This is a genomic window from Cryobacterium sp. MDB1-18-1, assembly GCF_004402735.1.
GTDB lineage: Bacteria > Actinomycetota > Actinomycetes > Actinomycetales > Microbacteriaceae > Cryobacterium > Cryobacterium glucosi.
The window spans coordinates 390,594-445,813 of the sequence record NZ_SOFR01000044.1; the positions used below are offsets into that span (position 1 = coordinate 390,594).

Sequence of the window (55,220 nt, forward strand, 5' to 3'; positions counted from 1 at the left end):
GTAGCCGCGACCGCCGTCGGGCAGCAGCACGACGACGACGGCGTCGGCCGGGAGGGTCGCCGCGGCGCGAAGGGCCGCGACCACGGCCATGCCGCTCGAACCGCCGACGAGGATGCCCTCTTCGAGTGCGAGGCGCCTGGTCATGGCGAAGGATTCGGCGTCGGAGACGGCGATGACCTCGTGCACGACGGCGGGGTCGTACGCCGCAGGCCAGAAGTCCTCGCCGACGCCTTCGACGAGGTAGGGCCTGCCGGTGCCGCCGGAGTAGACCGAGCCTTCCGGGTCCGCGCCGATGATGCGCACCGTGTCGCCGGAGACCTCGCGGAGGTACCGCCCGGTGCCGGTGATCGTTCCGCCGGTGCCGACGCCCGCGACGAAGTGGGTGACGGTGCCGTCGGTGTCGCGCCAGATCTCCGGACCTGTCGACTCGTAGTGGCTGAGCGGCCCGTTCGGATTGGCGTACTGGTTGGGCTTGAAGGCGCCGGGGATCTCCCTGGCGAGCCGGTCGGAGACGCTGTAGTACGACTCCGGGTCGTCGGGCGCGACGGATGTCGGGGTCACGACGACCTCGGCGCCGTACGCGGTGAGCACGTTGCGCTTGTCCTCGCCGACCTTGTCCGGCAGCACGAACACGCACCGGTAACCGCGCTGCTGCGCGACGAGGGCGAGGCCGACGCCGGTGTTGCCGGACGTGGGTTCGACGATGGTTCCGCCGGGCAGCAGCAGGCCGTCACGTTCGGCGGCATCGATGATTCGGGTGGCGATCCGGTCCTTCGCGGAGCCGCCCGGGTTGAAGTACTCGAGTTTGACCAGCACGGTCGCGCCGATCCCCTCGGTGACCTTGTTGAGTTTGACCAGCGGCGTGTTGCCGATGAGGTCGAGGATGGTGTCTGCAATCTTCATGGAAGATCCTTCGTCGAGGTGTCGTGAATGTCACCGCGCGGCCTGGGGCTCACGCACGGGACGGGCGAGGAGTGATCGGGGTGGGGCGTCAGGGGTCGGTCAGCGACCCGGACAACACGGACACTTCAGACGGACGAGCACCCTCCAACTCTAGTACCGCTCGTCGGTGAGCGGGCGGGGCGGAATCACAGGGGCGCTCGGTGCCACGGCCGGGACAGCACCCGAGACGGCGCCCGGGCTCGCGACCTGCTCGGAGTAGAGCCGCGCGTAGACGCCGTTCGCGTCGAGCAGGCCGCCGTGGGTCCCGCTCTCGACGATCCGGCCGCCGTCGACGACGAAGATCACGTCGGCCGCGACGATCGTCGAGAGTCGGTGGGCGATCGCGATCGTGGTGCGGCCGCGGGACGCGGTGTCGAGTGCCGCCTGCACGACGCGCTCGGAGATGGCGTCGAGGGCGCTCGTCGCCTCGTCGAGGATGAGCACTTCCGGGTTCTTCAGGAGCACCCTGGCGATGGCGATACGCTGCTTTTCGCCGCCGGAGAGCCGGTACCCGCGCTCGCCGACGACCGTGTCGTAGCCGGCGGGGAAGGACGCGATCGTGTCGTGGATGCTCGCGGACCGGGCGGCGGCCTCGAGTTCGTCCGCCGTGGCATCCGGTTTCGCATAGCGGAGGTTCTCGGCGATCGTCGCGTGGAAGAGGTAGGTCTCCTGGCTCACAATGCCGATGTGGGAGACGAGGGACTGCTGGGCGAGATCGCGCACGTCGATGCCGCCGAACAGGACTCGCCCTTCCGTCGCCTCGTAGAAGCGGGGGATCAGGTAGGAGACGGTCGTCTTCCCGGCGCCGGACGGCCCGACGAACGCGGCGAACTGGCCGGGCTCGATCGTGAACGAGACCTGGTCGAGGGTGGGCCGGGACTCACCGGCGGCATCCGGATAGGCGAACGTGACGGCATCGAATTCGACGCGACCGGTGGCGGGGCCGGTCTCGGGCACCGCGAGAGCCTCCGGGGAATCCTGGATCGCCGGGACGAGGTCGAGGTACTGGAAGATCCGCGCGAAGAGGGCGCTCGAGGTCTGCAGGTCGAGTGCGACCCGCATCAGGCCGAGCAGGGGGAACAGCAGCCGGGACTGCACGGTCGTGAACGCGACGATCGTGCCTGCGGTGATGTCGGCGGAACCGTTGCTCATCAGCAGGCCGGCGACCAGGTAGACGATCGCGGGGATGCTCGAGAGGAAAATACTGACCATGGCGAAGAACCACTGGCCGCTCATCTGCTGGCTGACCTGCAGTCGTACCTGGTTGTCGTTCTCGTCCGAGTAGCGGCCGATCTCGGCCTGCTGCCTGGTGAAGCTCTTGGAGAGCAGAATCCCGGAGACGCTCAGAGTCTCCTGCGTGATCGCGGTCATGTCGGAAAGCGATTCCTGGGTCTTCGCCGCGATCCGGGCGCGGACCTGGCCGACGCGGCGCTGGGCGATCACGAGGATCGGCATCAGGATCAGGGCGACGATCGTGAGCTGCCAGTCGAGCAGGAGCATCGCGACGAACGCGGCGATCACGGTGACGGCGTTGCCGAGCAGGCTCGAGATGGTGTTCGTGAGCACGCTCGCGACGCCGCCGACGTCGTTCTGCAGCCGCGACTGGATGATCCCGGTCTTGGTGCGGGTGAAGAAGCTCAGCTCCATGGCCTGCAGGTGAGTGAACAGTCGCACGCGCAGGGCGCCCATCACGGTGTTGCCGACACTCGCGGTGAGCCAGGTCTGCCACACCCCGAGCAGCTGGGAACCGAGGTAGATCGCGATCATGAGCCCGACGAGGGTCGCGAGGCGGGGCAGGTTGGGCTCTCCCCCCGGCGGGAACAGGCCCTCGTCGAATGCGCGCTGCACGAGCAGAGGCGGGACCACCGAGAGCGCGGCGCTGATGATCACGAGCACGACGGTGACAGTGAGCGCGGTGCGGTGCGGCGCGAACAGCGCGGCAATCCTGCCGAGGAGGTTCGGTATCCGCGGTGCTTCGGCGTTCTCGGCGCGCTGGGCGACGGGGTCACCGCCGCTGATCCGCCCGCGCGGGCGTCCGTACTGTCCAGGCCGGCCGGAGGGGGCCGACCCGCCACCGTGGCCGTGCATTGCACTCATGAAGCCAGCCTAAACGTCGCCGCAGCGGCATCCGCTCGCCTGCAGGGCACGCAACTGTGCCCGCTCCGGACACCTGTTCCCGTTGCGCGGGGCACAGGTGTCCGTTACGGGCACAGGTGTTGTTCGAGCGGATGCCCGGGCCTGGTCAGCCCTTCGTCGAGCCGGCCAGCAGGCCGCGCACGAAGTAACGCTGCAGGCTGAAGAACACGATGAGCGGCACGATCAGGGACACGAAGGCCGCGGCCGTGAGGCGCTGCCAGTCCTGCCCTCGGGTACCGGTGAGTTCGGCCAGGCGCTGCGTGAGCGGGGCGACATCCGGCGTGCCGCCCGAGAAGATCAGGGCGACGAGCAGGTCGTTCCAGACCCAGAGGAACTGGAAGATCGCGAAGGACGCGAGCGCGGGCACCGCGAGCGGCAGCACGATCCGGAAGAAGACCTGGCCGTGGCTGGCGCCGTCGACACGGGCTGCCTCGATGACCTCGCTCGGGATCTCGGAGATGAAGTTGTGCAGCAGGAAGATCGCCAGCGGCAGCGCGAAGATCGTGTGCGCGATCCAGACCGGCAGGTAGTTCTGCGCCGGGATCATCGGGATCAGCTGGTGCAGCGCCTCCTGCCCGGGCTTCAGGATCGCGGTGAACATCTGGAGCAGCGGGATCAGCGCGAGCTGCAGGGGCACGATCTGCAGTGCGAACACGAGCACGAAGAGTGCGCCACTGCCCTTGAACTTGATCCAGGCAAAGGCGTACGCGGCCATCGAGGCGATCACGAGGGGGAAGATCGTGGCGGGGATCGCGATCGCGAGGGAGTTCACGAAGTACGCGCCGAGCTGCGGGGAGGACTGCGAGGTGGAGAGCAGCACCTCCTTGTAGTTGTCGAGCGTGAAGCCCGGGTTCTGCAGGATGGTCCACCACCCCGTCGTGGTGATCAGCCCGGCGGGCCGGAAGGAGGACACGAACAGGCCGAAGGTCGGCAGCGTCCACAGGATCGCGATGACGAGCGACACGACCGTCGCCGTGCGCGACGTGAGGCGCCGTTTCACCCTGGCCGACTTGGTGCCGACGGTGACGACCTCGAGGGCATTCTTCTTGGTGCCGACGATGGGCAGGTCGACTACGTTGTCGCTCATCGGATCTCCCTCTGCTTGCGCATGATTCGTACGTTGTAGATGACAATCGGCAGCACCATCAGGAACAGCACGATCGCGAGCGCAGCGCCACGGCCCTGCTCACCGGCTCGGAATGCCTGCGTGTACATCTCGTTGGCGATGACGCTCGTGTTGAAGTTACCGGCGGTCATCGTGCGCACGATGTCGAAGACTTTGAGGGTGGCGATCGAGATAGTCGTGATCACGACGACGAGCGAGCCGCGGATGCCGGGGATCGTCACGTTGGTGAACCGCTGCCAGGCGTTGGTTCCGTCGAGTTCGGCGGCCTCGATCTGCTCGGTCGGGACCCCCTTGATGGCTGCAGAGAGGATGACCATGGCGAATCCGGTCTGGATCCAGATCATCACGATGATCAGGAGGAAGGTGTTGATCGGCGAGGTCTGGAGCCACTGCACCGGCTGGCCGCCGAGCCAGACCACGATCTGGTTCAGGAGGCCGATCTGGTCGCTTCCTCCCGACTTGTAGTCGTAGATGAAGCGCCAGATGATTCCGGCACCGACGAAGGAGATCGCCATCGGCATGAAGACGAGGGCCTTGAAGTATTTCTCTCCCCGGGACTTGTCGATGAAGACCGCGTAGCCGAGGCCGATGGCCGTTGAGATCGTCGGCACGACGACAACCCAGATCAGGGTGTTGCCCAGGGTGATCAAAGCAGCCGGCTGGGTGAACATCCAGACGAAGTTCTCGGCGCCGACATAGGCACCCGAACTGTTGGTGAACGCCAGGAGGGAGGTGCGGAATGCCGGGTAGATCAAACCGGCAAGCAGCAGGAGGAGGGCGGGCGCGATGAAGAAAGTCAGCTGCCAATAGTCGCGCCCGCGTTTGGGCGCCCTGTCTATCAGGAAAAGCAGGAGACCGATGACAAGCGCGAACGCTGCCAGTGCCCCCACTACCTGGATTATCTTTCCGAGTAAGTCTGCGGTCGTCATTGGCCGGTCCCTTCAATCGTGCGCGAAGCGGTCGTGCGAGGGGTCGCGTGGAGGTCTTGTGGGTGGTGCAGGTGGTGCGGTCGTGCGGGAGGCGGGGCCCGCCGACTTCTCGGCAGGCCCCGCCCCGGTTGGGGCATCCGCTAGCGGATGCCCCGGGGAACTAGCTCTTCGGCCAGCTCGCCTCAATGGTGTCCGTGACCTTCTGGCTGCTGTCGCCGCTCAGCCAGGACACGATGCCCTTCCAGAACGAGTCGGTGCCGACGGCACCGGGCATCAGGTCGGAACCGTCGAAACGGAACACCGTCTTCGGGTCCTGCAGGATGGTGATGCTCTGCTTGAGCAGGTCGCTCGAGGCGTTCGCGGGGTCGAGGCCGGTGTTGGCGCTGATCACGCCGCCCTCCTTGACCCGGTTGTTCGCCCAGGTGTCACTGGACAGGTAGGTGAGCGTCGCGGTGATCGCGTCGCTCGTCTTGAAGGCTCCGACGAGCTCGCCGCCACCGGTGACCGCCTGGTCGCCGCCGGCCTTGACCGGGGGAAGCAGGAACGCGTAGACATCGCCCGTGGGGGAAACCGTCACCGCGGAGCCGTCCGCCTTCTTCCAGAAGCCCTCGTAGAACGAGGCCTGGTGGTGCAGGGAGCACTTACCGTCGAGGATCGGGAGGCCCGCGTCGCCGAACTGCGTGGAGATGATCGACGAGACATCGCCGAGACCACCGTTGACGTCGTCCGGGTTCTTGAGGATCGCACCGACGGAGTCGAACGCCTTCACGATGGCGGGGTCGTTGAACGGGATCTTGTGCGTGACCCACTTGTCGTAGGTGTCCGCGCCGGCCTGGCGAAGCACGTAGTCCTCGACCCAGTCGGTTCCCGGCCAGCCGGTTGCGTCACCTGATCCGACACCGGCACACCACGGCTTGTGGTCGCCGTCGGCCGCGATCTTCGCGGTGAGTGCGGTCAGTTCATCGAGGGTCTTCGGGATTTCGTAGCCCTTGGCCTTGAATTCCGCAGGCGAGTACCAGACGTAGCCCTTGACGCTCGCCATCAGCGGGGCGGCGTAGAAGGTGCCGTCAGCTGCGGTGCCGTAGCCCTTCCAGTCCTTCGACCACCACTTGTCGACGTTCGCCTCGACGGCGGCCGGCGCCTTCTTGAGGAAGCCGGCAGCAGCGAGCTTGTTGAAGAGGCCCGGCTGCGGGATGATGCCGATGTCGGGAGCGTTGCCACCCTCGGCGAGCACCGCGATCTGGGCTTCGAATTCCTTCGTGCCCTGGTAGGTGACCTTGATGCCCGTGCAGGACTGGAAGTCGGCCCAGGAATTGACGAGGCGATCGGCCTCGACGTCCTGGATGGTGCCACCGATCTTGACCTCGGGGCTGTCCTTGAACGTCCCGTAGGACGCGTAGTCGGCACAGTTGGACGACGACGAACTGGATGCGGCGATGTCGCCTGTGCATCCGGTCAGGGCGAGTCCGACCACGGCCGCGGTGGCCAGCGGCAGGTAGAGCCGGCGGTGCTGCTTCACGCTCATGCGTTTCTCCTCATTGAGTGATGCGGGTACGCGAGCTATGCGGTTCACGTACCGAAATGTGATGCGGGACTGTGTTGCGGGAATGTACTGCGGGAATCAAGAACTGCAATACGGGATCGTGCCGGGTATCCGATTCCCCTGCCTTCGTAAGTAAGGAACCGGTTCCACATCACAAACTACGGGAGGTCAGCGGGATTGGCAAGACAATCTTTGTCACGAAATCGCAAAGATTCCGGCGATGATCGCGCGACCACGCACACGCGGGCATTAAAAGTGTCACAGTTCAGCCCTTTCTGCTGGAACCGGTTCCAGTAACAGCGAAAGGAGCGCTACTCTTTCGTTACCGATCCAAAGGAGGACGAGTCGTGAGCGCAATCGCCGACGTGGCACGCCTCGCAGGCGTTGCAAAAGCGACGGCATCCCGCGCACTCAGCGGTCGCGGTTACGTTTCGGAGGCGACGCGGCTCCGGGTCGTCGCGGCCGCGAGGGAGATCGGCTACGTCGCCTCGCCGAACGCCGCGAGCCTCGTGACCGGGCGCACGAAGAACGTCGGCGTGATCATCCCGTTCATCAGCCGGTGGTTCTTCTCCGAGGTGCTCGAGAGCCTGGAACAGGCCCTGCTCGCAGAGGGCTACGACATGACGCTCTACAACCTCCCGGCGGCGTCTGCCGAACGCGACAGCGTCTTCGAGTACTTCCTCGCTCGCAAGCGGTTCGACGGGGTCATCTCTGTCGGCGTCGCCTTGAGCGAGGCGGAGGTCGATCGACTTCACCGCCTCGGCAGGCCGTTGATCGGCATCGGCGGGCCGATCAGGGACGTGCACACGATCGCGATCGACGATGTCGCGACAGCGCGGCTCGCGACCGAACACCTGCTCGGCCTCGGCCACGTCGACGTCGTGCACGTCGGCGGAGATCCGATCGACGAGATGGACTTCCGGGTGCACAGCCAGCGCCTCAGTGGCTTCTACTCTGCCATGCGCGACGCAGGCCGCTCGACGGACCGATGCTTCTACCCCTGCGAATTCAGCATGCCCGGCGGCTACGAGGTGGGGTTGTCCGTGCTCGGCGACCCGCGTACCCGTCCGACCGCGATCTTCGCCGCGAGCGACGAAATCGCCATCGGCGTCATCGTCGCGGCGCGGGAACTCGGCATCCAGGTGCCGGCCGAGCTGTCCGTGATCGGCATCGACGGGCATCCGTACGCGGACATGTTCCGCCTCACGACCCTGGAGCAGCATCCACGCAGGCAGGGACGCCTCGCCGTGAGCGCGCTCCTGACCGAACTCGCGCGCCCGACGGACGCGGACGCGCGGCTCGAGGAAGACGGATACCTCACGGTGCTGCCGACGAACCTCGTGATCCGGTCGAGCACGAGCGGCCCGCACCGGCCACGCAGTTAGCTGTCTCCGGCGCCGATCGCCTCTGCCTCTTCGAGCTCGTCCTCCATCGCACCGTCAGCACGGGCGAGGTGGCGGTGGCCGAGCACGAGAATCGCGACGGCCACGAGAACGGATGCCGCCCCGGCGTAGAACGGGACCGCCGGCCCGAAGAACTCCGCGAGCAGGGTTGCGGCCGGCGGCGCGATCGCCCCGCCGAGGAACCGCACGCCCGAATAGGCCGAGGACGCTACCGGGCGCGGCAGGTCGGTCGCCTCCATCACGGATTCGGTGAGCACGGTGTTGAGCACGCCGAGCAGCAGCCCGCCGACGATGACGCACGTGACGACACCGGTGGCCGAGCCGATCAGCACGCCCGCTGCCGCGAGGTCGAGGGCGAGCAGGGGCAGCACGAGCCAGAGCACCCGGCTGCGGCGCATCCGCCTGGTCAGGAGCGGGGCGACCCAGACCGAGGTGACGGCGAGCGAGATGCCCCAGCCGAAGAAGACCAGGCCGAGGGTGATCGCACTGCCCAGGCCGAGCGGCACGAGCGCGAACGGCGTGTACGCGAGCAGCACGAAGAAGCCGATGTTGTAGAACAGGGCCGCGCTCGCGAGGATGCCGAGCCCCGGCCGGGCGAGCGCCCGGAAGGGTGCTGACAGCCGGATCGGCGCGGGCTTCTGCGGCTCCTTCTTCAGCATCACGATGATCGCCACGAAGCCGATCGCCATCAGCGCCGTACTGCCGAAGAAGGGCCCTCGCCAGCTGATGCTGCCGAGCAGCCCGCCGATGAGCGGGCCGATCGCGATGCCGAGCCCGAGGGCCGCCTCGTAGAGGATGATCGCCGAGGACGTGCCTCCGGATGCCGCGCCGACGATGGTCGCGAGCGCGGTCGAGATGAAGAGGGCGTTGCCGAGGCCCCAGCCGGCGCGGAAGCCGATGATGGTCTCGACGTTCTGCGACAGGCCGGCGGCGAGCGCGAACACGATGATGAGCGCGAGGCCGATCAGCAGGGTGCGCTTGGCGCCGATCCTGCTGGACAGCCAGCTCGTGAAGAACATCGCGATCCCGGTGATCACGAGGTAGCTCGTGAAGAGCATCTCGGTCTGGGTCGGGCTCGCGGCGAGGTCGCGGGCGATCGCAGGCAGGATCGGGTCGACGAGGCCGATGCCCATGAACGCGATCACGCACGCGAAGGCGACGGCCCAGACCGCGGTCGGCTGGTGCAGGATGCTGCCGGCGCCTTCCCGTCGTCCCTGCACGTCGGTTGCGGCAGGGGTTCCGTGTTCCGCCAGCGCGGTCACGCGGCTCATGCGCGGGCTCCGGCCGGACGGCCAGGCTCAGACGCAGGCACACGTGCCGTAGTGACGGCCGCGGTAGTCACCCGCTCCACGGGCACCTCGCTGCCGTCGAGGCGTTCGCGCAGGATGTCGACGGCGTTGCGGATCGTGGCGAGCTCGGCATCCGCCAGCCCGACGAACATCGGCAGGAGGGCTTCGGCGAGTTCGCTGCGCCAGGCGGAGAGCGCTGCGTTGCCGGCAGCAGTGATCACGGTGCTCGTGACGCGGGCGTCGAGCGGGTCGGCGAGACGGGCGGCCCAGCCGCGTTCGACGAGGTGTGCGACGAGCTTGGTCGCGGTCGGCTGCGAGATGCGGCTGCGGGCGGCGATCTCGCCGAGGCGGATCGGGCCGAGCTGGCGGAGCACGCTCAGGGTGCGCCAGACGGCCGGCGACTCCCGGCTGTCCGCGGCGTGGGCGGCGACCCGCGTGAGCCGGTGGTTCACGGTGATCAGGTCACCGAGGAGTGCGGGAAGGTCAGAAGGCATTCCCCCACTGTACATAGCTTGGCTATCTATGTCCATAGCCCGGCTATGGACATCGGCCCGCGCCCGGGTTCGGTCGGGTTAAACAGCAGAGGGCGCCGCATCCAGTGGATGCGACGCCCTCGGCGTGTTGCGAATCGAACGGCTGACGCCTGTCGACCTCGAGTGAACCCCCTGGGGGGCCCGACTACTTGAGGGTGACGGTGGCGCCGGCGGCCTCGAGGGAAGCCTTGCCCTTTTCGGCGGCTTCCTTCGTGACGCCCTCGAGGACGGCCTTCGGCGCGCCATCGACAACGGCCTTGGCCTCGCCGAGGCCCAGGCTGGTGAGCTCGCGCACAACCTTGATGACCTGGATCTTCTTGTCGCCAACGGACTCGAGGATGACGTCGAAGGCGCTCTGCTCTTCGACCTCTTCAACGGCGGCGGCGGGGCCAGCGGCACCGGCGACGGCGACGGGGGCTGCTGCGGTGACCTCGAAGGTCTCCTCGAACGCCTTGACGAACTCGGAAAGCTCGATGAGGGTCAGGCCCTTGAACTGTTCGAGCAATTCTTCGGTGGAAAGCTTTGCCATGATTATTCTCCCTATAGTTTCTTAGTTACTCACCGCTAGCAGGCCTATGCCTGGTTCGCGGACTCCTGCTTCTCACGCAGTGCTTCGATGGTGCGAACAGCCTTCGAAAGCGGTGCGTTGAACAGATATGCGGCTCCGAACAGCGAGGCCTTGAACGCGCCGGCCAGCTTGGCCAGCAGCACTTCACGGGACTCGAGGTCGGCGAGCTTGCCTACCTCTTCGGCAGTGAGCGGGCTACCGTCGAAGTAACCACCCTTCACTACCAGGAGAGGGTTTGCCTTGGTAAAGGCACGCAGGGTCTTCGCGACGGCGACGGGGTCTCCGTGCACGAAGGCGATGGCGGACGGGCCGGCGAGTTCGTCGTCAAACGACGTGATGCCGGCGTTGTTGGCCGCAATCTTGGTGAGCGTGTTCTTTACCACGGCGTACGTGGCGTCCGCACTGATGGAAACGCGCAGCGTCTTGAGCTGCGCAACAGTGAGACCGCGGTACTCGGTGAGCAGAACGGCGGTCGAGCTCTGGAATTTCTCCGTCAGCTCGGCGACCGTTGCTTCCTTGTTCGCCATGGCGCTCCTCTTGGTTTCATGTGCCGGTAGCCCGGGGCGCAGACATGAAAAAAGCCCCAGCGCAAGCGCCGGAGCTGAGCAGTCCTTGCGAACTGAAACTGAACTTCGATTCCTGCGCGGGCTGTTCACATGAGTGAACCTTCGGTCACCGTCCATTACTGGGCAGCGACAACCGGCGGTCTTTGGCTTCGTTCACTGTAACGGATGCCGCTGGCGGGCGCAAATCGCGGCATCCGCCCCTCAGCCCGTGAGCGGAACGGCATAGGTAGTTGACCTGAGTCCACTATCGAGATATAGTTGATGCTTGTCAATTACACGCCCCAGGAGTTTCATGTCTCGCGTTTCATCCGTTCGTACCGCTCCACCGCAGAACCCGCAGGACCGGCAGCCCCTCCCCCACCGCGACTCGGACACGCCGATGTCGAAGCGGCAGGTACTCGAGGCCCTCTCCGGCCTGCTGATGGGCATGTTCGTCTCGATCCTCGCCGGGACCGTCGTCAGCACGTCACTGCCGCTCATCCTCTCCGACCTGCACGGTGACCAGTCCGCATACACCTGGGTCGTCACGGCGACCCTGCTCGCGACGACCGTGAGCACGCCGATCTGGGGCAAGTTCGCCGACCTCTTCGACCGCAAGCTGCTCATCCAGCTCTCCCTCGTGGTGTTCGTCCTCGGTTCCGCACTCGCGGGCTTCTCGCAGAACACCGGCACCCTGATCAGCTTCCGGGTGCTGCAGGGCCTCGGCGCCGGCGGCCTCGCCGCGCTCAGCCAGATCATCATGGCCGACATCATCAGCCCCCGTGACCGCGGCCGCTATGCCGGTCTCTTCGGCGCGGTCCTCGCCCTCGGCACCGTGGGCGGTCCGCTCCTCGGCGGTGTCGTGACGGACGCCTTCGGCTGGCGCTGGAACTTCTTTATCGCACTGCCCGTCGCGATCCTCGCGATCATCCTGCTGCAGCGCACCCTGCACCTCCCGGCCAGGGTCAAGCGGGTCGTCAAGATCGACTACCTCGGCGCGATCCTCATCACTGCGGGCATGTCGCTCCTGATGATCTGGGTGACCATCGCCGGCACCCAGTTCGAGTGGGCATCCGTGCCCTCGTTCCTGATGGTCGGCGGCGCTGTCGTGCTGCTCGTCGCCGCGGTGTTCGTGGAGTTCACGGTCAGCGAGCCGATCATCCCGCTCACCCTGTTCAAGAACCGCACCTTCACCCTCGCGGTGATCGCGAGCATCTCGGTCGGCGTGTCCATGTTCGGCACCTCCGTCTTCCTCAGCCAGTACATGCAGCTCGCCCGGGGAGCCACGCCGACCCAGTCCGGCCTGCTGACCATCCCGATGATGGGCGGCTACCTGATCTGTTCGGTCACGTTCGGCACCCTGATCAGCCGCACGGGCAAGTGGAAGGCGATCATGGTCTCGGGCGGAGCGCTCGTGATCGTCGGCTTGCTGTTCCTCGGGACCCTCGACTACCGGACCGATCTCGTGCTCGTCGGCGTCTACATGTTCCTGCTCGGCTCCGGCCTCGGCATGCTGATGCAGAACCTCGTGCTCGTCGTGCAGAACTCGATCGAGGTCAGGCACCTCGGCGTCGCCACGAGCAGCGTCACCTTCTTCCGCAGCCTCGGTGGAACGATCGGCGTCTCGGTGCTCGGCTCCGTGCTCGGCACGGCGGTCGCGCAGCACATCACCGACGGCGTCGGCGCGCTCAGCGCCGCCGACAAGATGGCCGCGGCGAGCGCGCTCGGCTCCGGCGCCATCCCGCGCATCGCGGACCTCCCGGCCGCGGTGCGCACCCTCGTCGAATCCGCGTACGGGTCCGGCGTCGGCACGGTCTTCCTTCTCGGCATCCCGCTCGCCGTGATCACCCTCGTGATGGTCACCCTGCTGCCGAACGCGTCCCTCGGCCGGAAGACGGGCATTGCCAGGGCCCGCGAAGGTTCCGGGGACGGCACGTCGGCCGGGCACACCGGCGTGACTGCCGCGGAGCGCGCCGCAGAGGACAAAGCCGGGCGCGCTGCCGAGCGCGAAACCGAGGTCGAGGAGATGGAAGACATCCTGATCGAGGTGAGCGCGGCATCCGCCGGCCTCGCCCCCGCCGGGCTCAACAACCCGACCGGGGTGATTCACCTGCCGCGGGACGACCAGCCCGGCGCGCACAGAGTCAGTAGTCTGTGACCATGATCCAGGGGACTCCGACAGCGTCCACGCACACCGACGAGCGGGAGGACGCACCGGGCGCTGAGTCGGCGACGGCGATCGCCGAGGTCGAGGAGCAGCTGAGCGTGCTCGCCGGGTTGATCCGGGCGAGCATGCGAGATGCCGCGCTCTTCATCGACGCGTCGCTGCAGCCGTTCGCGTTCAAGCTCCTGCGCCACATCGAGCGCTACGGGCCGACGCACTCGAGCGCGGTCGCCGCTGCGCTCTACGTGGACAAGAGCGTGATCAGCCGCCAGGCGAAGCAGCTCTGCGAACTCGGTCTCGTGCGCACGGAAGTCGACCCGGACGACGGCCGCGCCCGGTTCCTCGCCGTCACAGACCTGGCACGGGCCAAACTCGACGCCGTACGGAACGGTGAGACCGCGATCGTGCACAAGCGCCTGAGCGATTGGCCGACGGACGACCTGCACCAGCTCGCCACGCTCCTCGCCCAGCTCAACACCCCGTAGCCCGCGCCACGCCGCGGGTCAGGCGAGCGGGAGCGACACTCGGAACTCGGTGCGGCCCGGCCGGCTCGACACCGTGACCTCTCCCTGGTGCGCGGTCACGACAGCCTGGACGATGGCGAGGCCGAGTCCGGTACTTCCGGTTCCGCGGAACCGCGAGCTGTCGCCGCGGGCGAAACGCTCGAAGAGGGTCGTCTGCAGGTTCGCCGGGATGCCGGGGCCGTCATCCGTCACGGTCACGATCGCACGGCCGTCCTGCTCGGACAGCGCGACCTCGACGGTCGTGTCCGGCGGGGTGTGGATGCGCGCGTTCGCGAGCAGGTTGGTGAAGACCTGGTGCAACCGGGGCGTGTCGCCAATGGCCTGGATCGGCTCATCGGGAAGCTCGAGGTTGAGCACCCGGTCTCGGCCGGCCGCGTGCGCATCGCTGACGACGTCGACGAGCAGGCTCGTGAGGTCGACGGTGCCGTGTTCGAGTTCGCGGCCCTCGTCGAGGCGGGCGAGCAACAGAAGGTCCTCGACGAGCCCGGTCATCCGAACCGACTCGGATTCGATCCGGCTGAGGGCATGCAGGGCGTCCGGCGGCAGCTCCTGGCCGGAGCGCCGGGTGAGCTCGGAGTAACCCCGGATCGAGGCGAGGGGCGTGCGGAGCTCGTGACTCGCATCCGCGACGAACTGCCGTACCTTGTTCTCGCTCGCCTGCCGGGTCTCGAGGGCGAGGTCGACGTGGTCGAGCATGCGGTTGAGCGCGGAGCCGACCTGGCCGACCTCGGTGCGGGGGTCGGTGTCCGCGGCGGGGACCCGGTCGACGAGGCTGACCTCGCCGCGGTCGAGCGGGAGCTCCGAGACGCGGGCGGCCGTTGCCGTGACGCGCTGCAGCGGGCGAAGTGCGAGGCGCACGATCCACATCGCGAGGATCGCGACGACGATGATGCCGACGAGGGAGACAACGCCGATGATCATGGCGAGCTGCGTCGCGGTGCCGTCGACCGTGCTGAGCGGGAGGCCGACGATCGAGAGGGTGCCGGTGCGGCTCGAACTTGCGAGGATCCGGTAGTTGCCGACATCGCCGCCGAGGTCGACGGTGACGGGCTGCGCGGTACCGGTCTGGCTCGCGAGGATATCGGCCTTCTGTACGAGGAGGTCGACCTGGTGGGCCGTGAGTGCGACGATCGTGCCGGTGTCGTCGGTGTAGCCGGCTGTGAGGGTGGAATCGTAGAAGACGAGGGCGAGAGTGCCCGGCTGGCCGGGGCCGTTGAGGATGACGCTCGCGGAGGGCACGAACACCGGCAGCGCGGCGCCGAGGTCGTTGTCGCGGCGGCCCTCGAGCATCGAGTGCGACCGTTCGGCGGCGGAGCTCACCTGCTGGTCGAGGCCCGCGAGCAGGTTGGCGCGCAGCACGGTGACGCTCACGACACCGATCGAGATGCTCACGAGGGCGAGCAGGCCGACGACGGCGAGCACGAGCCGGCGGCGCAGGGTCCAGGGGGCGCGTCCGGGTCGCAGCCAGAGCGGACGCCGCAGCCACCGCGGGCGGCCGACCCACTGCGGTCGACGTGACGGATGCTGCGGGCCGGGTCGTGCGGGCGAGCCGGCCGGGTCGAACGGGTCAGTCCGGTCGGCAACGTCGGCCACGTCAGCCACGCCAGCCGCGTCAGCCGCGTGGGTCGGGTCAGCCGCGTCAGCCGGGTCGAGCGAATCCGGCCGGTCGGTCGGCGTCATCACGCGGTTTTCAGCATGTACCCCGCACCGCGCACGGTGTGGATCATCGGCTCGCGTCCCGCATCGATCTTCTTGCGCAGGTACGAAATGTAGATCTCGACGACGGAGGACTTGCCGCCGAAGTCATAGCTCCAGACCCGGTCGAGGATCTGGGCCTTGCTCAGCACGCGGCGTGGGTTGCGCATCAGGAAACGGAGCAGTTCGAATTCGGTCGCGGTGAGCTCGATGGCGTCGCCGGCCCGGGAGACTTCGTAGCTGTCCTCGTCGAGGGTGAGGTCACCGACCGAGATGCGCGGGTCGACGGAGTCCGACACGGCCAGGGTCGAGCGGCGGATCAGGCCGCGCAGCCGGGCGACGACCTCTTCGAGGCTGAACGGCTTGGTGACGTAGTCATCGCCGCCCGCGGTGAGGCCGGCGATGCGGTCGTCGAGGGAATCCTTCGCGGTCAGAAAGAGAACGGGAGTCTCATAGCCGTCGGCGCGCACGCGCTGCAGCACCTGGAGGCCGTCGATGTCGGGAAGCATGATGTCGAGCACGATCGCATCCGGCCGGAACTCGCGGGCGATGGTCAGCGCCTGGCGTCCCTCGCCTGCGGTGCGCACCTCCCAGCCCTCGTAACGGAGGGCCATCGAGAGCAAATCCGTGAGCGTGGGTTCGTCGTCGACGACGAGCACTCGAATGGGGCTTCCGTCGGCCTTGTGGAGACGCGGCCCGCGGGTCGAGTGGTCTGTTTCACGTGTGCTCATAGATCTCAGTATCGCGAGCTTTCTATGAAAAGCCTATGCGGGGACCTTGGCGCTCCTGTGAATGGGGTTCGCGCCCGCTCTGCCCCTCCCCTGCCGCCCCATCGTTCGCACCCCGCGCCCAACCAATTCGACGGATCGGTTGGGCGGGAACGGCGGTCGCGGCTGGCACAATGGGGAGGGTGACCGATACCCTGCTCCCGCTTTTTGAGCCGGCAGGGTCACTCACGGTCTCCTCGGCAGCCGCAGCATCCGTCGCCGCCGTCACCGCAGCAGTCGCTGCGCCGGCGATCGCCCCGCACCTGCTGCGCATCGTCGCCGACTCAACGGACTGGGCGGCCTGGATGCGCGCCCGCAACCAGGGCATCACGGCCACGGATGTCGCCAAGCTCGCCACTCCCAGATCGGTGCAGAACGCGGCCAACGACAAGATGAACGGCAGCAACTTCGGCGGCAACACCTACACCGACCACGGTCGCGCCCGCGAGCCCGTGATCGCGTCCTGGGTACTCGACAACTACGGCATCGAACCGAGCACGACCCTGTTCCATGCCGCCGGCCACCGCCGCCACCTCGCGACCCCCGACGGCGTGGGCACGGATGCCCGGACGCTCGAACTCTCGGAGATCAAGACGACGAACAAGGCGTGGCGCAGCATCCCGCGCTCCTATATGCGGCAGGTCTGGTGGCAGCAGTACGTACTCGGCGCCGATCGCACGCTGCTGGTCTGGGAGCAGCACCGGGACTTCGTGCCGATCCGGTCGCAGCCGGAATGCCGCTGGATCGAACGCGACGAGGACCAGATCGCGATCCTGGTCGGTTACGCGAACCAGTTGATCGACGTGCTCAACGCAATGGCGACCCGGGCGCAGCAGGCTCGGGCGTAGACGCGATCCTCGCGGCCCCGGCGGCCACGGCGGCGGCCGCGCGGCGGCGCTTGCGCAGCGCGGACACGGCGCCGCTCGCGAACATGTATCCCATGTAGGCGAACAGCAGCCCGGCGACGATGGGCACGATCCAGCTGCGGCTCTGGCCGTTGACGGCGTTGTTGACCCAGCCGACCCACGGCACGGAGTACCAGAGGCGCCCCTGGATCTGTACCGGAAGCACCTGGTCTGCATCGGCGACGCTGTTGTTGTCGCCCTTGAAGGTGAAGGTGCGTCCGCCTTCGGAGCTCGAGCTGATCGCGGTGACCCGGTGGGTGATGACGCCCGGCTCCCCCGAGCGGATCTGGTATGTGACGACGTCGCCGATGCGGATCTCGTCCGGGGTGACCGGGCGCACGATGATGAGCGTTCCGGGCGGCAGGGTGGGTTCCATCGAACTGGTCAGCACGGTGAGCGGGGTCGACCCCGTGACCTTGGGGACCACGATCAGCAGCAGCGCGAGGGCGACCACGAGGAGCAGGATCGCTCCGCTGACCGCGAGCCCGAGGTAGTGCAGCAGGCTCTTGTCGGGCGGGTCGACGGGCGCAGGGGCCTCGTTCGCGGCCGCACCGGGCACGGATGCCGCGGGTGCCGGCGAGTGTTCCGGTGCAGACTGAAGCTGGGTGCTGGTCATTCGCGGTCCTCCTCAGGGCGGCGACGGCGGGCGAGCAGGAGAAAGATGCCGATCCCGAGCAACAGGCCGCCGACGACCAGCACGGGTGCGGGCGGTTCGACGCCGGTGTGCGCGAGGATTCCGCTGCCGACGACTGCCGGGTACGCCGTCGGAGTCGTGGCGGTCGGGGTCAACGGCGTCGGCGGAGCGCCGGGAAATGCCGGCACGACCGTTCCCGGATCGTCACACGGAGACGCCGCGAACGGGCCGGCAACGGCATCCCGCATCGCCACGAGCAAGCCCAGGCTCGCGCTCGCTCCCTGGTCGACAGTGCCGGAGACATCCGCCATGGTGAACGTGACGACGAGTTTCATCGTGCCGCCTGCCGCGATCGGCTGCGAGGGCACGACGATCGCGCAGCTATCGAGCCTGCGGAGGGTGCGGGTGAGGGTGTCGCCGGTTCCGGAGTTCCACGCGGCGAGAGTGATGTGATCGGCGTATCCGCCGGACGGGAGCAGCACGTCGTGCGCGCTCACCCGCACCTCGGCCGGCGCGGCGGTCGGGTTGCGCACCCAGAGGGCGGCCTGCTGGCTGCCGCGCGGGACGAGCAGGCCGAGGCCGTCGAAGAGGCCGGCGTTGAGCGTCGTCGCGAACGTCACGCCATCGGTGCTGAGGAGCAGGTCGACGGGGGCGATCGGAGTGGCGCCAGCCGAGGCGCTTGCCGGCGCTGCGACGCCCGAAACGGCGAGTGACATGGCGAGCGCAGCGATTCCGAGGGCGGATGCCGCGACCCGGCGACCCCGGATCGGGTTCGGGCGCATGTCAGCCCACCCACGTCATGGTGAAGGTCTGGCTGGCCAGCCCGAGAACACCGCACGGCTGTTGCTCCAGCTGGATGTTGTTCGTTGCGGTGGTCTGCCCGCTGACGTCGAGACACTGGCCGCTGTCGTTCACGAAGCGGTAGGTACCGCTTCCAACAGCCCCGACGGCCGTGATGCGCCAGCTCTGGTTCGAGGTCCCGGCATTCTGGAGTTGTGCGGCGAGGCCGGCGGCGGCGCCCCTGCCGGTATCCCAGAAGAGCTGAGGGGCGTACTTCGCCTTCACCGCAGACACACCGGCAGGGTTCGAGAAGTTCCAGGACTGGTTGTCGAAACCGGTCGACTTGCAGCCGAAGCTGATCATCGCAGTTCCGGCCGCCGTCGACTGGTTCTCGCCGTCGATGCAGAGTCCGGTCGTCGCATTCTTGACCTTGTACCAGGCCCCGGAATTGGGGCCGGCGGTCGCGATGACTGCAGCTGTGGACAGGGGCGAGGCATCGCCGGCCGCATCGAGGGCCCTGACCGTGTAGCTGTACGCCGTGCCGACGTCGAGCCCGGTGTCGGTGTAGGTCACCGTGGGCGCCGTCGTCGTCCCGATCAGGGTCCCGTTGCGGAAGACCTGGTAGGTGATGATGGCTGCTGTGTCGGCGGGTTTGGCCCAGGTCAGGGTCGCCGTGTGGTCCGTCGTGGTTGCAGTGGGCGCGCCGGGTGTCAGGGTGTTCGCGACCGTCTGGGTCGCGTAGATGGCGAGCGGGGCGATCGCCCAGTTGCCGACGCTCGAGGCGAGGGTGACGGTCGGCACTGCGGAGATACCGACGAGTGCGAAGCGTTGCGCCTGCGTGATCGTGCTGCGCACGCAGAAGTATGCGGACGTTCCCACGGCGAGCGCGGTCGCGCCGCTGCCGGAGAAGGTCAGTGCCGAGGTCCAGTGCTGGCCGGTGGGACTGGTAGAGGTCGCCCCGGTCGAGCAGGACGCCGCCGAGGCGACGGGCCAGGTCTGCAGGTCGACGCCGGTCGCGAGTGTCGTCGCGGGAGCCGTCAGCGTCAGCGTGTACGGCGCAGGGATGTTCCCCTTGTTCGTAACGGTCACGACCTTGGTGACCGACAGCGTGCTCGAGTCATACAGGACGGCGAGCGTGTCGAAACCGGTCTGCGTGACGGCCAGGCTGCCGGCCGTGACGGACGCGATTGCGGTCACCCCCGGCGCGGTCCAGCTCGCCTGGGCGACGCTCGTGCCTGCCAGGGTAAGGAAGAGGGTGAACGCGAGCGCCAGCATCCGTTTGGGCGAACGGATGCGAGGAGCGCGGCGCTGCACGGTGGACATGGCTCAGGCCTGGATTCCGTCGATGACGATGCCGAAGTTCGCGGCGGAGAGGCCCTGGGCCGTGGCAGGGGCGGACAGCGGCAGGGTGACGGAGACGCAGAGGGTGGTGGACCCGCCGACGGGGAGGGTCTTGCCCAGACTCGTGACGACCGGGGTGGTGTTGAGGACTGCGGTCCAGGTCGGGGCAGGCGCGACCGGGCAGGTACCGACGAAGAGGCCGATGCTCAGGGACGCCGAGAGGGTCGTCGCCGGAACCGGCGGAGTGAATCCGGCGATCCGGAGTGCGAGCGGAACGTTACCGACGTTGGTGACGGTGACCGGGGCACTGACCGTGACGCCCGGGTAGAGCACGCTGGTCGGCAGGGTGAGAGTGGACACGGTCAGGGTCGCGGTGCCGGATTTGATGGTCGTGGCCGCAGACACCGGGGCACTCGCATTGAGGTATGCGTATGAGCCACCAGCGCCGAGGACCGCAAGGCAGATCGCGGCCGCCACAGAGACCGCGGTCGAGACGATGGTCCGAAAAGAGGGGACACGCGTCGCGGCTCGCAGGCCTTTTCGAAGGACTGACTGGATCCGAACCATGCGGGAAGACGTTTGGAGGGGAAACATGTGCACCCCAATTCATCGACCAACAGTGTTTCTGAGGCTAGGAAGCCGGTGCGTCTGGCCGAGACCAGACGCACCGGCGGGACCGACTAGATCTGGGTCAGGAGGACCGAGAAGTTGCTGAGATTTACTGAACCGCCCTGGGCGGAGTTGTCGACGGAGGTGCCGAATGGCCAGGTGATGGTCGCTGTGACCGTCACGGTTGTCGCTCCCTTGACGACCGAGTATCCACCGGTAACGGCGGTCAAGTTGGCGGTGAGGGCGGCGCTGCTGCTCAGTGCCGTCGCCAGCTTCGTGTCGAATGTGCTCGACGACGTCGCAGTGATCGCGGCCCCACTCAGGGACAGCGTCGCCTTCAGGTTGTCGCCTGTGGCTGAAATGTTGAGCACCTTGGTGTAGGTGAGAACATCACCGGGGACTGCCTTGTATGCCGCGATGCTCGTGATCGGGACCGGCGCGTTCGTTCCCACCGTGCTCGTCCAGGTTCCGGGCGCGGCGGGCGTCGGCTCGGTAACGGACAAGGTGCCGGCCGCGATCGTCGCAGCGCCACCAGCGGTCACCGTCGAGTTCCACGAGGCGAAGGTGCCCGCACCGCCGAGGAGGAGCGCCACGCCGACCGCGCCAGCGAGGGAGCCTTTGAGAAGCTTGTTCATGATGGATCCTTTTCGACGCCGCGACGGGCATCAGGGTAGTTGCAGGCCGAGATTCGGCCGACCAATGTGGGAAGGACAGTTCGTTCGTTGCCCGGGTGGGAAGGATCGCGCCACTTCGGGTGCGGCGCGAAACTCCACTCGGGCAACGGGTCACCGAATACAGGCCAAAGCCACGCCGGTCACCCGGTGGAGCTCGACTCGAACGGTCCCCCTAAATGAGGACTTCGGTCCCCCTTTATGTGGACAGACTACGACGGCGCGACAGGGCAAATCCAGACCTCCAAGCCCCCAAGGTGAGGCACATCCGTCGTTTTCGCACCCCCAGATCGAGTCACGTAGCTAACCGAATCCGGCCGGTGGCCGACGGTTTCTCAGGCTGTCCACCCGGTGCCCGCCGGGAGACAATGGACTCATGGGAAATGCAACGAACGTGCCCCCGACCATGCGTGCCCTCGTCATCGACCGCACCGGCGCGGCCGGGGAATTACACCTGGACACCGTGCCGACGCCGATCCCCGTACTCGACGAGCTCATCGTGCGGGTCGTCGCCGCGGGCGTCAACCCGATCGACGCGAAGACCCGGGCCGGCTCTGGCGTGGCGGCGGCAATCCCGGCATTCCCCGCCGTGCTCGGCTACGACTTCAGCGGAATCGTGGTGAGCTCGCCGTACGAGGCCTTCCCTCTGCAGCCCGGTGACGAGGTCTACGGCATGACCCGCTTCCCCCGCACGACGGGCAGCTACGCCGAGTACGTCGCCGTCTCGAGCATGAGCGTCGCCCGCAAACCGTCGACGCTGAGCCACATCGAAGCCGCCGCCGTGCCTGTCGCTGCGCTGACCGCGTGGGAAATGGTCGTCGACATCGCCGAGGTGACCCCGGGCGAGCGGATGCTGATCCACGCCGGCAGCGGCGGCGTCGGCCACTTCGCGGTCCAGATCGCCAAGGCCTTCGGCGCGTACGTGATCACGACCGGCTCGCCCCGCAACGCCGAGTTCCTGCGCCAGCTCGGCGCCGACGAGGTCATCGACTACACGAGCATCCGCTTCGACGAGGTGCTCGCCGACGTCGACTCCGTGATCGACCTGATCGGCAATGTGCACGACGACACCGGCACGCGGTCGCTCCGCATCCTCCGGCCCGACGGGGTGCTCGTCAATGCGCCGAGCGGCAGCTGGCCGACCCTGCAGGCGGACGCCGAGGCCGCCGGCGTGCGGGCAACCGGATTCAAGGTCGCTGCCGACGCGGATGCCCTGGACTGGATCACGAAGATGATCGACGACGGCGCGGTGCGGCCCCACATCGACCACGTCTTCGAACTCGCGGAAGGCCCGGCCGCTCACCGCCTGATCGAAGAGGGCCACACCCGCGGCAAGATCGTGCTCCGCATCTCCGATGTCGGAGTCTCGGGAACGGGCGCGTGAGCCCAGCCTCGGGCACCGGGCCGACGATCGTCTGGTTCCGCGACGACCTCCGCCTCGCCGACAACCCGGCACTGCACGCGGCCGTCGAACGCGGGCTGCCGATTGTCGCGGTCTACGTGCTCGACGAGGACTCCCCGGGTGTCCGGCCGCTCGGCGGGGCGTCCTGCTGGTGGCTGCACGGCAGCCTCCATGCGCTTGGCGAATCACTGAAGGAACTCGGCGGGAGCCTGCTGCTCCGGCGCGGACCGGCGGCCGATGTGATCGGCACGCTTGCGGCATCCACGGGAGCCGGGGCCGTGTTCTGGAACCGCCGTTACGGGGCTGCGGAGCGCGCGGTCGATACCGCGATCAAGGCCGGGCTGCACGCCGACGGCGTCGAGGCCCGGAGCTTCGCCGGTTCGCTGCTGTTCGAGCCGTGGACGATCCGCACGGGACAGGGCAACCCGTACTCGGTGTTCACGCCGTTCTGGCGGGCGTGCGTCGCCGGGCCGCCCCCGCGCGAGCCATACCCGGCGCCGGAATCGATCGACGACGGGTCGGGAACACTGCCCTCTGACCGGCTCGAGGACTGGGGCCTCCTGCCCACCCGCCCGGACTGGGCCGCCGGGCTCCGTGCCGCCTGGCAGCCGGGCGAGGCTTTCGCCGCCGAGGCGCTCGACACGTTCCTGCGTGAGTCGCTCGCGCGCTACGCAGACGAACGGGACGCCCCCGCCCAGACCGCGACGAGCCGCCTGTCGCCGCGGCTTCGCTGGGGCGAAGTGAGCCCGTTCCAGGTCTGGCACGCCACCCAGCGGGTGCTCCGCGGGGCGGATGCCGCCACCGCGTCGAGCGCGCAGCGGTTCCTCACCGAACTCGGCTGGCGGGAGTTCAGCTATCACGTGCTCTTCCACGCACCCGAGCTTGCGACCGAGAATCTCAAGCGCGAGTTCGACCGCTTCCCGTGGCCCCCGCTCGATGACCGCGTGCTCGAGGCGTGGCAACAGGGCCGCACCGGCATTCCGCTCGTCGACGCCGGGATGCGCGAACTGTGGCAGACCGGGAGTATGCACAACCGGGTACGCATGGTCACCGCTTCATTCCTCACCAAGAATCTATTGGTGGACTGGCGCGTGGGCGAGCGCTGGTTCTGGGACACCCTCGTCGATGCCGACGGCGCGAGCAACCCGTTCGGCTGGCAGTGGGTCGCCGGATCGGGCGCGGACGCTGCACCCTACTTCCGGGTGTTCAACCCCGAACTGCAGGCGGCGCGGTTCGACCCGCACGGGGAGTACATCCGCGAGTACGTGCCCGAAATCGGCACGGCTGCCTACCCCGCTCCGCTCGTCGACCTCGGCGAGACCCGGCGCGCGGCTCTGGCCGCCTACGAGTACGTCAAGGCCGCGAAGGCGCCCGCCCCGGTTCCCTCGGCCTGAGCCGCCGGGTCAGAGGGCGCGTTCGAGGACGAAGTCGTCCTCGAACCGGTCGCCGACCAGGAAGTGCTTGGTGCCGACCCGCGCGAAGCCGTGCTTCCCGTAGAAACGGATGGCCCGGGCATTCTCCTGGTTCACCCCGAGCCAGGCGCCCCGCGCGCCGCGATCCCGCGCGGCGTCGAGTGTCGCCGTCATGAGCGCTGCGGCCGCTCCACGCCCGTGGCTTTCGGCGCGCAGGTAACACTTGCTGAGCTCGACGGTCGGGCGGATGCCGATGGCCGCGAGCACCTCAGGGTCACCGGGCTCGCCGAAGATCAGCATGGTGTAGCCGAGGGGAAGACCGGTCTCCGGGTCTTCGGCGAGGAACAGCATCCGCCCGCGGTCGGCGAGGTAGGCGTCGAAGTTCGACTCTGAGAGAACGTCGCGCACGAAGGCCGCGATCGCCTCGTGGGTCGTGTGCGGAGGGCACGCGAGCGCGAAGGTCGCTGCCGCGAGTTCGGCGAGCACCCCGGCATCCGCCGCCCCCGCCGTTCGTATCGATATCACGTCCCCACCCTACCGACCCCGTCGGCCCGCGAAAGCGGGTGAAACGTCGCTAACCAGCGGTCAGAACGACGATTCACCCGCTTTCGCGGAGGTGGGACGGACCGCTACAGGTAGCGGGCGTATGCGCCGACGGTGAGGAAGGTCGGGAACTCGGGCTCGAGCGCCGAGGTGCGGAAGACCGACAACGCGTCGTCGAAGCGGTCACCGGGAGTGCGGGGCAGGCCGGCGAACACCTCGGCGACGAGGCCGTCCACCCACGGTCCGTCGATGCGCACGCCCTCGGCGGTGACCGAGTTGTCGTGGATCCACTGCCACACCTGCGAGCGGGAGATCTCCGCGGTCGCGGCGTCCTCCATCAGGTTGTCGATCGCCGCGGCCCCCACACCGCGCAGCCAGGACTCGATGTAACGCAGCCCGATCGTGATGTTGTCGCGCACGCCGGCGGTGGTGATCTGCCCGCCGACGGATGCGACGTCGAGCAGTTCCGCGGCGGTCACGCTGACGTCGTCGCGGGTGCGGTCGAGCTGGTTCGGCCGGTCGCCGAGCACCGCATCGAACTCGGCCTGGGCGGTCGGGATCAGGTCGGGGTGGGCGACCCAGGTGCCGTCGAAACCGTCGCCGGCTTCGCGCTTCTTGTCCGCAGCGACCTGCTCGAGTGCCCGTTCCGTGACAAGCGGGTCGCGCCGGTTCGGGATGAAGGCGCTCATGCCGCCGATGGCATACGCGCCGCGGCCGTGGCAGGTCGAGACGAGCAGCTCGGTGTAGGCGCGCATGAACGGCACCGTCATCGTGATCTGCTTGCGGTCGGGGAAGACGAACCTGCGCCCGCGGGCGCGGAAGGTCTTGATGATGCTGAAGATGTAGTCCCAGCGGCCGGCGTTGAGGCCCGCGCAGTGGTCGCGGAGTTCGTAGAGGATCTCCTCCATCTCGAAGGCGGCCTGGATCGTCTCGATCAGCACGGTCGCGCGGATCGTACCGTACGGCAGGCCGAGCGCGTCCTCGGAGTGGCTGAAGATGTCGTCCCAGAGCCGGGCCTCGAGGTGGCTCTCGAGCTTCGGCAGGTAGAAGTACGGTCCGCTGCCGCCCTCGATCAGGCGCTGGGCGTTGTGGAAGAAGTACAGTCCGAAGTCGACGAGGCTGCCGGACGCGCTCATCGTGCGGTTCGCCCGGTCGACGAAGCTGATGTTCTTCTCGACGAGGTGCCAGCCGCGCGGGCGCATCACGATCGTCGGGGTCGCGCCGGTCGCGTCTCCCGTGACGGTGTACTCCTTGCCCTCTGCGCTCGTGAAGTCGAGCTGCCCGCGGACGGTGTCGAACAGGGTGATCTGGCCCTCGATGACGTTGGCCCAGGTGGGGCTCGTTGCGTCCTCCTGGTCGGCGAGCCAGACCTTGGCACCGGAGTTGAGCGCGTTGATGGCCATCTTCCGGTCCGTCGGGCCGGTGATCTCGACGCGGCGGTCTTCGAGGCCGGGGCCCGCGCCGGCGACACGCCAGCTCGGGTCGCGACGGATGTGCGCCGTTTCGGTGAGGAAGCCGGGGTCGCGCCCGTTGGCGGCGTCAACGCGCTTCCGCAGCCTGGTCGCGAGCAGGTCGTGGCGGGTGCCCGCGAAGCGGTCGTGCAGCTCGGAGACGAAGTCGAGCGCAGCGGGCGTGAGGATCTCGTCGTAGCGGGCACCGAGGTCTCCGGTGACCTCGAGGTGCGGCTGGATCATGGCGAAGCTGCCGGTGTTCGTGGTCGGGGCGACCGTGTCGGTCGTCGCCAGGGGGGAATTCATGGGGTTTCTCCTTCTGGAGGGTGAGGTCGAGGTGTTCGGGGCGGTGAGCGGATGCGGCCGGCCGGGTGGCCGCATCCGCTCGGGGTGAGACGGGTCAGGGCGTAAATCGGGTTAGAACTGCTCGGCCTCTGTGGAACCGACGAGGGCGAGCGTCGCGCTGTTGGGGTTGAGCGCGGTGGCGATCTTGTCGAAGTAGCCGGTGCCGACCTCCCGCTGGTGGCGGGTGGCGGTGTAGCCGTCTGCCTCGGAGGCGAATTCGGCCTCCTGGAGTTCGACGTATGCGCTCATCTGGCGTTCGGAGTAGTCCTTGGCCAGGGTGAACATCGAGTGGTTGAGGGCGTGGAAGCCGGCGAGGGTGATGAACTGGAAGGCGTAGCCTGCCTTCGCGAGCTCGCGCTGGAACGCCTCGATCTGGGCATCGTCGAGGTGCGACTTCCAGTTGAACGAGGGCGAGCAGTTGTATGCGAGCTTCTTGCCGGGGAACTGCGCGTGGATCTCGGCGGCGAAGCGCTGCGCGAGCTCGAGGTCGGGCTCCGAGCTCTCGACCCAGAGCAGGTCGGCGTACGGCGCGTATGCGAGACCGCGGGCGATGACGACGTCGATGCCGTTCTGGGTGTCGTAGAAGCCCTCCGCGGTGCGCCCGCCGGTGAGGAACTCCTGGTCGCGCTCGTCGATGTCGCTCGTGATGAGCGTGGCGGCGAGGGAGTCGGTGCGCGCGATGATGATCGTCGGCACGCCGGCGACATCCGCTGCGAGACGGGCGGCGTTCAGGGTGCGGATGTGCTGGCCGGTCGGGACGAGGACCTTGCCGCCCATGTGGCCGCACTTCTTCTCGCTCGCGAGCTGGTCTTCCCAGTGCACGCCGGCCGCTCCGGCCTCGATCATCGACTGCATGAGCTCGTAGGCGTTGAGCGGGCCGCCGAAGCCGGCCTCGGCGTCGGCGACGATCGGCGCGAGCCAGTCGATGCCGGTGCCGGTTCCGCCGTTCGCGGCTGCTTCGCTCGACTCGATCTGGTCGGCACGGAGCAGCGCGTTGTTGATGCGGCGCACGACCGAGGGGACGGAGTTCGCGGGGTAGAGCGACTGGTCGGGGTAGGTCTGGCCGGAGAGGTTGGCGTCGGCGGCGACCTGCCATCCGGAGAGGTAGATCGCCTTGAGGCCGGCGCGCACCTGCTGCACGGCCTGGTTGCCGGTGAGGGCGCCGAGGGCGCGCACCCACTCGGGGTTCTCCGCCGTGCCGTTCTGGTGGATGAGTTTCCAGAGGTTCTCGGCGCCGCGGCGGGCGAGAGTGCGGTCCTCGCGGACCGAGCCGCGAAGGCTGATGACATCCTCCGCGGTGTAGTCGCGGCGGATACCGTTCCAGCGTGCGTCGGCCGCCCACTCGAGGGCGAGTTCGGCGGCGGTCTGGGTCTGGTCGCCGGGGCGGGCTGCGTTCTCGGTCATGCTGTCTCCTTGGGTTTGCGTCATTGCTTGCCTGTGACACCTACTCTGCGGTGGTTGAGCGACCCGAACCCCTCCTGGAATGACAGAAGAAATGAAGTTCTTCTGCTTGCGTGAAGTTCTGCACCGTGTGAACATGGTGCGATGATCACCGCCGATCCCTCCCTGCGCACCGCCCTGTCCCAGCCGGAACCCGACGAGCACGGGATCGACGCCCTGACTCTCGGCCGGCGCATCCGTGAACTGCGGGGTTCCCGCAGGATGACCCTCGACACCCTCGCCGCCGCCGTCGGGCGGGCGCCGTCGCAGGTGTCGATGATCGAGAACGGCAAACGCGAGCCGCGCCTGTCGATGCTGCGCACGATCGCGACCGCGCTCGGCACGACCGTCGACGAGCTGCTCAAGACGGAGGCGCCCTCGGAGCGTGCCGCCCTCGAGATCGCCGTGGAACGGGCCCAGCGGGGGCCGGTCTTCACCGCCCTCGGGCTGCCGCACATCCGGATTGGCCGGTCAACGAGCGATGAGGCGCTGCAGACGATCCTCACCCTGCACCACGAGATCGAGCGTCTGCACCGGGAGCGGGCGGCGACGCCAGAGGAGGCGCGGCGGGCCAACGCGGAACTGCGCGGCATCATGCGCGCGCGGGACAACTATTTCCCCGAGCTCGAGGCCCAGGCGGCCGGGCTGCTGGGCGCGGTCGGCCACCGGGGCGGGCCGGTGCCGCAGCGGGTCGTCGCCGACATGGCCGCGCACCTCGGCTATTCCCTGCACTACGTCGCGGACCTGCCTCACTCGACGCGATCGGTCACCGACAAGCGAAACGGCCGTATCTACCTGCCGATCGAGCAGAGCGCATCCCGGGACACTCGCTCGCCGATCCTCCAGGCCTTCGCGAGCGCACTCTGCGGGCACGAGGAGCCGACAAGTTATGCGGAATTTCTCCGGCAGCGGGTCGAGACCAACTACCTGACGGCGGCGATCCTGCTGCCGGAGGACGACGCCGTGAAACTTCTGACCGAGGCCAAGGCGCAGCGCAACATCTCGATGGAGGATCTCCGCGACGCCTTCGCGGTGTCCTACGAGACGGCCGCGCACCGGTTCACGAACCTCGCGACGGCCCGGCTCGGCATCCCGGTGCACTTCATGAAGGTGCACGAGTCCGGCACGATCATCAAGGCATACGAGAACGACTCCGTGCGGTTCCCGAGCGACGCCCTCGGCGCCGTCGAAGGGACGACGGTCTGCCGCAGCTGGACCGCTCGCACGGTCTTCGACGTCGCCGACCGGTTCAGCCCCTGGTACCAGTACACCGACACCCCGTCCGGCACCTTCTGGTGCACCTCCCGCATCGCGAAGGCGAAGGAGGGTGAGTACTCGGTGAGCGTCGGCGTGCCGTTCTCGGAGACGAAGTGGTTCCTCGGCCGCGAGACGAACAACCGGGCCGTCTCCCGTTGCCCGGACGAGAGCTGCTGCCGCAGCGCCCCCGACGAACTCGCCGAGCGCTGGGCGGGCCAGGCCTGGCCGGCCGCGCGTACCCCGACGAGCCTGCTCGCCGCCCTCCCGACCGGCACCTTCCCCGGCGTCGACCAGACCGAGGTCTACCAGTTCCTGGAATCCCACTCCCCCAGCCTCTGAGTCCCACCCCCTGAGCGGATGCCGCTGCACACCGAAGCGGGTGCCGATCGTCCTGCAGATCTCCACCCCGGCCCGGACGTTCCTTGGAATTCCGGGGCCGGGCATCCGGTCTTCCGGAATCTGCAGGAGCTATGCCACGGGGACGGTGTCGGGGACGCGGTGCAGGGCCTCGACGAGCGGGGCCAGTTCGGGTTTTGCCTCGGCCTCGGCGAGGGCTGTCGCGAGTGTGTCGTCGTAGAGGGGGCGGACATCCGCGAGCAGGGCCTGGCCGGTCGCGGTGAGCTCGGTGTAGATTCCGCGGCGGTCGTCGGCGCAGAGGATGCGGGTGAGCAGGCCGCGATCCTCGAGCCGGTTGACGAGCCGGGTCGTTGCGCTGCTGCTGAGCGCGGTCGCGCCGGCGAGCTGCTGCATCCGCATGTGCCAGCCGTGCTGGCGACTGAGCGCGTCGAGCACGGTGAACTCGATCACGGAGAGCTCGGCACCGCCCTGGAGCGCGCGCTCGAGGGCCGCCTCGATGAGGCCGTGCAGCGCGGCGAGCGTGCGCCAGCCCTGGGCGCGGATCTCGACGGCGTCGTCTTCGATGCCCATGGTCCACTCCGATTTCCGTCGACCTCGTCGACAAACTAGTTGCTTGCGCGATTATCTAGCGTGTGCAAGTATTAATGACGCGCCTGCAACTAACAGCGTACGCAGCATGACCGCGTAAGTACAGTTTCCGCCCCCCAAGGAGTCTCCCGCATGCCCATTGGTCTTTTCGCCCTCGCACTCGGAGGGTTCGGCATCGGACTCACCGAGTTCGTCATCATGGGCCTCCTGCCGGACCTCGCCTCCGATTTCGGCGTGAGCGAGGCGGCGGCCGGCTGGCTCATCTCCGGCTACGCCCTGAGCGTTGTCATCGGAGCACTCGGCCTCACCGCTGCCGTCACCCGGCTGCCACGCAAGCACGTGCTCATCGCGCTGATGGGGCTTTTCATCCTCGGCAACCTGATCTCGGCGCTCGCACCGACCTACCCGGTCATGATGCTCGGCCGCATCGTCGCCGCCCTCTGCCACGGTGCGTTCTTCGGTATCGGCTCGGTGCTCGCCGCCGACATGGTCGCCCCGACGAAGAAGGCGGGTGCCATCGCGATCATGTTCACGGGCCTCACCGTCGCGAACGTGCTCGGCGTGCCGTTCGGAACCCTCCTCGGCCAGAACCTCGGCTGGCGGGCGACCTTCTGGGCGATCACCGCGATCGGCGTGCTCGCCCTGGTCGGCATCGCGACGCTCGTGCCCGCGACCGCGCACGCCACGGCCGGCGCCGGCGGTCTCCGCGGCGAGCTCAGGGCCTTCCGCTCGAGCCAGGTCTGGCTCTCGATCGCCGTGACCGTGCTCGGCTACGGGGGCATGTTCGGCGCGTTCACCTACATCGCCTTCACCCTCACCGAGGTCAGCGGCTTCGCCGCCGCGAGCGTGCCCTGGCTACTCGTCCTCTTCGGGGTCGGCCTGTTCGTCGGCAACGTCCTCGGCGGCAAGGCGGCCGACCGTTCCGTCGACCGGACCCTCATCGTCGTCCTGGCGGCGCTCGCCGTCGTCCTCGTCGCCTTCGCGCTGACCGCGGGCAGCCAGGGCGCGACGATCGCCTCGCTCGTCCTCCTCGGCGGGTTCGGTTTCGCAACCGTCCCCGGCCTGCAGATGCGGGTGATGAGCTACGCGAGCGAGGCGCCCACGCTCGCCTCCGGCGCGAACATCGCCGCTTTCAACCTCGGCAACGCGCTCGGCGCCCTGCTCGGCGGTCTCACGATCAGCGCGGGCCTCGGCTACACCTCGCCGATCTGGGCCGGCGCGGTCGTCACCGTGGCCGGTCTCGCCGTCATGCTGGTCGCCGCAGCCCGCGCCCGCCGTTCCCGCCCGGCCGATCAGGCCTCGCGGGTGATCTCGACCGTGACGAAGAGCTGGGAGCCCGCTGAGCCTGCGTAGACGCCGCGGAGCGGCGGCACGTCGTTGTAGTCACGGCCGCGGCCGACGGAGACGTGCCGGTCACCGATCTCGATGAGGTTCGTCGGGTCGAATCCGCGCCACTCGCCGCAGAACCACTCGACCCAGGCGTGGGATTCGCCCGTGACGGTCTCGCCGACCTCGGCGTTCGGCTTCGGGTGCAGGTAGCCGGAGACGTACCGGGCCGGGATCCCGACCGAGCGCAGGGCTCCGAGGGCGATGTGCGTGATGTCCTGGCAGACCCCGCGCCGGTCGTTCCAGGCCTCCTCGGCGGTCGAGTGCACGCCCGTGACACCCTGGACGTACTGCATCTGGTCGCCGATCGCGGCACAGATCTCGTAGGCGGCCGAGCAGGAGCTCGTGTGGCGCGCGGCGATCTCGGCGGCGAGCGCCTCAACGTCCATCGGCGGTTTCGTCAGGCGGGTCTGCCGGGAGTGTTCGAAGAGCGTCGAGGTGCGCAGGGCGTCCGCGGCGAGGTCGACCCAGCTGTGTTCGTGGGTCTCGTGCTCGCGCGGCCGGACTTCGACGAGGCTGTTGGCGGTGAGGATCAGCTCGGAATGCGGCGTCAGCACCTCGAACGAGGAGACCCGGGTGCCCCAGTAGTCGGCGTAGTAGTGGTTGCCCGCCGCCGGGCTGATCTCGAGGTTCGAGAACAGCACGAACTGGTCGACCGAACTGACCGGCAGCATCCGCGCCTCGTTGTATGACGCGGCGACTTCGCCCTTGTAGCGGTACCCGGTCGTGTGCCGGATCCGGAGGCGGTTCACGAGGCTTCCCCTGTCCAGGTCGGAACGTTCCCCTTGGGGAAGTACCGGTTACCGATGGCTTCGGAAGCGGTGCTCGTCGCGTCCTGGACGCGCATCATCTGCAGCGGCAGGTCGTTCAGGATGTCCATGATCGGTCGGTACTCCAGTTGGCTGCGGATCTGGCCGAGCACCCGCTGGGCCTGGCCGGTGACCCCGGCCCGGTCTGTGCGCGGCTCGAGGTCGCGGAGGCACTGTTCGGCGCGCGAAACGGAGAAGACGATGGACCGGGGGAACAACCGGTCCATCAGCAGGTATTCAGCGGCGTTCCGGGCAGAAGGCACTCCGCGGTAGGTGCGCAGGTAGGACTCGTACGCGCCGCAGGAACGCAGGATCGTCGTCCAGGACGGCCCGCTCGCCTCGGTCAGCGACCGGGTCGCGAGGAGGCGTGCCGTCATGTCGGCCTGCTCGAGGCTGCGCCCGAGGGTGAAGAAATGCCAGGCGTCGTCCCGGCTCGCACCGGCCTCGACGATCCCGACGGCGAGCGCGGCGCGTTCCCGCACCCACGCGAAGTAGTCGTGGGTCTTCTCACTCGCGACCTTGCGGGGCATCCGCGCGCTCGTCGTGTTGAGGCACTCCCAGAGTTCGGTCGGCACGATCTCCCGCGCACGACGGGCGTTCTCGCGTGCGGAGGTGATCGAGTACGCGATCGAAGCCGGATGCGTGCGGTCCATGGCGAGGGTGGCGAGAACGTCCTTGCGGGTCAGCTCTCCCTCATCGGGGACGGGGCTGCCCATCAGCTGGAGGAGCGACCGGCAGGCGAGGTTCTCCTCGATCCAGGGATCCTCGAGCAGAAGCTGGAGGTGCACGTCGAGGATGCGGGCGGTGCCGTCGCTGCGCTCGATGTACCGTCCGATCCAGAACAGGCTTTCTGCAATGCGACTCAACATTCCCGGTCCTCCTGCGCCGATGACTTCGATGCCGCCGGCGCCCCTGCGGACACCGGTTGCCTCCCCTGCTGCTGCTGCTGCTGCTGTTGTTGCTCCTGCTGGTCGCTGTTGCCCAGCGGTTTGTCCTGCGGCGAGTGGTCGACGGGGTGCGTGCCCGCGGCCGTCGCCTGGGTGTTCGCGGCCTGGTCGGCCACGAGGCCCTGGATGTTGCGCGCGGAGGACTCATGGTAGAAATCGGGTTCGAGCCCGATCACCCAGGTGTCCTTCGACCCGCCGCCCTGGCTCGAGTTGACAACGAGCTCACCCTCGGGGAGCGCGACGCGGGTCAGCCCGCCCGGCAGCACCCAGACATCCGTTCCGTCGTTCACGGCGAAGGGGCGCAGGTCGGCGTGGCGCGGCCTCATGCCGTCCTCGACGAGGGTCGGGATGGTCGAGAGCTGCACGACGGGTTGCGCGATCCAGCCGCGCGGGTCCCGCAGCAGCTGCTTCCGCAGTGTCGCGAGCTCCGCCTTCGACGCGGCGGGCCCTACCACGAGGCCCTTGCCCCCCGACCCGTCGACGGGCTTGACCACGAGCTCGTCGAGCCGGTCGAGCACCTCTTCGAGCGCGAGGGGATCCTCGAGCCGCCAGGTGTCGACGTTCGGGATGATCGCGTCTTCGCCGAGGTAGTAGCGGATGAGATCGGGCAGGTAGGTGTAGACGAGCTTGTCGTCTGCAACACCGTTCCCGACCGCGTTGGCGATCGTGACGTTCCCGAGCCTGGCCGCCATCAGCATGCCGGGCGACCCGAGCTGGGAGTCCGCGCGGAACTGGAGCGGGTCGAGGAACTCGTCGTCGACCCGGCGGTAGATCACGTCGACCCGGGTGGGGCCCGCGGTCGTGCGCATCCAGACGCGCCCGCCCGAGCAGAACAGGTCGCGGCCCTCGACGAGCTCGACGCCCATCAGCCGGGCGAGCAGGGTGTGCTCGAAGTATGCGGAGTTGAAGACGCCCGGGGTGAGCACGACGACATTGGGGTCGTCGACCCCGGCGGGGGCGGATGCCCTGAGCGCCTGGAGCAGCTTGTTCGGGTAGTCGCCGACCGGGCGCACCCGCATCGAGACGAAGAGTTCGGGGAGCGTCTGCGCCATCACCCGACGGTTGGAGATGACATAGCTCACGCCGCTGGGCACCCGGACGTTGTCCTCGAGTACCCGCCACGCGCCCTTTTCATCGCGGATCAGGTCGATGCCGGAGACCTGGATGCGCACGTTGTTGGCCGAGACGATGCCGGCGGCCTGCCGGTGGAAATGGTTCGACGAACTGATCAGGCTCGCCGGGATGACGCCGTCGTGCACGGCGGCCTGGGGCCCGTAGATATCGGCGAGGAACGCCTCGAGGGCGAGCACGCGCTGCTTGATGCCGGCCTCGACGGTGACCCACTCCGGTTGCTCGATCACCCGCGGAACGGCGTCGAGCGGGAACGGACGCTCTTCCCCGGCGAAGTCGAACGTGACGCCCTGGGCGAGGTAGGAACTCGCGAGCGCCGCCGTGCGGCCCCGCAGCTCCTCCTGGGTCATTCTGGCCAGGGCGCCGTAGACGTCCTTGTACGCGGCACGCGTTTCCGTCGGAGTGAGCGAGGACGGATCCGGGAACATCTCGTCCCAGGCGCTCGCTGACCCCGTCCGTTTCCGACTCTTCGTAGTGGCACCGTAGCCGGTGAACAGGTCAACCATGGTCGGAGCGTAGTCGCCTCATGTTGCGGGATTGTTTCGCCACACCGGCCGTCAATTATGTATGCAAAGTGACGAAATTTCGGGGAGCTGATTCGACATTCTCGCGAATTTAGCGGAAGATGTGGTCAAGATTGCATACAGCACTGGGAGACGTAATGATTGGCCCGGCCGTGACCCCTTTCCCCGATCCCGAGCTCGCCGTCGCGGCGACCGGAGCCGGGAAACCGGCCGCTGCCCCGGCCGCCGCCGATCACCCGGACGAGGATCCCGTGCCTTCGCACACCTTCCGGGCGAGTTCCGTGCTCGACGTGCGCGGGCTCGGCGTCTCGTCGGCGACAACGACACTTGCCCCGGTGGATGCGATCACCCTGTCGGTCTCCCACGGCGAGTCCCTGGGCCTCGTCGGAACCGTGGCCGCCGGCGCGATCTCGGTGGCGCTCGCGATCGCAGGAGAACTCCCGGAGGGCGCCGCGATCGCGGCGGGCTCGATCCTCGTGGAGGGCGTGGAACTGGTCGGACCCGGTCGCGGCCCGGCGGCACGCCTGCTCGGCACCGTGATCGGTTACCTGCCCGCCGACCCGCTCAGCAGTTTCGACCGCACCCGGTCGGTGAGGAACCAGCTCGCCGGCGCCCTCCGAAAACGCATCGGCGTCACCCCGGACGTCGCGAAGCGGCACATCGTCGACCTGCTCGACCTGGTCGGTGTCGTCGATCCGGCCGCCAGGGCCCGGCAGTATCCGCAGGACCTCGACCCCGTCGTCCTCCACCGGGTGGTCCTGGCCGCCGTCCTCTCCGGCGACCCCGCCCTCGTCATCGCGGTCTCCCCCGGTGCGGGCCTGGAGCCGGACGCCCGGGCCGCGCACGCCACCCTGCTGCGCGACCTCTGGCACGCGAAGGAGTTCGCGCTCCTCGTCGCATCGACCGATTTCGAGATCGTCGCGGAGACCTGTGACCGGGTCGCGGTGGTCGAGGCCGGCCGGATCGCCCTGCAGGGGTCTGTGGCCGAGATCCGGGATGCGCGCTACGGAGTGAAGTCGGCCAGGTCGGCCAGGTCGGCCGCGTCGATTGCCTCCGCGTCGAGCGGATTGGCGTCAGCGGGCTGAGCGGCGCCAGGCGTGACGGCGGAATCGTCGCCCTGGTCCCAGCTCTGCACCGAATTGCGTGCGGCCAGGATGTGCGACCGCATGGACGTCGAGGCCCAGAGCGCGTCGTGCGAGCGGAGGGCGGCCAGGATGTCGCGGTGATGGTGATTGCTCACCGCGCGGAAGGATCCGCTGTCGCGGCGGAAGGCCTTCGCCATCAGCGGTACCCGGCCGACGGACACGGTCAGGCGGGTGAGCTGGGCGTTCGCGGCGGCGGTGACGATGATGCGGTGGAACTCGGCGTTGAGTTCGCCGAGCCGGGAGATGCCGGCGTCGTCCTTCGCGAGCACGACGTCGTCCATCAGGGTGATCAGTTCGGCGAGACGGTCGAGGTCGCCGTCGGAGATCCGCACCGCGGCGAGGCCTGCCGCGCGGCTCTCGAGCATGGCCCGCAAGTAGTAGGTCTCGCGCATCTGCTCGGTCGTCCAGGCGATGACCGTCGCGCCCTTGTTCGGCACGAACTCGACGAGGCCGGTCTCGTCGAGCCTCCGCAGCGCTTCGCGGATCGGGGTGCGGCTGACGCCGAGTTCCTCGGCGAGCGCCTGCTCGCGCAAGGTGGCGTTACCCGGGATCTCACCGGAGAGGATGCGTCCGCGCAGGTAAGCGAATGCGGCCTGTCCGCCTGTTACCGACACTATTTCCACCCGATGTCCTTGTCGCCACGTACGCGTGTTTCAACTATGACACACGGCGTTCCGGCGACGACGGCGCGAAGGGCCGGGCGGGCCCGCCCGCCGCGAAGTGGGGGTACGGCCGGAAACGACCCGCCGGTGCCCTGGCCGGGTCAGAACGCCGGCATCCCCGTGAGAGCGCGACCGATCACGAGCTGGTGGATCTCGTCCGTGCCCTCGTAGGTGCGGACGGACTCGAGGTTGGCGAGGTGACGCATCACCGGGAATTCGTTCGTCACCCCGTCGCCGCCGAGGATCGACCGGGCGAGGCCGGCGATCCGGATGGCCTCGCGCACGCTGTTGAGCTTGCCGACGCTGATCTGGGCCGGGGAGAGGGTGCCGCGTTCCTTCAGCCGCCCGAGGTGCAGGGCGAGGAGGACGCCCTTCTCGTACTCGACGAGCATGTCGGCAAGTTTGGCCTGGGTGAGCTGCATGGCCCCGATCGGGCGGCCGAACACCTCACGACTGCGCGACCGGGCGATCGCAGCGTCGAGGCAGCTCCTGGCGGCCCCCATCGCGCCCCAGACGATGCCGAATCTCGCCTCGTTCAGGCAACTGAACGGGCCGGAGAGCCCCGTGGCGCCGGGGAGGACGGCATCGGCGGGCAGGCGCACCCCGTCGAGGGTGACGTCGCACTGGATGGACGCGCGCATCGAGAGCTTGCCAGCGATCGGTGTCGCGGTGAACCCCGCCGTCCCGGTGGGAACGAGGAATCCGCGCACCCCGGCATCCGTCTGCGCCCACACCACTGCGACGTCGGCGACACTCGCGAGGCCGATCCAGCGCTTCGTGCCCGTGAGCACCCAGTCGTCGCCGTCGCGCGTGGCGGTCGTTCGCATCGCGGCGGGGTCGCTGCCGCCGGTCGGTTCGGTGAGGGCGAAGCAGCCGATGAGGGAGCCGGCGGCCATGCCGGGCAGCCAGAGCTGCTTCTGGTCCTCAGTCCCGTACTTGTGGATCGCCGACATGGCGAGCGAGCCCTGCACAGAGACCAGGGTGCGCCAGCCGCTGTCGGCGGCCTCGAGTTCGAGGCAGACGAGGCCGTAGCTCACGGCGCTCGCGCCCGCGCAGCCGTAGCCCTCGAGGTGCATTCCGAGGAAGCCGGCCGCGCCGAGTTCGGGGACGAGTTCGGCGCGGAAGAACCGGTCCTCGAAGTCCTGCTCGATCGTGGGCAGGATGCGGTTGGTCGCGAACGCGCGGGCCTTGCGCGACCAGACGACCTCTTCTGGAGCGAGGAGGTCGTCGAGATCGAAGACCGAGTCGACGAGGGGGCTGGCGACGAGTGGGGTGGGGCGGCCTGATGCGGTCACGAGAGGTCCTGTTCGGTTCGGCGGAGCGCGGTGGGTGGTGCGGGAGTGGGCCTGAATGCGGGTGCGGGGACGGGTGCCGGTGCCGGCTCCGCCGAAGCGGCCGCGCCGAGGGCGCTGTGAGCGTCCGGCCCGAGCCAGTCGGCCCCTGCGTGTTCGCCGAGCCGGGGCGGAGGCAGCAGGTAGCCGGCCGGACGGTCGCCGAGGTGGATCGGATTGGCGACCTGCCGGCTGACGCGCCGCGGGTCCGAACCCGACACGAGCTCGACGACGGACGCGGTTCCGAGACCCTCGGCGAAGGCGAAGGCCTCGCTGATCGAGTTGACGAGTCCGGCTGGCACCCCGGCATCCGTGAGCGTGTCGACCCAGTGCGCCGCGGGATGGGCACGAAGGAGGGCTTCGAGGGCGGGCCGGAGGTCGGCGCGGTGCCGCACCCGGTCGGCGTTGCCGAGGAATCGCGGGTCGGTCGCGAGGCCGGGTGCGCCGAGGAGGCGCACGAGCGTGCGGAACTGGGAATCGGTGCCGACGGCGATCACGAGGTCGCGGTCGGATGCCGCGAAGAGCTCGTACGGGGCGATGCTCGGGTGGGCGTTGCCGAGGCGCGCCGGAGAGTGCCCGGTTGCGAGGGTGCCCGCCGCCTGGTTGGTGAGCGCCGAGAGCAGGGTCGTCAGGAGGTCGACTTCGACGCGCCCTCCGGAGGCCCTGCCCGGGCCGGTGGCCTCGGCCGCGCCGGCATCGCCCCGGGAATCGCGTTCGCGGAGCGCGAGCAGGATGCCGCTGAGCGCGTTGAGTCCGGCGAGCACGTCCACGAGGGCGACGCCGACTTTGCTCGGCTCCCCATCGACCGGGCCGGTCACGCTCATCAGCCCACCGACGGCCTGCACGAGGAGGTCGTAGCCGGGGAGCCGGGCACCGGCACCGGCACCGAAGCCCGTGATCGAGCAGTAGACGACGCCGGGGTTCGCGGCGCGCACGGCCTCGTAGCCGAGGCCGAACCGCTCCATCACGCCGGGCCGGAAGTTCTCGACCACGACATCCGCCGTGGTCGCGAGGCGCCAGGCCGCCGCCCGTCCCTCGACGGTGCCGAGGTCGCAGACGACCGAACGCTTGTTGCGGTTGACCGCACCGAAGTAGGTGGACGCGCCCTGGGCATCCGTGGGCGGCAACCACTGCCGGGTGTCGTCCCCGGCCGGGCTCTCGATCTTGATCACGTCGGCGCCGAAGTCGGCGAGCATCATCGTGGCATACGGCCCGGCGAGCACGCGCGAGAAATCGGCGACCCTCAGCCGGGGTGCGCGGGCCGACGGTTCGTGCGGCATCAGCTCACCTCGGTCCCCATCGACGCGTCCGGCCGGCAACACCGACGGGACTCAGTTGTGATCCTATACCGAATGTTTTCGGTTCCGGCACCCGTCCGACAGTTCCCAGCATGCCACCGTCGGCTACATTGAAGTCTATGGAGGCACAGCTGCGACCCGGCGCCCGGGAGGCGATCTTCGCCCAGCTCATCGAGGCCGGCCGCGCCGAGCAGGTTGCCCGTCGCCTGACCGATGCCATCATCCTCGGCGTCCTCACGGCGGGCGAACGCCTGCCGAGCGAGCAGGAGCTCGCCCGCCGTTTCGGTGTCGCCCTGATCACGGTCCGCGAGGGCCTCGTGATCCTGCGCGAGACCGGCCTCGTCGAGACCCGTCGCGGCCGCGGTGGCGGCAGTTTCGTGATCCAGGCGGATGCCCCGGACGAGACGCTCCTGCACACCCGGCTCCGCGGCGTCGCCCACGTCGAGCTCTCGGACCTCGCGGTCTACTTCTCCACGATCATCGAAGGCTGCGCGGAACGGGCCGCACTTCGCGCGGCACCGCAGGATGCCGATCGACTCTCCGAGTGGCTCGCCCAGGCCGACTGGGACCGCGACGCGGGCGCCCGCGCCAATGCAGGCGGCTTCTACCTCGAACTCGCGGTACTCAGCCAGTCGGCCCGGCTCGTGCGCGAACAGGTCCGGCTGCAGGCCGAGTTCGGCCCGCTCCTCCTGCTCGGGCTCGCAGACCCGTCGATGCGAGCCAGTGTCGCTGCCTGCAACACGGACGTCGTCGCGGCGATCCGGAGTGGCGACGGCCCGCACGCCCGCACCCTCGTCGCCGGGCAGGTGCGCGAACTCGCCGAGTGGCTGCATGCCGCGAAGACCAGGATCGAACGGGGAGGAACGCTCCATGCGGCATCCGCTGTCAGCGCCTGAAACACCGGTCGTGACGCCGGCCCCCCTCGCTCCCCAGGCCTGCGCCGCCGCCGTCAGCGCCGCGGTCGCCGACGTGTTCACGGTGCTCGGGGACTGGCGGGACCGGGTCGCCGCAGCGGTCCCGCTCACGACGACGACCGAACTCGACGCCCTCGTGGAGACGCTCGTCCTGCCGGCCCTCCTCGGCGAGGCCGAACCGGCCGCACACCGGGACGCGGCACAGCACGGCACGGCACAGCACGGCGCGGCACCGCACGGCACGGCACCGCACGGCGCCCCGGCCCTCCTGGTCGGCGCCGGCTTCATCGCGACAGCGGACTACCGGCCAGGCCGCCCCGCGCATTTCGCCTGGTGGCTCGGCCCGCTCGCGTCGAACCCCCTGCTCGGCACGACGCTCTCCCCCACCCGGCTCGACCTCGCGGCGCGGGTGCACACCGAATACCTGCGCGACTTCCGCGGCCTGGAGTGGTACCGGGTGCCGGAAGCCACCGGGCGGGCGCACGTCACGGGTCCGTACGTCGACCACCTGTGCACCTTCGATTTCATCGTGACCCTCACCCTCCCCGTGCAGGTCGACGGCGGCACGGTCGGCGTGATCGGGGCCGACGTGTCGGTCACCCGTCTCGAGCAGGCCCTGCTTCCGGTCCTGCTCGGACTCAGCGCGCCCGCCGCCCTCGTCAACGCGGTCGGCCGCGTCATGATCTCGACGGAGGCCACGCTCGCCGCGGGCGACATCGTGCCGAACCCGGGGCATCCGCTCACCGGCTATGACCGGGTGCCCTGCCCCGGGATTCCCTTCGACGTGATCGTCCGGCGCCCACCGGAATAAAAGATTGCATTTGGGATGATTTAGGGTATCGTCGGCCTCTGGGGAACTCCGCCCCGGGCGCCGCGGCCCTGGCCAGCGCCGACCAGACGCTTGGGAAAGGCCTGCGCATGTCCATCCGTGAACTCCGTAACTTCGTCAACGGGCAGTACGTCGCCTCCGCAGCGAGCGAGCAGCTCGACATCGTGAACCCCGCAACCGAGGAGGTCTACGCGCGCACCCCCGTGTCGACAGAAGCGGATGTCGCGTCCGCGTACTCCGCAGCGGCGACCGCGTTCGAGACGTGGGGCGAGACCACGCCCGGCGAACGCCAGCTCGCCCTGCTGAAGTTCGCCGATGCCCTGTCCGAGCGTGCGGAGGAGATCGCGGACGTCGAGAGCGAGAACACCGGCAAGCCGCGTGCCGGCCTCGTCGGCGACGAGGTCGACGTCATGATCGACCAGGTACGCTTCTTCGCCGGCGCCGCCCGCGTGCTCGAGGGCAAGTCAGCCGGCGAGTACCTGAAGGACCACACCTCGTTCATCCGGCGGGAGCCGATCGGCGTGATCGGGCAGGTCACCCCGTGGAACTACCCGATGATGATGGCGATCTGGAAGATCGCCCCCGCCCTCGCTGCCGGAAACGCCGTCGTACTGAAGCCCTCGGACTCGACACCCGTCTCGACGCTCCTCCTCGCCGAGATCGCCGCGGAGTTCTTCCCGGCCGGCGTCTTCAACGTCGTCATGGGCGACCGCACCACGGGCCGCGCCCTCGTCGCCGACCGGATCCCGCAGATGGTGTCGATCACCGGTTCCGTACGGGCCGGCATGGAGGTCGCGGGCACCGCGGCGCTCGACGTCAAGCGCGTGCACCTCGAACTCGGCGGCAAGGCCCCGGTGATCGTGTTCGACGACGCCGACATCGACGCCGCCGTCGAGGGCATCGCGACGGCCGCGTTCTACAACGGCGGCCAGGACTGCACCGCCGCCACCCGGGTCCTCGTCCAGGCCGGAATCCACGACGAGTTCGTTGCAGCACTCGCGGCGTACGCCCGGGTGAACGCGAGGACCGGCGGCCCGCGCGAGGACGGCATCCTCTTCGGCGCCCTCTCGAGCGCCGACCAGCTCGCCCGGGTGCAGGGCGTCATCGCGGGCCTGCCCGACCACGCCGACATCGCGCTCGGCGGGCACCGCCAGGGCGACCTCGGCTACTTCCATGAGGCGACGATCGTCTCTAACCTGCGGCAGGGCGACGACGCGGTGCAGAACGAGATCTTCGGACCGGTCATCACGGCCCAGAAGTTCACCGACGAGGCCGAGGCGCTCGCCTGGGCGAACGACGTGCAGTACGGCCTGGCCTCCTCGGTCTGGACGAAGGACCACGCGCGTGCGATGCGGATGGCCAAGCGCCTCGATTTCGGCTGCGTCTGGATCAACACGCACATCCCGCTCGTCGCCGAGATGCCGCACGGCGGCTTCAAGCACTCCGGCTACGGCAAGGACCTCTCGATGTACGGCCTCGAGGACTACACCCGCATCAAGCACGTGATGAGCTACATCGGCTGATCCACCCCTTTCGGGGCAAACATCCGGTTCTATAGCTTTCTCGCAATGGTGTCACTATGGTGGGCACACACAGCCTGCCGACGACGTCAGGATGCACCGCAGCCGAAAGGTCATGATGAGCGCAGATCAGCCCGGAAAGACGCCCGCCGCGAGGGGAATCGGTGACCAGGAGCACCTCAGGGTGCTCGGGTACGAGGATTCCTTCCACCGTTCGATGTCGCTGTGGGCCAACTTCGCCCTCGGCTTCACCTACCTCTCGCCGCTCGTCGGCGTGTACTCCCTCTTCGCGCTCGCCCTCAGCACGGGCGGGCCGCCCTCGATCTTCTGGATCCTGATCGTGGGCGCCGGCCAGCTGCTCGTCGCCCTCGTCTTCGGCGAGGTCGTCTCGCAGTACCCGATCGCCGGCGGGATCTACCCGTGGACCCGCCGGCTCTGGGGCAAGCGATACGCCTGGATGGCCGCCTGGGTCTACGTCTGGGCGATGCTCGTCACGATCACTGCCGTCGCCGAGTTCGGCAGCGGCTTCCTCGGCAGCCTGATCGACGCGCCGGTCACGAAGGAGGTCACGCTGGGCCTCTCGGTACTGTTCCTGCTGGTCGCCTTCGCGTTCAACTTCTCTGGCACGAAGATGCTCGGCCGGGTCGCCAGGATCGGCCTCGGCGCCGAGCTCATCGGCGTGATCGGGCTCGGGCTCTACCTGCTGATCTTCCAGCGCAAGCAGGAGTTCAGCGTCTTCTTCAGCACGATGGGCGTCGAGGGCGACGGCAACTACGCCGTCGCGTTCCTCGGCGCGGCACTCGCCGGACTGTTCCTGTTCTACGGCTTCGAAGCCTGCGGGGACGTGGCCGAGGAGGTCGCGAACCCGGCCAGGGGCATCCCGAGGGCCATGATCCTGACCATCCTCGTCGGCGGGGTCTCCGCACTGTTCTCCTTCGGCGGCTACGTGATGGCGGCACCCGACCTGCAGGCGGTGGTCGACGGCAACGACATCGACCCGATCCCGGCGATCCTCGAGGCCTCGCTCGGAACCGTCGGCGCCAAGCTCTTCCTGGTCGTCGCGATCACGGCGTTCCTGTCCTGCGTGCTGAGCCTGCAGGCCGCGGCCAGCCGGTTGATGTTCTCCTTCGCCCGCGACGGGATGATCCCCGGCCACGCCTGGCTGTCCAAGGTGAGTCCGCGCACCGCCGTCCCGGTGAACGCGCTCATCGTCGCCTGCTCGATCCCGCTCGCGCTCTGCCTGCTGATCTACGCGGGCGGCAGCCTCACCCAGATCACGGCATTCGCGGTGATCGGCATCTACGTGGCGTTCCAGTCCGTCGTGCTCGCGGCGCTCCGCCAGAGGATCAAGGGCTGGCGTCCGGCCGGTCCGTTCAACCTCGGCAGGGCCGGCTTCGTCGTCAACGTGGTCGCCCTCGCCTACGGTGTCTTCGCGATGGTGTTGCTGGCGCTGCCCGGCAAGACGGGGGTCTTCCTCGACGACTGGATCGTGCTGATCGGGCTGGCGGTCGTGATGGGCGCGGGCCTGCTCTACCTGTTCATCGCGAAGCCGCACACGAATTCGCACCAGCCGGAGGGTGATGCGCTCGCGGTCGCGGCGCTGCTCCGCGCACATCCGGGCAATGCCGCACCCGGAGTCGTCGATCCGGGGAAGCCGCGCCCGACATCCGTCTCTGACTGACCGTCGCCAGGACGAGACGGGTACGACGAAGGGCCCGTCTTGCGACGGGCCCTTCGTTGTGGTGCTGGTGCCGGTGCTTAGATGGCGTTGACGTCGAGCGGGATGCCGGGACCGAAGGTCGTCGAGACGGCGCCCTTCATGACGTAGCGGCCCTTGGACGAGCTCGGCTTGAGGCGGACGATCTCCTCGAGTGCTGCCGTGATGTTCTCGTTCAGCTGCTCGGCGGTGAAGGATGCCTTGCCGACGACGAACTGCACGTTGGCGTGCTTGTCGACGCGGAACGCGATCTTGCCGCCCTTGATGTCGTTGACGGCGCGGGCGACGTCGGTCGTGACCGTTCCGGTCTTCGGGTTCGGCATGAGGCCACGCGGGCCGAGGACCTTACCGAGACGACCGACCTTGCCCATGAGCTCCGGGGTCGAAACCGCGGAGTCGAAGGCGGTGTAACCGGCGGCGACCTTCTCGATGAGCTCGTCGCCACCGACCTCGTCGGCGCCGGCAGCGATGGCTGCCTCGGCCGCGGGGCCGGTTGCGAAGACGATGACGCGCGACACGCGGCCGGTACCGTGAGGAAGAATAACGGTTCCGCGGACCATCTGGTCAGCCTTGCGCGGGTCGACGCCGAGCTTCAATGCGACCTCGATGGTCGAGTTGAAGTTCGCGGAGCCGGTCTCACGCGCGAGCGTGACGGCCTCGGTGGGGGTGTAGAACTTGTCGGCCTCGATCTTCTCGGCCGCGGCCCGGTAGGCCTTTGACTTCTGTGCCATGTGAATCTCCTGAATATAAAGATTTGAGAGTGTGGTGCGAGCCTGGCCGGCTCTTCCACGTACTGCTGGTGGCGGATGCCTGGTTGAGGTTAGGCCTCGACCGTAACGCCCATGGAGCGTGCGGTGCCGGCGATGATCTTCGCGGCGGCGTCGATGTCGTTGGCGTTGAGGTCAACCATCTTCGCTTCGGCGATCTCGCGGACCTGCGCCTGGGTGAGCTTGGCCACCTTGACGGTGTGCGGGGTTCCGCTGCCCTTGGTGACGCCGGCGGCCTTCTTGATGAGCTCCGCTGCGGGCGGGGTCTTCAGGATGAACGTGAAGGAACGGTCGTCGTACACGGTGATCTCAACCGGGATGACGTTTCCGCGCTGGGATTCGGTCTGGGCGTTGTATGCCTTGCAGAATTCCATGATGTTCACGCCGTGCTGGCCCAGTGCCGGCCCGATGGGCGGTGCGGGGTTTGCGGCGCCGGCCTTGATCTGAAGCTTGATCAGACCAGTAACCTTCTTCTTCGGTGCCATGATTCTTCCTTCTTTTATGATGACGAGCGGCCGCGAGGCAACTCTCCCGGTGGCCCGGACGGGCCCCGGTGGTGGGGAAACTTACTAAAGCTTGGTGACCTGGTCGAAGCTGAGTTCGACCGGGGTCTCACGCTCGAACAGGGAGACGAGGACGATGAGCTTGCCGCTCTCCGCCTTGATCTCACTGATCGTGCCGGGCAGGCCCGCGAACGAGCCTTCCTTGATCGTGATGGTCTCGCCGATTTCGTAGTCGATCTCGGCGGGCAGTGCGCGGGTCGCGATCTTGCCGTGCGTGCCCGCGCCCTTGGCGGACGGCACGTCCTGGATCTCGACGAGGCTCTTCAGCATGCCGAAGGCCTCCTCGAAGCGCAGCGGCGTCGGGTTGTGCGCGTTGCCGACGAAGCCGGTGACACCCGGCGTGTGCCGGACGACGGACCAGCTGTCCTCGTTGAGGTCCATGCGGACGAGCACGTATCCGGGGATACGCACGCGGGTGACCATCTTGCGCTGGCCGTTCTTGATCTCGACGACGTCTTCCATCGGAACCTCGACCTGGTAGATGAAATCTTCCATGGCCATCGACTGCTTGCGGTTCTCGATGTTCGACTTCACGCGACGCTCGAAGCCGGCGTAGGAGTGGATGACGAACCACTTGCCGGGCTGGAAGCGGAGTTCCTTGCGGAACTCGGCGTATGGGTCTTCGTCGACGGGCTCAGCGGATGCGTCAGCAGCGTCGGCCGCATCGGCTTCTGCATCGGCCGTGTCCGCGCCGCCGTCGACATCTTCCTCGTCGTCGACGGCTTCGGCGGCAGCCTCGGCCTCGTCGACGGAGTCGATGTCCAGGGCGTCGTCGACCTCCGAGTCGGCTGCGGGGTCGACCGCGCCGGCGAGGGCGTCGAGGGCGGCGTCGAGGTTGTCTTCAACGCCGACGCTGGGGTCGAAGACGTGGACGGCCACCTGTTCGGCGGCCTCCACGGACTCTTCCTCCGCTTCGTGGACGTTGCCTTCCTGTGCTTCGTCGTCGTCAGACGCCTGCTCGGCGGCGGTGGCCCAGTCGGCGTCGTCGTGATTCGTCTCAGTCACTAAATCTCAATCCTTATGTAGTGCGCGGGCACGAAGACGTGTCCCGCGCAGCGTTGCCGTGAATCCTGGCCGTGCGGTCAGCCGCCTTGGCGGCGGCCGGTCAGCCGCTTGGTGTTCCGAAGACGTACGTGACGACGAGTGCGAACACCCAGTCGAGGGCGGAAACCAGCGCCATCATGATCGCTACGAAGACCAGCACGACAGCCGTGTAACTCAGCAGTTCCTTGCGGGTCGGCGTGACAACCTTGCGAAGCTCCGCCATCACCTGCTTCAGGAACAGAGACATCCGTGCGAACGGACCGCGTTTGCCGTCGCGAGCGAGTCGTGCGTCTGCGACGATTTCCTCACTGGGTTCGTCGACAACTTTTCGGGCCACCTGTTACACCTTTCATGGGCCGACGGAAATGCCACCGACTTGCAGGGCGGACAGGACTCGAACCTGCAACCTGCGGTTTTGGAGACCGCTGCTCTACCAATTGAGCCACCACCCTATGCAGCCGGATCGCCATGCGAACTCACACCACCCCCCGAAAAATACTCGAGAAAAAGGCGCAAAAAAGCATGGCAGATTTCAACTACCTCGATCAAGTCTAGGTCACACCGGCACGACTGTAAAGCTGGGGCCGCCGGGGCGGATGCTGGCCGCGCGGGTGCGGCCACCGTATGCTCGTTCTGTGGCTCACGAACTCAAGCGAATCTCTACCCGGATCGGCTCCATCGCGGAATCGGCGACCCTCAAGGTCGACAGCAAGGCCAAGGCCCTGCAGGCGGCCGGTCGACCGGTGATCAGCTTTGCGGCGGGTGAGCCGGACTTCCCGACGCCCGCGCACATCGTCGAGGCGGCGCTTCTCGCCGTGCGCGACCCGAAGAACCACAAGTACACGCCGGCCGCGGGTCTTCCCGACCTGCGCGAGGCCGTCGCGGCGAAGACGCTCCGCGACTCCGGCCTCGCGGTCTCCCCCGCCCAGGTGGTCATCACCAACGGCGGCAAGCAGGCCGTCTACCAGGCCTTCGCAACCCTGCTCGACCCGGGCGACGAGGTCATCGTGCCGACCCCGTACTGGACCACGTACCCGGAGTCGATCCGGCTCGCCGGCGGCGTGCAGGTCGACGTCTTCGCCGGAAGCGACCAGGGCTACCTCGTCACGGTCGAGCAGCTCGAGGCCGCCCGCACCGAGCGCACCAAGGTGCTGCTCTTCGTCTCGCCCTCCAACCCGACCGGCGCGGTCTACTCTCCGGAGCAGACGAAGGCGATCGGCGAGTGGGCCGAGGAGCACGGCCTCTGGGTCATCACCGACGAGATCTACCAGAACCTCACCTATGACGGCGTGCGCGCGTTCTCGATCGTCGAAGCCGTTCCCGCCCTCGCCGACCGCACCATCCTCGTCAACGGCGTCGCGAAGACGTACGCGATGACCGGCTGGCGCCTCGGCTGGATGGTCGGCCCGCTCGATGCCATCAAGGCGGCGGCGAACCTGCAGTCGCACCTCACCTCTAACGTATCCAACGTGTCGCAGCGCGCCGCGATCGCCGCGCTCACCGGCCCGCAGGACGACGCGATCGCGATGCGGGAGGCCTTCGACCGGCGCCGCAGGCTCATCGTCTCCGAGATGAACAAGATTCCCGGCATGGTCACGCCGACGCCGCAGGGCGCGTTCTACGTCTACCCGAACGTGACCGGGCTGCTCGGCCGCACCTGGGGCGGCGTCACGCCGACGACCTCCCTCGAGCTCGCCGACCTGATCCTCGACCAGGCCGAGGTCGCCGCTGTTCCCGGCGAAGCGTTCGGACCGAGCGGGTACCTGCGCTTCTCATACGCGCTCGGCGACGACCAGCTGCTTGAGGGCATCCACCGCCTGCAGCGCCTCTTCGCCTGACGTCGCAGCCGGCCCCGCATCCACCGACCGGTGGATGCCAGGGTCGGCCGCGCGGACGCTTACGCTCCCGGGCCTCTGGTGGGATTCTTTCGGTATGAAGACCACAACTCCCGCGAGCAGCTCAGACCCCGTCGTGCGCGTGCGCGACCTGCACAAGTCCTACGGCGCGTTCGAGGCCGTCGCAGGCATCAGCTTCGACATCCGGCCAGGGGAGACCTTCGCGCTCCTCGGCCCGAACGGCGCAGGCAAGAGCACGGTCATCGAGATCCTCGAGGGCTACCGCGATCGCACGAGCGGTGAGGTGAGCGTGCTCGGCACCGACCCGCAGCACGGCGGCCTCGACTGGAAGGCCAGGCTCGGCATCGTGCTGCAGTCGACCGGCGAGAGCGGCAACGTCACGGTCGCCGAGCAGCTCGCGCATTTCGCGAGCCTCTACCCGAACCCCCGGCGGCTGGCGGAGGTGATCACGGCCGTCGGCCTCGAGGACAAGGCGAAGACGCGCATCAGCCGGCTGTCCGGCGGGCAGCGCCGGCGGGTGGATGTCGCGCTCGGCATCATCGGCCGGCCCGAACTGCTCTTCCTCGACGAACCGACCACGGGGTTCGACCCCGAGGCACGTCACCAGTTCTGGGACCTCGTGCGCAGCCTGAAGGCGGAGGGCACCACGATCCTGCTCACGACCCACTACCTCGACGAGGCCGCCCAGCTCGGCGACCGCGCCGGGGTGATCACCGGGGGCCGCCTGATCGACATCGGCGCGATCAACGAGATCGGCGGGGCAGAGGCCCGGGTGCCGCTGGTCCGCTGGCGGGATGCCGGAGGGGCGCCCCACGAGATCCGCACGGACCAGCCTGGCCGGGTCGTCGCCGAACTCGTCGCGGCGGGCGGCGCGGAACCGGCCGAACTCGAGGTGATCCGCCCGAGCCTCGAGGACGTCTACCTCGGTCTCGTGCGCGAGAACCGCGCGGAAACCACTGCGGCGGCGTCCGCTGGTTCAGCTTCTGCTTTTGCTTCTGACGACAGCACGGAGGTGCTCGCATGACCGCGATCGACACGACTGCCGGGACCGGCAGCATCCGCTCGGCCCGCCACGGTGTGCTGAGGCTCGGCCTCGCCCGGGTGTATTACGAAGCGCGTATGTACTTCCGCACCCCGGACAGCGTGTTCTTCACGTTCCTGTTCCCGTTCATCATGCTCGCGATCTTCACGGCCGCCTTCGGCTCGGCCGGCAACATCGGCAGCGCGCCCGATGGCAGCGGCGGCGTCAGTGTCGGCGCGTATTACCTTCCGGGCATGCTCGCGGCGGGGATGCTGCTCTCCGGGGTGCAGAACCTCGCGGTCGACATCGCCGGCGAGAAGAGCGACGGCACTCTCAAACGGCTCGGCGGCACCCCGCTGTCCCCGCTGAGCTACTTCATCGGGAAGATCGGGCAGGTGCTCGTCACCGGCACGATTCAGGCGGCCCTGCTGATCCTCGTCGCGCGGTTCGTGCTCGACATCGCCCTGCCGACCGACCCGGCCAAGTGGTTGACCTTCGCCTGGGTCTTCCTGTTCGGTGTGATCGCCTGCGCGTTCCTCGGCATCGCGCTCTCGGCGCTGCCGCGCTCCGGCAAGAGCGCGACCGCCGTCGTGATCCCGATCGTGCTGATCCTGCAGTTCATCTCGGGCGTCTACCTGCAGTTCTACGTGCTGCCCGACTGGATGCAGAACGTCGCGAGCCTGTTCCCGCTCAAGTGGATGGCACAGGGGATGCGCTCGGTGTTCCTGCCGGACAGCTTCGCGAGCCTCGAGCAGAACGGGGTCTGGGACCTCCCCCTCGTCGCGCTCAACCTCGGCATCTGGCTCGTGGTCGGGCTCGTGCTCAGCAGGGTGACGTTCCGCTGGATCCGCAAGGACAGCTGAACCGATGTTCCCCGGTCACGGCGAGCGTGGGAGGCTGGGCGCATGAGGATTCCGGCCATGACGACCCTGCGCTGGTGGGACGTCGCCGTCGGCGGGTCACTGCTGCTGATGGGGGTGCTCGCGGCCGCCGACCAGTACCGGTACGGGCACGAGCTGTCGCGGATCGGCGCGCTCGCGACGCTCGTCGTGATCGGCATCGGCCATGTCGGTTTCGGACGGCGCGCGATCGCCTGCCCGGCCGGACGGACCGGTTCGGTCGCACTGGCCGCGATCGTCTTCCGCGGAGTGCTGATCGTCGGCGTGGGCGTCGCAGCGGCGTTCAATCCGAGTCTGGCGACGCTCCAGGCGATCGCCTTCCCGCTGCTCTGGACGCTCACCGATTCCTTCCTCGTCTCCGTGGCCCTGAGTGCACTCCTCGCGGCATCGGCGGGGGCGGGTCTCTGGCTGGGCATCGGCGGCACTCCCGCGGCCCTCGGGCAGGCGTATGCCACCGAAGGGATCTCCTTCGTCTTCGCGATCGCGATGGGCGCCTGGATCACCCGCATCGCCCGCGACGGCAGCACCCAACGGCGTCTCTACGAGGAACTCAGCCTCGCCCAGGACGAACTCGCCGCCCTGCACAGGGACGCCGGGAGCGCGGCCGAACGGGAACGCCTCGCCAGGGAGATCCACGACACCATCGCCCAGAGCCTGACGAGTCTCGTGATGCTCGCGCAGCGCGCGGGGAACGAGCTCGGACCGGACAGCGGGGCGAGGCCCACCGTCGAGCTCATCGAAGACACCGCCCGGCAGGCCCTGACCGAGGCGCGCAGCCTCGTCGCGGCGATGTCGCCCGTGCGGGTCGGAGATTCGACCCTGGCCGAGACCCTGCGCCGCCTCGCCGGGCGCTTCGAACGCGAGACCGGCATCCAGGTGCGGGTGATCCTCGCCGACACCGGGCTCGACGGGCTCGACCGGGAAAACGAGGTCGTGCTGCTCCGCTGCGCCCAGGAAGGCCTCGCGAACGTGCGCAAGCACTCCCGCGCGGGGGCGGCATCCGTTCGTCTCGAACACGTCGGCACGGATGCCGTCCTCACCGTGACCGACGACGGTCGCGGTCTCGGCGCCTATGCTCCCGCCCAGGAGAACGGGTTCGGCCTCTCGGGGATGCGCGACCGGCTCGCCCTCGTCGGTGGCCGGCTCACGGTCGGCGCCGGTGAGCGCGGCGGCACCGTACTGCGGGTGACCGTGCCGGCGGCGGAAGCCGGGCACCCCACGATCTCCGTCGAATCGGCGAGGCACGAGCGATGATCCGCGTCATCGTGGCCGACGACCACCCGATCGTGCGCGGCGGTATCGCGCTCCTGCTCGGCGGCGCCGGCGACATCGAGGTCGTCGGGCAGGCAGGGAACGGCGAGGAGGCCGTCGCGCTCGCGGCCGCGCTCAACCCCGACCTCGTGCTGATGGACCTGCGGATGCCGCTGCTCGACGGCGTCGCGGCGACCGCGCTCATCGTCGCGGCGAACGAGCGGACCCGGGTGCTGGTCCTCACGACGTACGAGAGCGACGACCAGATCCTCGCGGCCATCGCGGCCGGAGCGAGCGGGTACCTGCTCAAGGCCGCGCCCCAGGCGGAGATCATCGAGGGCGTGCGCTCGGTCGCGCGCGGCCAGACCGCGCTCGCACCGTCGATCGCGGCGATGCTCGTACACCGGGTGCGCACGGATGCCGCGCCGGCTCCGCGCCTGTCTGCCCGCGAACTCGACGTGCTCCGGCTTGTGTCGGCCGGCGAGAGCAACCCGCAGATCGGCCGGTCCCTGTTCATCAGCGAGGCGACCGTCAAGACGCACCTGCTGCACGCCTTCGAGAAGCTCGCGGTGAGCGACCGGACCCGCGCCGTGACCCGGGCGATGGAACTCGGGCTGCTGTAGCCCGGCATCCGCCGCCGCTTGGCTCGGCAGTGGGGCTAGAGCAGCTTGCGCTCGAGCGCCCAGGCGGTGAGTTCGTAACGGGAGGAGAGCTGCAGCTTGCGGAGCACGGCTGAGACGTGCGTCTCGACGGTCTTCGGCGAGATGAACAGGCTCCCGGCGACCTCCTTGTAGGTGTAGCCACGGGCGATCAGCCGCATGACCTCCTGCTCCCGCGCGGAGAGGCGGTCGAGTTCTTCCGTCGTCTCTGCGGTCTCGCCGGCGACCGCGCCGAACGCGTCGAGCACGAACCCCGCGAGCCGGGGCGAGAACACGGCGTCGCCGTCGGCGACCCGGCGTGCGGCCTCGGAGACCTCGGCCCCCGATGAGCTCTTGGTGATGTAGCCGCGGGCCCCCGCCCGGATCACCCGGACCACGTCGTCGGCGGCGTCGGAGACGCTCAGCGCGAGGAACAGGGTGTGCGGCGCCCGGTGCGCGGCGTCGTGGATGACCTCGCTGCCGCCGCCACCGCGCCCGCCGGGCAGATGCACGTCGAGCAGCACCACCCGCGGCTGCAGTGCGACCACGAGCGCGATCGCCTCGTCGACCGTCGCGGCCTCACCGAGCACGCGGATGTCCGCGTCCAGTTCGGCGCGCAGGCCCGAGCGGAAGATCGAGTGGTCGTCGACGATCACGACAGGGAGACCGGCGGTCGCGGCGGGCGGGGTGGGCGCGCTTCCGGGATCGGTGCCGGGGCCTGGGGTGCCGTGCGGCTCGCTCATGGGCGGCTCCCGTCGGCATCCGCTGCCGCGGGCAGAGTCCGGTCGGGGTGAACCGCTTCGACGGAGTTTTTCGGGTCTTCGATCGTTTCCGGGCCGCTCAGGTGCGTTGTCATCACAAAGTCCGTCGAATTGGTTGGGTGCGGGAGGGCAGGGTCTGCGGGAGCGGGCGCCGTGGGCAGGGTGAGCAGGATCTCCGTGCCCGCGCCGCCGGGGCCGGGGCGCACGAGCGCGGTGCCGCCGAGGCGGCGCATCCGCCCGATGACGGACTCGCGGACGCCGTGCCGGTCGTCCGGCACGTCGTCGAGCCGGAAGCCCGGGCCGCGGTCGGTCACGCTGAGGCTCACCGCGTTCGCGCCCGTCTCGAGGTAGACGGACACCGGCCCGCCGGAGTGCCTCGCCGCGTTGAGCATGGCCTCGCGCCCCGCGGCGAGCAACCCCTCGGGGGCTGGGCCGAGGCTCGAGCCCGCACTCACGATGTCGAACTGCACCGGGAAGTCGGCCTCGAGCTCCGCCCCTATCCGGCGGAGGGCCGTCGGGAGATCGACGTCGGGGATGCCGCCGGCCCCGCCCGCACCGGTATCCGTTCCTGCGGCAGTACTCGCGGCCGTGCCCGCGGCAGTGCCGAAGCCGGTCCCGGTCCCGGTGAAGAGCCACTCGCGCAGCTCCCGCTCCTGGGCGCGGGCGAGCCGGGCCGCGTCGCTCTGCGGCCCTGCCTTCTGCTGGATCAGTGCGAGCGTCTGCAGCACCGAGTCGTGCAGGTGCGCGGCGATTTCGGCGCGCTCGGCCTCTCGCGCCCGTCCCGCGCGCTCGTCGGCGAGGTCGCGCGAGAGCCGCACGAGCCACGGCGCGATCACGACGACGACGCCGAGCAGCACCGAAGCGGATGCGATCACGACCGTCCACCCGTCGGGGCTGTCACTCGTCACGAAGAACAGCAGGATGCCGACGGCGACGAGCACGAGGGCGCCGAGCGCGCGCACGAGCAGGGCGGACGAGTGCTGCTCCGAACCGCCGCGGATGTCCGCGAACTGCCGCCAGGCGAGCGCGGTCCCCGACAGCACGACGATCGCGGGGATGACCACGGCGAGCGGGATGTCGGCGCCGAGCCGGCTCGCGACGAGAGTGAGACCGGCGGCGAGGAGCGCGAGCCCGAGCAGGATCTCCGTGATCGGAGCCGACCGGGCCGAGGACGCGGCGGCGGCGGCTCGCTCGGCCGCGGCATCCGCGGGACCGCCGAGGCCGTGGCGGGAGCCGGGGGAACCGGCGTACCCGGGCGCCGGCCGCGCGAGGCTCGCCTTGGGGAGCTCGGCGGCCCCGAACCGGACGGGGTTCGCCGTCGCGGTCGGCGTCGTCACCCAGAGCCAGGCGTAGAGCAGCGCGCCGGCCCCGCCGGCCAGGACGAGCAGCAGCGTCGCGGTGCGCACCACCGTCACGGACAACCCGGTGTGCTCAGCGAACCCCGCGCAGACGCCGGCGATGATCCGCTGGCGCGGCCGGGACATCCGCTCAGTTCTCATGTCTTCATCCAAGCACCCCGAAGGCCGCCCCGATCCGGTGCGGCCAGATCTCAGGGTCCGTTCAGGGTTCTCCCCCATAGCAGCGCGCTATCGCGGGTGGTTGAGTGAAGTTATGACCGATCAACCGCGTAATCCGACATACCCGGCCGGCCCGGGCCCGTCGGGTCCAGACCAGCTCACCCGTTTCTTCGACTGGATCCGCCGCAGCGGCATGGTCCGCGGCGCAGACCGCTGGTTCGCCGGGGTCTGCGGCGCCATCGCCGGCCGCACCGGACTCGACCCGATCATCGTGCGCGGCATCGCGTTCGTGCTCGCCGTGCTCGGGGCGCCCGTGCTCTTCGTCTATGCGGTGGGTTGGGCGCTGCTCCCCAACGCACTCGGCCGCATCCACGCCGAGGAAGCCCTCCGCGGCCGCTTCGAGCCCGCCATGATCGGGATCGGCGCCGTCCTCCTCCTGACCGTCGTGCCGTTCACCCGCGGATTCTGGTGGGACGGCCCTCCCGCGGCCTGGGGCATGCCCGGCTGGCTGAGCACGTCGCTGAGCGCAGCGTGGGGCCTCGCGGTCGTTGCCGGCATCGTCTGGCTCGTGCTCTACCTCGTGCGCCGCGGTCCTGGCAGCGGCGGGTCTTCCGGCGGCGGAAACGGCGGCGGAAACGGTTCCGGTCCGGGCGAGCGCCCGCGCCCCACCTCGGGCTACGGCTCAGCGGCGGATGCCGGTTCGACCCCGCCCGCGCCCGGCGCACCCCCCGCTCCTCCGGCTCCGCCGGCTCCACCCGCGCCCGGCGCCGCGGTCTCTGCCGGCACCGCCG

At 68.8% G+C, this 55,220-nt stretch carries 51 protein-coding genes and 1 tRNA gene (1 of these 52 only partly in view); 19 read left to right on the plus strand and 33 right to left on the minus strand.

Features of this window, described 5'->3' with window-relative positions:
* The 5 genes from E3O50_RS11400 to E3O50_RS11420 form a co-directional block, all read right to left on the minus strand.
* A protein-coding gene (locus E3O50_RS11400) for a cystathionine beta-synthase (RefSeq protein WP_134446750.1) crosses the window boundary here: on the minus strand, window positions 1-903 show its 5' portion. Its footprint begins 462 nt before the window's first position; the window shows 903 of its 1,365 coding nt (coding positions 1-903); its start codon is at window positions 901-903; its stop codon lies beyond the left edge, outside the window.
* Window positions 904-1,053: 150 nt separating this feature from the next.
* A complete protein-coding gene (locus E3O50_RS11405) occupies window positions 1,054-3,030 on the minus strand; it encodes an ABC transporter ATP-binding protein (protein ID WP_134558086.1) in 1,977 nt (658 codons plus the stop codon).
* 154 nt (window positions 3,031-3,184) lie between these two features.
* Window positions 3,185-4,165, minus strand: coding sequence for a carbohydrate ABC transporter permease (locus E3O50_RS11410; RefSeq protein ID WP_134446748.1), 981 nt, complete (start codon window positions 4,163-4,165; stop codon window positions 3,185-3,187).
* Entirely contained in the window at window positions 4,162-5,133 is a 972-nt protein-coding gene (locus E3O50_RS11415; protein ID WP_134446746.1) for a sugar ABC transporter permease, read from the minus strand. The genes E3O50_RS11410 and E3O50_RS11415 overlap by 4 nt, the downstream gene beginning before the upstream one ends.
* Before the next feature lie 160 nt (window positions 5,134-5,293).
* Window positions 5,294-6,658 (minus strand): ABC transporter substrate-binding protein, encoded by a 1,365-nt coding sequence (locus tag E3O50_RS11420; protein WP_134446745.1) that lies wholly within the window; start codon window positions 6,656-6,658, stop codon window positions 5,294-5,296.
* Window positions 6,659-7,023: 365 nt separating this feature from the next.
* Between E3O50_RS11420 and E3O50_RS11425 the strand changes: the two genes are divergently transcribed.
* Window positions 7,024-8,061: a LacI family DNA-binding transcriptional regulator gene (locus tag E3O50_RS11425; RefSeq protein ID WP_134446743.1), complete on the plus strand. Its 1,038-nt coding sequence runs from the start codon at window positions 7,024-7,026 to the stop codon at window positions 8,059-8,061.
* Here the strand turns inward: E3O50_RS11425 and E3O50_RS11430 are convergent.
* The 4 genes from E3O50_RS11430 to rplJ all read right to left on the minus strand — a co-directional run bounded on the left by E3O50_RS11430 (window position 8,058) and on the right by rplJ (window position 10,996).
* Window positions 8,058-9,350: an MFS transporter gene (locus tag E3O50_RS11430; protein WP_134558057.1), complete on the minus strand. Its 1,293-nt coding sequence runs from the start codon at window positions 9,348-9,350 to the stop codon at window positions 8,058-8,060. The two genes, E3O50_RS11425 and E3O50_RS11430, sit on opposite strands and share 4 nt — an antisense overlap.
* Window positions 9,347-9,862: a MarR family transcriptional regulator gene (locus E3O50_RS11435; protein WP_134558058.1), complete on the minus strand. Its 516-nt coding sequence runs from the start codon at window positions 9,860-9,862 to the stop codon at window positions 9,347-9,349. The genes E3O50_RS11430 and E3O50_RS11435 overlap by 4 nt, the downstream gene beginning before the upstream one ends.
* A 184-nt stretch (window positions 9,863-10,046) precedes the next feature.
* The gene (gene rplL, locus E3O50_RS11440; protein ID WP_134446737.1) at window positions 10,047-10,430 is read right to left on the minus strand and encodes a 50S ribosomal protein L7/L12; all 384 of its coding nucleotides are present in this window, start codon (window positions 10,428-10,430) and stop codon (window positions 10,047-10,049) included.
* A gap of 44 nt (window positions 10,431-10,474) precedes the next feature.
* Entirely contained in the window at window positions 10,475-10,996 is a 522-nt protein-coding gene (gene rplJ, locus E3O50_RS11445) for a 50S ribosomal protein L10 (RefSeq protein WP_134446735.1), read from the minus strand.
* 418 nt (window positions 10,997-11,414) lie between these two features.
* On the opposite strand from rplJ, the gene E3O50_RS11450 reads away from it, so the two are divergent.
* Window positions 11,415-13,172 carry an MDR family MFS transporter gene (locus tag E3O50_RS11450; RefSeq protein WP_134558087.1) on the plus strand — a complete coding sequence of 586 codons (1,758 nt, stop codon included), beginning with the start codon at window positions 11,415-11,417 and terminating at the stop codon, window positions 13,170-13,172.
* Between the two features lie 2 nt (window positions 13,173-13,174).
* Complete coding sequence (locus E3O50_RS11455) at window positions 13,175-13,663, plus strand: MarR family winged helix-turn-helix transcriptional regulator (RefSeq protein WP_134446733.1); 489 nt, start codon at window positions 13,175-13,177, stop codon at window positions 13,661-13,663.
* An 18-nt stretch (window positions 13,664-13,681) separates the two neighbouring features.
* Here the strand turns inward: E3O50_RS11455 and E3O50_RS11460 are convergent, their stop codons facing one another.
* The gene (locus tag E3O50_RS11460; RefSeq protein WP_134446901.1) at window positions 13,682-15,382 is read right to left on the minus strand and encodes a HAMP domain-containing sensor histidine kinase; all 1,701 of its coding nucleotides are present in this window, start codon (window positions 15,380-15,382) and stop codon (window positions 13,682-13,684) included.
* Window positions 15,382-16,128, minus strand: coding sequence for a response regulator transcription factor (locus tag E3O50_RS11465; protein WP_134446731.1), 747 nt, complete (start codon window positions 16,126-16,128; stop codon window positions 15,382-15,384). The genes E3O50_RS11460 and E3O50_RS11465 overlap by 1 nt, the downstream gene beginning before the upstream one ends.
* Window positions 16,129-16,469: 341 nt before the next feature.
* Between E3O50_RS11465 and E3O50_RS11470 the strand changes: the two genes are divergently transcribed.
* A complete protein-coding gene (locus E3O50_RS11470; protein ID WP_241975183.1) occupies window positions 16,470-17,012 on the plus strand; it encodes a YqaJ viral recombinase family protein in 543 nt (180 codons plus the stop codon).
* Here E3O50_RS11470 and E3O50_RS11475 read toward each other — a convergent pair.
* The 5 genes from E3O50_RS11475 to E3O50_RS11495 form a co-directional block, all read right to left on the minus strand.
* The gene (locus E3O50_RS11475) at window positions 16,972-17,685 is read right to left on the minus strand and encodes a signal peptidase I (protein ID WP_134558060.1); all 714 of its coding nucleotides are present in this window, start codon (window positions 17,683-17,685) and stop codon (window positions 16,972-16,974) included. The two genes, E3O50_RS11470 and E3O50_RS11475, sit on opposite strands and share 41 nt — an antisense overlap.
* Window positions 17,682-18,485 (minus strand): LPXTG cell wall anchor domain-containing protein, encoded by an 804-nt coding sequence (locus E3O50_RS11480; protein ID WP_134558061.1) that lies wholly within the window; start codon window positions 18,483-18,485, stop codon window positions 17,682-17,684. Before E3O50_RS11480 ends, E3O50_RS11475 begins: the two co-directional genes overlap by 4 nt.
* Window position 18,486: 1 nt before the next feature.
* Entirely contained in the window at window positions 18,487-19,806 is a 1,320-nt protein-coding gene (locus E3O50_RS11485; protein WP_134558062.1) for an RICIN domain-containing protein, read from the minus strand.
* A gap of 3 nt (window positions 19,807-19,809) precedes the next feature.
* Window positions 19,810-20,301 carry a hypothetical protein gene (locus tag E3O50_RS11490; protein ID WP_134558063.1) on the minus strand — a complete coding sequence of 164 codons (492 nt, stop codon included), beginning with the start codon at window positions 20,299-20,301 and terminating at the stop codon, window positions 19,810-19,812.
* 203 nt (window positions 20,302-20,504) lie between these two features.
* Window positions 20,505-21,068 (minus strand): alternate-type signal peptide domain-containing protein, encoded by a 564-nt coding sequence (locus E3O50_RS11495; protein ID WP_134446719.1) that lies wholly within the window; start codon window positions 21,066-21,068, stop codon window positions 20,505-20,507.
* Between the two features lie 412 nt (window positions 21,069-21,480).
* Between E3O50_RS11495 and E3O50_RS11500 the strand changes: the two genes are divergently transcribed.
* Window positions 21,481-22,488: an NADP-dependent oxidoreductase gene (locus E3O50_RS11500; RefSeq protein ID WP_241975176.1), complete on the plus strand. Its 1,008-nt coding sequence runs from the start codon at window positions 21,481-21,483 to the stop codon at window positions 22,486-22,488.
* Window positions 22,485-23,900, plus strand: coding sequence for a deoxyribodipyrimidine photo-lyase (locus tag E3O50_RS11505; protein WP_134558064.1), 1,416 nt, complete (start codon window positions 22,485-22,487; stop codon window positions 23,898-23,900). Before E3O50_RS11500 ends, E3O50_RS11505 begins: the two co-directional genes overlap by 4 nt.
* A 9-nt stretch (window positions 23,901-23,909) precedes the next feature.
* Here the strand turns inward: E3O50_RS11505 and E3O50_RS11510 are convergent, their stop codons facing one another.
* From E3O50_RS11510 to aceA, 3 genes are all read right to left on the minus strand, one after another.
* Complete coding sequence (locus E3O50_RS11510; protein WP_198413583.1) at window positions 23,910-24,443, minus strand: GNAT family N-acetyltransferase; 534 nt, start codon at window positions 24,441-24,443, stop codon at window positions 23,910-23,912.
* Between the two features lie 104 nt (window positions 24,444-24,547).
* Window positions 24,548-26,155 carry a malate synthase A gene (gene aceB, locus E3O50_RS11515; protein WP_134446895.1) on the minus strand — a complete coding sequence of 536 codons (1,608 nt, stop codon included), beginning with the start codon at window positions 26,153-26,155 and terminating at the stop codon, window positions 24,548-24,550.
* A 174-nt stretch (window positions 26,156-26,329) separates the two neighbouring features.
* Entirely contained in the window at window positions 26,330-27,661 is a 1,332-nt protein-coding gene (gene aceA / locus E3O50_RS11520) for an isocitrate lyase (RefSeq protein WP_134558065.1), read from the minus strand.
* 141 nt (window positions 27,662-27,802) lie between these two features.
* On the opposite strand from aceA, the gene E3O50_RS11525 reads away from it, so the two are divergent.
* A complete protein-coding gene (locus E3O50_RS11525) occupies window positions 27,803-29,293 on the plus strand; it encodes a helix-turn-helix transcriptional regulator (RefSeq protein ID WP_134446713.1) in 1,491 nt (496 codons plus the stop codon).
* A gap of 129 nt (window positions 29,294-29,422) precedes the next feature.
* Here E3O50_RS11525 and E3O50_RS11530 read toward each other — a convergent pair whose 3' ends face one another.
* Window positions 29,423-29,881, minus strand: a complete 459-nt coding sequence (locus E3O50_RS11530) for a MarR family transcriptional regulator (RefSeq protein ID WP_134446712.1) — start codon at window positions 29,879-29,881, stop codon at window positions 29,423-29,425.
* A 150-nt stretch (window positions 29,882-30,031) separates the two neighbouring features.
* On the opposite strand from E3O50_RS11530, the gene E3O50_RS11535 reads away from it, so the two are divergent.
* Window positions 30,032-31,252 carry an MFS transporter gene (locus tag E3O50_RS11535; protein WP_134446710.1) on the plus strand — a complete coding sequence of 407 codons (1,221 nt, stop codon included), beginning with the start codon at window positions 30,032-30,034 and terminating at the stop codon, window positions 31,250-31,252.
* Here E3O50_RS11535 and E3O50_RS11540 read toward each other — a convergent pair.
* Genes E3O50_RS11540 through E3O50_RS11550 form a run of 3 tightly spaced genes read right to left on the minus strand, consistent with a single transcriptional unit; the run spans window position 31,192 to window position 34,678 of the window.
* On the minus strand, window positions 31,192-32,037 hold the full coding sequence (locus E3O50_RS11540; RefSeq protein ID WP_134446709.1) for a transglutaminase family protein: 846 nt from the start codon (window positions 32,035-32,037) through the stop codon (window positions 31,192-31,194). The genes E3O50_RS11535 and E3O50_RS11540 overlap by 61 nt on opposite strands.
* Window positions 32,034-32,963, minus strand: coding sequence for an alpha-E domain-containing protein (locus E3O50_RS11545; protein ID WP_134446707.1), 930 nt, complete (start codon window positions 32,961-32,963; stop codon window positions 32,034-32,036). Before E3O50_RS11545 ends, E3O50_RS11540 begins: the two co-directional genes overlap by 4 nt.
* On the minus strand, window positions 32,957-34,678 hold the full coding sequence (locus E3O50_RS11550; RefSeq protein WP_134558066.1) for a circularly permuted type 2 ATP-grasp protein: 1,722 nt from the start codon (window positions 34,676-34,678) through the stop codon (window positions 32,957-32,959). Before E3O50_RS11550 ends, E3O50_RS11545 begins: the two co-directional genes overlap by 7 nt.
* 155 nt (window positions 34,679-34,833) lie before the next feature.
* Between E3O50_RS11550 and E3O50_RS11555 the strand changes: the two genes are divergently transcribed.
* Entirely contained in the window at window positions 34,834-35,781 is a 948-nt protein-coding gene (locus E3O50_RS11555; RefSeq protein ID WP_166790984.1) for an ABC transporter ATP-binding protein, read from the plus strand.
* Here E3O50_RS11555 and E3O50_RS11560 read toward each other — a convergent pair.
* The 3 genes from E3O50_RS11560 to E3O50_RS11570 form a co-directional block, all read right to left on the minus strand.
* A complete protein-coding gene (locus E3O50_RS11560) occupies window positions 35,700-36,455 on the minus strand; it encodes a GntR family transcriptional regulator (RefSeq protein ID WP_166790576.1) in 756 nt (251 codons plus the stop codon). The two genes, E3O50_RS11555 and E3O50_RS11560, sit on opposite strands and share 82 nt — an antisense overlap.
* A 149-nt stretch (window positions 36,456-36,604) precedes the next feature.
* A complete protein-coding gene (locus E3O50_RS11565) occupies window positions 36,605-37,798 on the minus strand; it encodes an acyl-CoA dehydrogenase family protein (protein ID WP_134558069.1) in 1,194 nt (397 codons plus the stop codon).
* Window positions 37,795-39,114 carry a CoA transferase gene (locus tag E3O50_RS11570; RefSeq protein WP_134558070.1) on the minus strand — a complete coding sequence of 440 codons (1,320 nt, stop codon included), beginning with the start codon at window positions 39,112-39,114 and terminating at the stop codon, window positions 37,795-37,797. The genes E3O50_RS11565 and E3O50_RS11570 overlap by 4 nt, the downstream gene beginning before the upstream one ends.
* Before the next feature lie 137 nt (window positions 39,115-39,251).
* Here E3O50_RS11570 and E3O50_RS11575 point away from each other — a divergent pair, with 137 nt between their 5' ends.
* From E3O50_RS11575 to E3O50_RS11590, 4 genes are all read left to right on the plus strand, one after another.
* Window positions 39,252-40,028, plus strand: a complete 777-nt coding sequence (locus E3O50_RS11575) for a GntR family transcriptional regulator (RefSeq protein ID WP_241975177.1) — start codon at window positions 39,252-39,254, stop codon at window positions 40,026-40,028.
* Window positions 40,029-40,038: 10 nt separating this feature from the next.
* Window positions 40,039-40,857 carry a PDC sensor domain-containing protein gene (locus tag E3O50_RS11580; RefSeq protein WP_134558072.1) on the plus strand — a complete coding sequence of 273 codons (819 nt, stop codon included), beginning with the start codon at window positions 40,039-40,041 and terminating at the stop codon, window positions 40,855-40,857.
* A gap of 107 nt (window positions 40,858-40,964) precedes the next feature.
* Window positions 40,965-42,398, plus strand: a complete 1,434-nt coding sequence (locus E3O50_RS11585; protein ID WP_134558073.1) for an aminobutyraldehyde dehydrogenase — start codon at window positions 40,965-40,967, stop codon at window positions 42,396-42,398.
* 112 nt (window positions 42,399-42,510) lie between these two features.
* The gene (locus tag E3O50_RS11590; protein WP_241975178.1) at window positions 42,511-44,076 is read left to right on the plus strand and encodes an amino acid permease; all 1,566 of its coding nucleotides are present in this window, start codon (window positions 42,511-42,513) and stop codon (window positions 44,074-44,076) included.
* 77 nt (window positions 44,077-44,153) lie between these two features.
* Here E3O50_RS11590 and rplA read toward each other — a convergent pair whose 3' ends face one another.
* From rplA to E3O50_RS11615, 5 genes are all read right to left on the minus strand, one after another.
* Window positions 44,154-44,843, minus strand: coding sequence for a 50S ribosomal protein L1 (gene rplA / locus E3O50_RS11595; RefSeq protein ID WP_134446689.1), 690 nt, complete (start codon window positions 44,841-44,843; stop codon window positions 44,154-44,156).
* An 89-nt stretch (window positions 44,844-44,932) separates the two neighbouring features.
* The gene (gene rplK, locus E3O50_RS11600) at window positions 44,933-45,364 is read right to left on the minus strand and encodes a 50S ribosomal protein L11 (RefSeq protein ID WP_134446687.1); all 432 of its coding nucleotides are present in this window, start codon (window positions 45,362-45,364) and stop codon (window positions 44,933-44,935) included.
* Between the two features lie 84 nt (window positions 45,365-45,448).
* Window positions 45,449-46,447: a transcription termination/antitermination protein NusG gene (gene nusG / locus E3O50_RS11605; RefSeq protein WP_134446685.1), complete on the minus strand. Its 999-nt coding sequence runs from the start codon at window positions 46,445-46,447 to the stop codon at window positions 45,449-45,451.
* Window positions 46,448-46,547: 100 nt separating this feature from the next.
* Complete coding sequence (gene secE, locus E3O50_RS11610) at window positions 46,548-46,823, minus strand: preprotein translocase subunit SecE (protein ID WP_134446683.1); 276 nt, start codon at window positions 46,821-46,823, stop codon at window positions 46,548-46,550.
* Window positions 46,824-46,865: 42 nt separating this feature from the next.
* A tRNA-Trp gene (locus E3O50_RS11615) sits at window positions 46,866-46,938 on the minus strand.
* Window positions 46,939-47,121: 183 nt separating this feature from the next.
* Here E3O50_RS11615 and E3O50_RS11620 point away from each other — a divergent pair.
* From E3O50_RS11620 to E3O50_RS11640, 5 genes are all read left to right on the plus strand, one after another.
* Entirely contained in the window at window positions 47,122-48,324 is a 1,203-nt protein-coding gene (locus tag E3O50_RS11620) for a pyridoxal phosphate-dependent aminotransferase (protein WP_166790577.1), read from the plus strand.
* A 94-nt stretch (window positions 48,325-48,418) separates the two neighbouring features.
* Window positions 48,419-49,366, plus strand: coding sequence for an ABC transporter ATP-binding protein (locus E3O50_RS11625; protein ID WP_134558075.1), 948 nt, complete (start codon window positions 48,419-48,421; stop codon window positions 49,364-49,366).
* On the plus strand, window positions 49,363-50,226 hold the full coding sequence (locus tag E3O50_RS11630; protein ID WP_134446677.1) for an ABC transporter permease: 864 nt from the start codon (window positions 49,363-49,365) through the stop codon (window positions 50,224-50,226). The genes E3O50_RS11625 and E3O50_RS11630 overlap by 4 nt, the downstream gene beginning before the upstream one ends.
* Window positions 50,227-50,268: 42 nt before the next feature.
* Window positions 50,269-51,516, plus strand: a complete 1,248-nt coding sequence (locus tag E3O50_RS11635) for a sensor histidine kinase (protein ID WP_134558076.1) — start codon at window positions 50,269-50,271, stop codon at window positions 51,514-51,516.
* A complete protein-coding gene (locus tag E3O50_RS11640; protein ID WP_134446674.1) occupies window positions 51,513-52,136 on the plus strand; it encodes a response regulator transcription factor in 624 nt (207 codons plus the stop codon). Before E3O50_RS11635 ends, E3O50_RS11640 begins: the two co-directional genes overlap by 4 nt.
* Window positions 52,137-52,171: 35 nt before the next feature.
* Here E3O50_RS11640 and E3O50_RS11645 read toward each other — a convergent pair whose 3' ends face one another.
* Complete coding sequence (locus E3O50_RS11645) at window positions 52,172-52,894, minus strand: response regulator transcription factor (RefSeq protein ID WP_134558077.1); 723 nt, start codon at window positions 52,892-52,894, stop codon at window positions 52,172-52,174.
* Window positions 52,891-54,411, minus strand: coding sequence for a PspC domain-containing protein (locus E3O50_RS11650; RefSeq protein ID WP_134564564.1), 1,521 nt, complete (start codon window positions 54,409-54,411; stop codon window positions 52,891-52,893). Before E3O50_RS11650 ends, E3O50_RS11645 begins: the two co-directional genes overlap by 4 nt.
* A gap of 112 nt (window positions 54,412-54,523) precedes the next feature.
* On the opposite strand from E3O50_RS11650, the gene E3O50_RS11655 reads away from it, so the two are divergent.
* Window positions 54,524-55,220: PspC domain-containing protein (locus E3O50_RS11655; RefSeq protein ID WP_166790711.1), on the plus strand; the 697-nt coding region annotated here is incomplete at its 3' end.

Coding starts and splice junctions, on each gene's coding strand:
- E3O50_RS11405 (WP_134558086.1), bottom strand. CDS start 3,030: ATGCACGGCCACGGTGGCGGGTCGGCCCCCTCCGGCCGGCCTGGACAG.
- E3O50_RS11410 (WP_134446748.1), bottom strand. CDS start 4,165: ATGAGCGACAACGTAGTCGACCTGCCCATCGTCGGCACCAAGAAGAAT.
- E3O50_RS11415 (WP_134446746.1), bottom strand. CDS start 5,133: ATGACGACCGCAGACTTACTCGGAAAGATAATCCAGGTAGTGGGGGCA.
- E3O50_RS11420 (WP_134446745.1), bottom strand. CDS start 6,658: ATGAGCGTGAAGCAGCACCGCCGGCTCTACCTGCCGCTGGCCACCGCG.
- E3O50_RS11430 (WP_134558057.1), bottom strand. CDS start 9,350: ATGAGCCGCGTGACCGCGCTGGCGGAACACGGAACCCCTGCCGCAACC.
- E3O50_RS11435 (WP_134558058.1), bottom strand. CDS start 9,862: ATGCCTTCTGACCTTCCCGCACTCCTCGGTGACCTGATCACCGTGAAC.
- rplL (WP_134446737.1), bottom strand. CDS start 10,430: ATGGCAAAGCTTTCCACCGAAGAATTGCTCGAACAGTTCAAGGGCCTG.
- rplJ (WP_134446735.1), bottom strand. CDS start 10,996: ATGGCGAACAAGGAAGCAACGGTCGCCGAGCTGACGGAGAAATTCCAG.
- E3O50_RS11450 (WP_134558087.1), top strand. CDS start 11,415: ATGTCGAAGCGGCAGGTACTCGAGGCCCTCTCCGGCCTGCTGATGGGC.
- E3O50_RS11455 (WP_134446733.1), top strand. CDS start 13,175: ATGATCCAGGGGACTCCGACAGCGTCCACGCACACCGACGAGCGGGAG.
- E3O50_RS11460 (WP_134446901.1), bottom strand. CDS start 15,382: ATGACGCCGACCGACCGGCCGGATTCGCTCGACCCGGCTGACGCGGCT.
- E3O50_RS11465 (WP_134446731.1), bottom strand. CDS start 16,128: ATGAGCACACGTGAAACAGACCACTCGACCCGCGGGCCGCGTCTCCAC.
- E3O50_RS11470 (WP_241975183.1), top strand. CDS start 16,470: ATGCGCGCCCGCAACCAGGGCATCACGGCCACGGATGTCGCCAAGCTC.
- E3O50_RS11475 (WP_134558060.1), bottom strand. CDS start 17,685: ATGACCAGCACCCAGCTTCAGTCTGCACCGGAACACTCGCCGGCACCC.
- E3O50_RS11480 (WP_134558061.1), bottom strand. CDS start 18,485: ATGCGCCCGAACCCGATCCGGGGTCGCCGGGTCGCGGCATCCGCCCTC.
- E3O50_RS11485 (WP_134558062.1), bottom strand. CDS start 19,806: ATGTCCACCGTGCAGCGCCGCGCTCCTCGCATCCGTTCGCCCAAACGG.
- E3O50_RS11495 (WP_134446719.1), bottom strand. CDS start 21,068: ATGAACAAGCTTCTCAAAGGCTCCCTCGCTGGCGCGGTCGGCGTGGCG.
- E3O50_RS11500 (WP_241975176.1), top strand. CDS start 21,481: ATGGGAAATGCAACGAACGTGCCCCCGACCATGCGTGCCCTCGTCATC.
- aceB (WP_134446895.1), bottom strand. CDS start 26,155: ATGATCCAGCCGCACCTCGAGGTCACCGGAGACCTCGGTGCCCGCTAC.
- aceA (WP_134558065.1), bottom strand. CDS start 27,661: ATGACCGAGAACGCAGCCCGCCCCGGCGACCAGACCCAGACCGCCGCC.
- E3O50_RS11525 (WP_134446713.1), top strand. CDS start 27,803: ATGATCACCGCCGATCCCTCCCTGCGCACCGCCCTGTCCCAGCCGGAA.
- E3O50_RS11530 (WP_134446712.1), bottom strand. CDS start 29,881: ATGGGCATCGAAGACGACGCCGTCGAGATCCGCGCCCAGGGCTGGCGC.
- E3O50_RS11535 (WP_134446710.1), top strand. CDS start 30,032: ATGCCCATTGGTCTTTTCGCCCTCGCACTCGGAGGGTTCGGCATCGGA.
- E3O50_RS11545 (WP_134446707.1), bottom strand. CDS start 32,963: ATGTTGAGTCGCATTGCAGAAAGCCTGTTCTGGATCGGACGGTACATC.
- E3O50_RS11550 (WP_134558066.1), bottom strand. CDS start 34,678: ATGGTTGACCTGTTCACCGGCTACGGTGCCACTACGAAGAGTCGGAAA.
- E3O50_RS11555 (WP_166790984.1), top strand. CDS start 34,834: ATGATTGGCCCGGCCGTGACCCCTTTCCCCGATCCCGAGCTCGCCGTC.
- E3O50_RS11570 (WP_134558070.1), bottom strand. CDS start 39,114: ATGCCGCACGAACCGTCGGCCCGCGCACCCCGGCTGAGGGTCGCCGAT.
- E3O50_RS11575 (WP_241975177.1), top strand. CDS start 39,252: ATGGAGGCACAGCTGCGACCCGGCGCCCGGGAGGCGATCTTCGCCCAG.
- E3O50_RS11585 (WP_134558073.1), top strand. CDS start 40,965: ATGTCCATCCGTGAACTCCGTAACTTCGTCAACGGGCAGTACGTCGCC.
- E3O50_RS11590 (WP_241975178.1), top strand. CDS start 42,511: ATGATGAGCGCAGATCAGCCCGGAAAGACGCCCGCCGCGAGGGGAATC.
- rplA (WP_134446689.1), bottom strand. CDS start 44,843: ATGGCACAGAAGTCAAAGGCCTACCGGGCCGCGGCCGAGAAGATCGAG.
- rplK (WP_134446687.1), bottom strand. CDS start 45,364: ATGGCACCGAAGAAGAAGGTTACTGGTCTGATCAAGCTTCAGATCAAG.
- E3O50_RS11625 (WP_134558075.1), top strand. CDS start 48,419: ATGAAGACCACAACTCCCGCGAGCAGCTCAGACCCCGTCGTGCGCGTG.
- E3O50_RS11630 (WP_134446677.1), top strand. CDS start 49,363: ATGACCGCGATCGACACGACTGCCGGGACCGGCAGCATCCGCTCGGCC.
- E3O50_RS11635 (WP_134558076.1), top strand. CDS start 50,269: ATGAGGATTCCGGCCATGACGACCCTGCGCTGGTGGGACGTCGCCGTC.
- E3O50_RS11640 (WP_134446674.1), top strand. CDS start 51,513: ATGATCCGCGTCATCGTGGCCGACGACCACCCGATCGTGCGCGGCGGT.
- E3O50_RS11645 (WP_134558077.1), bottom strand. CDS start 52,894: ATGAGCGAGCCGCACGGCACCCCAGGCCCCGGCACCGATCCCGGAAGC.
- E3O50_RS11650 (WP_134564564.1), bottom strand. CDS start 54,411: ATGAGAACTGAGCGGATGTCCCGGCCGCGCCAGCGGATCATCGCCGGC.